Here is a 57671-nt window from a genome sequence, read left to right on the forward strand (position 1 = left end):
GGGCGGCGGCCGCACCGGTCTCGGCACAGGCCCGCAGGTAGCCGCCGAGGTCCGCGAGCGGCGGGGCCGATACCCGGGACCGGGGCTCGTGACGCACGGAGAACCCGCGGTCGGCCAGGGACCACAGCAGCGCGTGCTCGGCGGCCGCGCCCAGGGCCGGGTCGAAGGTGGAAGGGGCCGCCGCGGAGCGGCGCAGCACCAGGGCGGTGACCGGGCTCAGCGGGTCGCCGGTGTCGGCGCCGGCCGGTCGCGCGCGGTCGGGGGCGGTGTGCCCCCAGGGCAGTACGGGGGCGGGGTCGGGTCCGCGGTCGGGGCCAACCCGGGCCGCGGCGACGGCGGCGACGGCACCCGCCCCGGTGGGGACCGAACAGTCGACAAGGGTGCGCGGCAGGACCGCGGCGACGGCGGGGTCGGCGAAGTGTCCGGCGCACGCCTCCAGCCAGCCCGGCCGCGGCAGGTGACCGGCGTCGATCAGGGCGACGAGGTCGGCGTCGGAGACGGTGAGGGCGAGCGCGCGGGCCGCGGCGCCGCCCACGGGGATGGGCAGCACCCGGGCGCCGCGCTCCCGGGCGGCTCGGGCGGCGGGGCCGGTGGCGCCCACGACGATCGGCTCGGTTCCGGGGTGGAGCCGGGCGATCCGGTCCAGGGTGGCGGTCAGCCCGCCCGCCGCGCCGCGGTCGATCACGACGATGTCCACGGTGAGGCCGACACTCCCGCCGCCCGGGCACGAGTGGGAGGGGTCTCGCTGGAGGCGTCCGTTGAGGGCGGTGGCGGGCGACGAGAGGGAGGGATCGCGCCGGAGGCGTCCGTTGAGGGCGGTGATGGGCGACGAGAGGGAGGGACCGCGCCGGAGGCGTCCGTTGAGGGCGGCGGCGGGCGACGAGAGGGAGGGACCGCGCCGGAGGCGTCCGTTGAGGGCGGTGATGGGCGACGAGAGGGAGGAACCGCGCCGGAGGCGTCCGTTGAGGGCGGCGGCGGGTGACAAGAGGGAGGGACCGCGCCGGAGGCGTCCGTTGAGGGTGGTGGCGGGCGACGAGAGGGAGGGACCGCGCCGGAGGCGTCCGTTGAGGGTGGTGGCGGGCGACGGGTGGGCCAGTCCCGCAGCGATGAGGTCGGCGGCGGTCGCGCCCTCTTCGGCGTCGCGTACCGGTGCCCCGCTGATCCACCTGATGAGCCCGCTGACCTGGCGCGACGTCAGACGGACGGCGCGGGTGGGGTCACCGCCGACGAGGAGGTGACCTTCGTCGGCGAGGCGCACGGCACGGTCGAGTGCAACGCCGAGGCCGGTCGGCAGGGGGGAGCGAGAGGCCATGCCCTTTACCTTGGCGGGTCGCCCCCGAGGTGCGCAAGACCCCGATATAGGACGAAAGAACCAATTCCGTTATGGTATCGTTACTGATTCTCTCAAGTCCCACCAGTCACGAAAGCTCGGCCTTGACCGGTGGCATAACCTGACCGAACACCCTCTTTAACCAGGTCAAGAGGGGTCGTTCCGACACGGCCAGGTCGGCCGGGTCCCCGGAAGAGCACGGAGCGTATGCTATGCGCGAATACGCCCTTCAGTGTCGTGGGGCACATCCGCCACCAGACACGACCATTCGCCTCGGACCGCCCCCGCACACCACCCGCCGCCGCCCTCGTACCGCGCGCCCGCTCGCGCGGCACCGCACCCCTCCCTGTACCCGGGGGCCTCGACCTGTGTGTCCACCCCGCGCCGTGACCCGATCCGGGCATGGACGCGACACCGAGGGACAGGCACTGCTCCGTCCTGTCCTCCGAGAACACCGGGGAGTGAACAGCACATGACCGCAGCAGCACCCCACGACCCCCTCGTCCACCTCGGTGTGCGCGGTGTGCCCGCACCGGAGCGGACCGCGACCGTCGACCCCTCTCCCGCATGTGGTCCGGCCATGGAAGAACACAGCAGATCCGCCAGACGCCGCTTCCCCGGCCTGCCGAGTCAGATCGCGTACGCGCGCAAATTCGTCGCCCGGCAGTTGGCCGATTGCCCCGACCCCACCACCGCCACGCTGTTGACCAGCGAGCTGGCGACCAACGCCATCACGCACAGTGCCTCGGGGCGCTCCACCGGCAAGTTCGAGGTCAGTGTCCACCGCGCCCCGGGCTGGGCCCGGGTGGAGGTCCGCGACCTGGGCAACCTGAACGAGACGCCCCGCCCCCAGCACCGGGACCCCTACGACACGGCCGAGCACGGCCGGGGCCTGGATCTGGTCGAGGCGCTCGCCAGCAAGTGGGGCAGCGAGCCCCGCGGCGACGGCATGGGCCGCCAGGTGTGGTTCGAGTTGGTGTGGGACGAGGCCGACGAGGCCGAATGACCTCGGATCACCCGCCCGCCGCGGTGTCCTCCTCCGCGGGCGCGGGCGGCTCCGGCAACCGGTAGCGCTCGTACAGCAGGCGGGCGTAGTCCTTCGCCTCCTGGGAGGGTTCGGCGCCCAGTTCTTCCCGAACGAGATCGTCGAGCGACTTCTTCTGCGTTTCCGTCATGTCTCGCAGCCTGCCGTTCCTGGAGCGATGACACAAATCAACGCACCGGTGACGGCATGACACCAACGCTCCCCCTGCGCGACCGCGACAAGCGCGGGGCGCCCCGTGCCGGAGCACGGGACGCCCTCTCACCTGCGACCTCTGCCTTTTTCGGGCCTCCGTTCCGCTGCGGCCCCGGCTCGGGTGCCCTCACCGTCAGCCGACGGTCTCCTTCTCGCGGGTCGCCTCGGCCCCGGCCGCGCGCTTGGAGCGGCGCAGCTCCTCGCGGGAGGCCCGGCGGGCCGCCCGGCGCTGCTTGCCCCACTCCACCAGCTGGTAGAGGACGGGGACCAGGATCAGCGTCAGCAGGGTCGAGGTCACCAGACCGCCGATCACCACGATCGCCAGCGGGGCGGAGATGAACGCGCCGCCGCCGGTGACGCCCAGCGCCATCGGGGTCAGGGCCGCGACGGTGGCCAGGGCCGTCATGAGGATCGGGCGCAGACGGTGCCGGGCACCCTCCACGATCGCCTCCGTGAGCGGCATCCCCCGGTTCTGGTTCTGGTTGATCAGGTCCATCAGGACGATGGCGTTGGTGATCACCACACCGATGAGCATCAGCATGCCGACCAGGCCGGCGATGCCCAGCGCCGTGTCGGTGACCAGCAGCAGCGCCAGCGAGCCGGTGATCGCGAACGGGATCGAGATCAGCAGCATCAGCGGCTGGAGCAGGCTCTTGAAGGTCGCGACCATGATGAGGTAGCAGATGACCACGGCGGCCAGCATGGCCAGGGCCATCTGCATGAAGCCCTCGCTCTGCTCCTGGCTGACGCCGCCCAGCGTGGCGGTGGCGCCCTGGGGCAGGTCCATCGTGTCGAGCGCCTGGGTGATCTCGGCGCTGACCGCACCCAGGTCGGAGGCGGTGACACTGGCCTCGACGGTGGTGCTGGTGATGCCGTCGATGCGGGTGAGCTGCGGCGGCTGCTCCACCTCCACCACGTCGGCGACCTCCGACAGCTCCACCGGCCCGGCGGTCGGCGAGACGACGACCAGCTCCTCCAGCTCCTCGACGGTGGTCGGGGCGTCGACGGCGCGGACCACGATGTCGCGGCGGCTGTCGTCGACGGTGACGGTCCCGGAGTTCTGCCCGTTGAACGCGGCGCTGACCTGGCCGCCCACAGCGGCCTCGGTCAGGCCCAGCTCGGCGGCCCGCTCGCCGTCGACGCGGACCTCCATCGCGGGCTGGGTGGCGGAGATGCCGTTGACGACGTCGGCGGCGCCGTCGATCCCGCGCAGCTCCTCCTCCACCAGGTCGGCGGCCTCGGCCAGGACCTCCTGGTCGTCGGCGGTCACCCGGATCTCGATGCCGGAGTCGGCGCCCATCGCACCCGTGGCGCTCATCGTCGGTTCGTGGTCGGTGTCCAGGTCCTCCAGGGAGTCGCGCAGGACCTCGCGGTTGCGCTCCTGGTCGGTGTCGGGGTCCGCGGTGATCGTGTAGTCGATCTGCGAGGCGCCGCCACCGCCGAACGGCCCGGCCAGCGCGTTGCCGCCCACGTTGGTCTGGTACGAGTCCACCCACGCGAACCCGGCGAGCATCTCCTCGACCTCGGCGGCCTCGGCGTCGGCCTCCTCCAGGGAGGTGCCCGGGGGCAGCTCCTGGGACAGGGCGTAGGTGTTCTCCTCCGACTGGCCCATCCAGTCGGTCTCCAGCTGCCCGGCCATGTAGACCGTGCCGCCGAAGATGACCGCGGAGGCCGCCAGGGTGATGATCGTGGCCTGCCTGCGCTTGGTGGTGACCCACCGGATGATCGGCATGTAGGCGCGCTGGAGCGGGCTGCGCAGCTCGCGCTCGGTCTCCTCGCGCTCGATGTCCTCCTGGGTGGCGTCGCCGATGTCGCGCGGCTTGAGGAACCAGTAGCAGAGCACCGGGATGATCGTGATCGACACGATCAGCGAGGCGAGCAGGGCGAGGGTGGCGGTGACCGCGAACGGCATGAAGAGCTCGCCGACCATGCCGCCGACGAAGGCCAGCGGCAGGAACACCGCGACGGTGGCGAGGGTGGAGGAGACCACCGCGCCCGCGACCTCGCGGACACCGGTCTTGACCGCCTCCATCTTCTCCTTGCCGTAGTCCAGGTGCCTGCGGATGTTCTCCAGGACCACGATGGAGTCGTCGACGACGCGGCCGATGGAGATCGTGATGGCCGCGAGGGTGAGCATGTTCAGGGTGAAGCCGAACACCTGCATGCCCAGGAAGGCGATCAGCACCGACACCGGGATGGACACCGCGGTGACCAGGGTGGAGCGGATCGACAGCAGGAAGACGAGGATGACGATCACCGCGGCCAGCAGGCCCATGCCGCCCTCTTCGAGCATCGCGAGGATGGACTCGTTGATGTAGGGGGCCTGGTCGAAGACCACGCTGATCTCGATGTCGTCGCCGAGGATCTCGGCCTGTTCGTCGAGGACGCGCTCGACGCCCTCGGAGACCTCGACGGTGTTGCCGTCGGGGGTCTTCATGATCATGACGCCGACGCTCGGGTCGCCGTTGACACGGGCCAGGGTGGTGGCGTCGTCGCGGACCAGCTCGACGTCGGCGACCTCGGAGAGGCGGACGGGCTCGGGCTCGGCGGCCGGGGGCGCGCCGGGCATCGCCGAGGTGTCGCCGGCCTCCGGGGCGGCCGGTCGGATCCAGATGTCCTCGACCTGCTCGACCGAGGTGAACTGGGCGCCGGTGGTGACGTTGAGCGTGCGGCCGTCGGCGTCGATGTCACCGCCGGGCACCAGCTGCCCGCTGCCCTGGAGGGCCTGGGTGATGTCCTGCGCGGTGAGGCCCGCCTCGGCCATCTCGTCGGTGTCCGGGGTGATGACGAGGTCGGAGTCGATCGCACCGGTGATCATCGCCGACCGGACGCCCTCGACGGACTCCAGCTCGGGGATGAGGTGGGTCTCCAGCGGGTCGATCATGCCCTGGTCGTCGCCGTCCGCGGCGCCCGCGGCGAGCATGACGACGGGCATCATGTCGAGGCTGAAGGAGGAGACGGTGGTGTCGACGTCCTCGGGCAGCATGCCCGAGACCTGGTCGACCGCGATCTGGGTCTGGCGGACGAGGTCGTCCTGGTCGGCACCGTAGTCGAACTCGACGGTGACCTGGGCGAGCCCGCTGCTGGAGGTCGAGGTGACCGTGGTGGCCCCCGCGACGCCCTGGACGGCCTGCTCCAGCGGCACGGTGACCTGGTTCTCCACGACCTGCGGGGAGGCGCCCTGGTAGTTGCCGGTGACCATAACCATGGGCAGGGACATCTGCGGGAAGAGCTCCCGCCTGGCGGCTCCGGCGGCGAGCACCCCGAAGAAGAGCACGGCCAGGGTGATGAGCAGTACCAGCGCCCGGTTCTTGAGCGACATGACCGCGAGGCGGTTCATCCGGTCGTCCCTTCCGTGCGGGGGGAGCCCGCGGACGGGGTCCTGATAGCCGATCTGGACATGAGAGGTTCTCGCTCCTAATCGCTGCGGACGTCGGACCGGTCGGCGCCGTGTACGCCGGGTCGCCGCCGGGCGGCGGTCCGGTCCTCGAAGTCGTGTGGTGGGGATGCCGTTGCAGGGGTGCCGTCCTCGTCCGGACGGGGTCCGCCCGCAGGGCCGTCCGGCCCCCGGACGCCCCGCCGGGCACTGCATCCGCCGGGCGCATCCCCACGATACGTCGCGTTATATCGGGACTTCTCGTCCTCGGCCGCGGATCGGGGGGCTTTCAGGGACGTGTCAGTCTTCTGTCAGGGTCGGGCCCTGACCAAAGTTAGGGACATCCGACAGAAGTCGCAGATTCCTCGGCCGGACATGGGGCTTCATCGCGCTCCACCGACCCCGGCCCCCTGTAACGGGCATCACAGTGACAGGTTCCGGCCATCCGCAACAGCGACGACAGGCAGGCGAAATGGGGGTTCGGAGCAGCGCCGAGGGACGGGTGCGCCGGGTGGGTCAGCCCGCGCGGCGCTCGGCCCCGGCGTCCCGCCCGGCCTCGCCCTCAGGGGCCTCGTGCGGGCGCCCGGTGCCCCAGACGACGCGCAGCAGGTCCTCCAGGGCGTGGGCGAGGGAGGCATCGACCAGTTCATAGGCGACCCGGCGGCCGTGGGCGTGGGTGCGCACCAGCCCGCAGTCGCGCAGGCAGGCCAGGTGGTTGGAGACGTTCTGGCGGGTCAGGCCCAGGTGGTCGGCCAGGTCGGCGGGGTAGCCGGGGCCTTCGAGCAGGGACAGCAGGAGGCGGCAGCGGGTCGGGTCGGACAGGGCACGGCCGAGCCGGTGGATGGCGGAGAGGCGCTGCTCGGAGGTCAACATGAAAACCATTGTACATAGCTTGCTGTATAGACAGTCCAGGCTGTATAAACAGTGGTGACTGAACCGACGTGCGCACGCACACGAGAAGGGGGACCCATGGGCGCCGGACACGGCCATGGACACGGACACACCGCGGGTGCGGCCAACCGGGGGCGGCTCGTACTCGTCCTCGCGCTCATGCTCGGCGTCGCCGTCGTCCAGGTCACGGGCGCGGCGTTCAGCGGCAGCCTCGCCCTGCTCGCCGACGCCGGGCACACCGTCACCGACTCCTTCGGGGTGGCCCTGGCCCTGGCCGCCGTGTGGATCGCCGCCCGCCCCGCCCGGGGACGCAGCACCTTCGGCCACCAGCGGGCCGAGATCCTCGCCGCCGCCGTCAACGCCCTGGTGCTGTTCGTCCTGTGCGGGTTCATCGTGGTGGAGGCGGTCGAGCGGCTGCGCTCCCCCGCCGAGGTGTCCGGCCCCGGCATGGTCGTGGTCGCCGCCATCGGCCTGATCGCCAACATCGCGGGGGCGCTGATCCTGCGTTCGGGCGCCAAGGAGAGCCTCAACGTCAAGGGCGCCTACCTGGAGGTCGTCAGCGACGCCCTGGCCTCGGTGGGCGTCATCGCCGGCGGCCTCATCGTCTGGCTCACCGGCTGGAACCAGGCCGACACCGTCGTCTCCCTGGTCATCGCCGCGATCATCGTGCCCCGCGCCTGGTCGCTGCTGCGCGAGGCCGTGCACATCCTGCTGGAGTCCGCACCCCGCGGCATGGACCTGGACGAGGTGCGCGACCACCTGCTCGGCCACCCGGCCGTGGTCGACGTCCACGACCTGCACGTGTGGACCATCACCTCCGGGGTACCGGTGATGTCGGCGCACGTGGTCGTCCCCGAGGAGCGGCTGCGCGACGGCGGGCGCACCCTGGACGAACTGCACGCCTGCCTGGCCGGGCACTTCGACGTCGAGCACTCCACCCTCCAACTGGAGCCTCCCGGCCACGCCGAGCACGAGGGCGCCCGCCACGACTGAACCGGGGGGAACGGCGACACACCCGCGTCCGTCCCACCCTGGTACGGACCGGTCGCCCCTGCTGGCACAATCGTTCGGGTCGAACGACGGTGACCTGCACGAAGCGGTGGAATGACGAAGACATGAGGCAACCCCTGAGAGCCCTCACGACCCGGGTGTCCCGGGGCGCCACCGCGCTGCACGACCTCCGTGTGCGGCTGACCCCGCGTCGGCGCCACACCGGTTTCCACAGCGGTCCCGTCCACCACCGCAAGAACGCCTGGAGCAAGCCCGCGCGGGCCTTCGTCCTGATCTTCTTCGTCGTGGACCTGCTCGGCACCGCCCTGCTCATGACCCCGATCGCGGTGACGGGCGAGCGCCTCACCCTCACCGAGGCCCTGTTCACCGCGACGTCGGCCCTGGCCGTGTGCGGTCTGAGCGTCATCGACATCGGCGATCAGCTCTCGTTCTCCGGGCACCTCATCGTCCTCGTACTGATCCAGACCGGCGGGCTGGGGATCATGACCCTGGCCTCCCTGATGGGCGTGGCCATCATCCACCGGTTCAGTCTGCGCATGGAGCTGAACGTGCAGGCGGAGAACCGGGCCCTGGCGGTCGGGGACGTCCGGGGCATCGCGACCCGGGTGCTGAAGGTGAGCCTGATCCTGGAGGGCATCGTCCTCGCACTCGTCTTCCCGAGGATGTGGCTCGGCTACGACATGACGTTCTGGGAGGCCCTCTACTCGGGCGTCTTCCACTCGGCCTCGGCCTTCAACAACGCCGGGCTGTCCCTGTACGGGGACAGCCTGACGCGCTTCTCCGGAGACGCGTTCATCCTGTTCCCCCTCGCCTCCGCGGTCATCCTCGGCGGCGTCGGGTTCCCCGTGCTCATCGAGCTGCGCCGCCGGTACCGGACCCCGCAGGTCTGGAGCCTGCACACGAAGATCACCGTGGTCACCAGCGCGGCCCTCTTCCTCGCCACCATCGTGCTGGTGATCCTCATGGAGTGGAACAACCCGCTCACCCTGGGGCGTTTGGACTGGTGGGCCAAGATCACCGACGGCGTCTTCCACGGGGTGATGCCGCGCAGCGGCGGGTTCAACGTCACGGACACCGGTTCGATGCACGACTCGACCCTGCTGCTCACCGTCATGATGATGTTCGTGGGCAACGGCAGCGCCGGGACCGCGGGCGGGATCAAGGTCGCCACCCTGGCCGTCCTCTTCCTCGTGGTGTGGGCCGAGATCCGGGCGCACGACCGGGTCCACGTGTTCGGCCGCCGACTGGCCCCGGAGGTCATCCGGCAGGCGCTGAGCCTGACGTTCCTGTCGATGACGGTCGTCGCGGTCAGCACGGTGATCCTCCTGCACACCACCCCTTTCAGCTTCATGGACACCCTCTTCGAGGTCGTGTCGGCCGTCGGGGTGGTCGGGCTCTCCACGGGGATCACCCCGGAGCTGAGCCCCTGGGCCCAGGTCTTCGTCACCTTCCTCATGGCCGCGGGCCGCATCGGTCCGGTCACCTTCGCCACGGCGATCGCCTTCCGCGAACGCAAGCGCCGTTACGACCTCGCCGAGGCCCGCCCGATCATCGGCTGATCACGAATCCTCTAGGAGCGCCGCATGCCCCAGCAGACGAAACTCAAGGACAAACGCATTCTGGTCATCGGGCTGGGGCGCTTCGGCAGCTCCCTCGCGCTGGAACTGGTCAACCACGGGTGGGAGGTCCTGGGCGTGGACTCCAACTCCCGCATCGTCCAGGCCTACGCCGACGCCCTGACCCACACGGTGATCGCCGACGCGACCGACGACGAGGCGCTGCGGCAGGTGGGCGCGCCCCAGTTCCAGCGCGCGGTGGTGGCCATCGGCACCCACCTGGAGGAGAGCATCCTGGCCACGTCGCAGCTCGTCGACATGGGCGTGCCCGACATCTGGGCCAAGGCGATCAGCAGGCGGCACGGACGCATCCTCGAACAGGTGGGGGCCCACCACGTGGTCCTGCCCGAGCACGACATGGGCGAGCGCGTGGCCCACCTGGTGTCGGGCCGCATGCTCGACTACGTGGAGCTGGAGGAGGGGTTCTCCCTGGGCAAGACGAAGGCGCCCAGGGAGCTGCTGGGCAAGCCGCTGCGCGAGACCAAGGTCCGCCAGACGTACGGGATCACGGTGGTGTCCGTGAAGCGCCTCAACTCCGCGTTCACCTACGCCACCGAGGAGACGGTGCTACAGAAGGGCGACGTGATCGTGGTGGCGGGTCGGACCGACGACGTGGAGCGCTTCGCCGAGGTCACCTGACACCGGACCCGGGGTGGGAGCGGGGGCGGGGAGCCGGGCGGACATAAGGGTCAAATTGACAACCGTTTTCATTTTCCCGATGATGGTTCCATGCGTACGATCCTGCGAACCGCCGCGCTGTCCGCGGTGGCACTGATGACGGCCACCGCCTGCGGTGGCCAGGGTTCCCCCGCCGGCGGGGAGGGCCCCGACCCCGCCGACGCCGACCTGACCGTGGTCACCGGCGTCTACCCCCTGGAGTGGCTGGCCCACGAGGTCGGCGGGGACCGCGTGGCGGTGGTCCAGCTGACCGAACCCGGTATGGAACCCCACGACCTGGAGCTGACCGGCCGCCAGATCGGCGAGGTCACCGAAGCCGACCTCGCGTTCTACGTGGCCGGGCTACAGCCCGCGGTGGACGAGGCCGTCGAGCAGGAGGCCGCCGACCGCGCCCTGGACGTGGCCGACGTGATCGAGCTGCACCCGATCGGGGACGGCGGGCACGAGCACGGGGAGGACGACGACCACGGTCACGAGGACGACGACCACGCCCACGAGGACGAGGAAGCCCACTCCGAGGACGACCACGCCCACGAGGACGAGGAGACCCACGCCGACGAGGAGCCCGCGGGCGACGGCCACGACCATGGCGACCTCGACCCGCACTTCTGGCTGGACGTGGACCTCATGTCCGAGGTCGCCGGGGCCCTGGGCGAGCGGCTGGGCGAGCTGAACCCTGACGCCGCCGCCGAGTACACCGCCAACGCCGAGGCGGTGGCCGCCGAGCTGGAGACGATCGGCCAGGAGTACGAGGACGGCCTGGCCTCCTGCGAGCGCAACGAGGTCGTGGTGGGGCACACCGCCTTCTCGTACCTGACCGAGCACTACGGCCTGGAGCAGGTGGGCATCTCCGGGGTCGACCCCGACAGCGAGCCCTCCCCCAGCCAGATCGCGGAGATCGCCGACTTCGTCGAGGAGCACGGGGTCACCACGATCTTCACCGAGCCGCTCATGCCCGAGGAGACCGCCCGGACGATCGCCGGGGAGACCGGCGCGGCGGTCGAGGTGCTCGACCCGCTGGAGGGGATCACCGACGCCTCCCCCGGCGACGACTACCCGTCGATCATGCGCGGGAACCTGGAAGCGCTCCGGAGCGCCCTGGCCTGCTCCTGATCCCCGATCTCCACGCCGCCCCGCCGGTCGCCCCAGAGGCGACCGGCGGGGCGGCGTCGTGCGGCGCCCCCCGGAGGCGCCGCTGCCGTGTTCACATGGTTCGCCATGGAACATCCCCGCTGGTCGGAGACCCTCCTGTATCACGTGGGACTCAGGATGGCTAACTCACGGACAAGTGGCGAGGGTCACGCTATGCTTATGAACGTGCCAATGCTCTTGCACGTGCATTTGGCAGTGCAGGCGCACGGCACATCCCCTCGTTTCACTCCGAAGGAGAACTGGGCATGACCCCGTACAACGGCATCAACGCGACCGATCTGACCGAGGCCGCCTGGCAGAAGGCCAAGCGCAGCAACTCCCAGGGCGCCTGCGTCGAGATGGCCCGCCTGACCGACGGCTCCATCGCAGTCCGCAACTCCCGTTTCCCGTCCGGCCCGGCCCTGGTCTACACCCAGGAGGAGATCGACTGCCTCATCCTGGGCGCCAAGGACGGGGACTTCGACAACCTGTTGAGCTGAGACCGCACCGTTTTCCCTCCAGGACACGGGCGGGGGGTCACACCACAGGGGTGGGACCCCCCGCGCATGTGCGGGCGAGGGCATCGACGGAGGAGCCGAAGGTTCCCGCTCCCGGGAGCGTCCGAGCACGGGCGAGGGAAGCACCGTCGGCCGCAGACCACCCGTACCGTAAGAGGGAGGCGCCATCGCCCGCAGGCCGCCCGTAAGAGGGAAGCACCGTCGGCCGCAGGCCGCCTGTTGAGGGCGGTGGCGGGTGACGGGTGGGCGGTGGCGGGTGACGGGCGGGCGGAGCGGAGACCCGAAAGGGCACGGCCCCGACCGAAAAGCGACACCTCTACCGGGCACTCCGCGAAAGAGACCGCGCGGAACGCCGAAGGACCCCGTCGGGGAACGGGGCCCTTCGGCCGTGTGCCGCGCCGACCGCCTGCCTCGGGTCGGCGGCGGGGAAGCGCTGCGGGGTCCGATGACTTCAGCTCAGGTCCGCGGTCCCGCCGTCGGGGTCGTCATCGGCATCGGTGAAGTCCTTGAGGATGGACCGGAGCATCTCCAGGCTCTCGTCGGGGGTGGCCGCCGAGACGCTCAGCCGGGTCATCGCCTTGGTGTAGGCCTCGACCACGGCCGGGCGGTCGTTGAGCTCCCCGTCGTGCAGCTGCTCCAGGTACACCATGTCGGCGAGCTCGTAGTCGGAGTAGCGCAGCAGTGTGAAGGAGCCCGCCTCGGCGGCGTGCGCGCCCACCGAGAAGGGGATGATCTGGATGGTGATGTTGTCCTTCTCCGTGCTGAGCCGGATCAGGTGCTCGATCTGGCGGCGCATCACGCCCAGGCCCCGGATGCCCACGCCGATGGGGCGGCGGACCGCCGCCTCGTCGAGGACCACCCACATGCGCATGCCCTCGTCCGTCTCGACCCGTTTCTGTCTCTTGAGCCGTGCCGCCAGTCGCTGCTCGGCGACCGTGTCGGGGGCGTCGACGCCGCCGAAGATGATCTCGCGGGCGTACTCCTCCGTCTGTAGCAGGCCCGGGACGAATTGCGACTCGTAGATGCGGATCTGGTCGGCGGCCTCCTCGAACCCGATGTACTGGGTGAGCCACTTGTGGAGGGAGTCGCCGTAGTCCTTCCACCAACCGGGCTTGTTGGATTCCTTCGCGACTTCGAGCATTTCCTTGATCGTGCGGCGGTCGGTGCCGTACAACTTCAGGAGGTCCTCGATATCACGCAGCTTGAAACCGACCCGGCCCAGTTCCATGCGACTGATCTTCGACGCCGAAGCGCGAATCCGCGCCCCGGCGTCCTCCCGGCTGATACCACGCTGTTCGCGTCGGCTGCGCAGTTCCTGGCCGAGCAGCATGCGACGCACGGTGGGGCCACTCCCCTTGCGCAATCGAGCGATATCCACGTTCGCCGCCTCCCTGTCATTCCCGCAACGGGCGTCCGCTGCGCGGGACACCCGTGTACACGATATAGCCGATGTGGTCGCGGTACCGGGGTCGGCCTCCTCCGGTCCCCGCCACTCCGCGGATCCGGTCCGCGGGGACGGTGCGAAGGACGCCGGGCCGGCGCCGGCGGTTCACACGAATTGCGCCCAAACGAACTTTCCTCCGGGGGGAGTGGGAATCACACCCCACTCTCGCGCGAAGGCGCTCACCAAGGCAAGTCCCCGACCACCCTCCATGGTCGGGTCGGACCTCCTTCTGCGCGGCAGCCGATCTCCGCCGTCGCGAACCGCGCAGATGAATTCATGCCCGCTTCTCATCAGGGAGAGTTGAATACTCCCCCCGCCCGGACCGGCCGAGACCAGCGGCCCGCCGTGGCGTACCGCATTGGTGACCAATTCCGAAACGACCACGGAGACATCGGGGGACAAGTGCCCCATACCCCATTCCCGGAGCAGGGCGTCGGAAATCTCGCGTGCGGCCGACACGGAGTGGGGACGCGGCGCGAAGGTCCACGTGACGGCGTCGTGCCGGTCCCCGCACACGGGCGTGTTCCAGCGCCGGGAACCGTGGGTGAGGACCCTGAGCCACCAACCTCCGGCCGGCTCCATGACCGCCTCCGCACACTCCATGCCTTCCACTCCTCCCCGAGCGAGTCGGGCGCGTGCTGCTGCACGGATCGAATGCACGTGCATCCTGGTCTTGCAGACATCGTAGGCCAACCGGGGGCGGCGTGCAGGGAAACCGGGGGACCCGATGGCGCACTTCCTTCGGCGGGGCGGGACCGCACGGCGGCGCCGCACGGTCCCGTCCAGGGCAGGGCCCGGATAAGGCCCCCCGGCTGCCTACCGACCGGTCAGGATGTCGATAGGATTCCCTCGCGCCCACCACGTGAATTCTGGAGGTAACCCCATGTCCGCAACGCCTCGTGTGGCCATTGTGACCGGAGCGGCCCGTGGTATCGGTGCCGCCACCGCCGAGCGCCTGGCGGCCGACGGCCGGGCGGTCGCCGTCCTGGACCTGAAGGAGTCCGACGCCCAGGAGGTCGTGGACCGCATCACCGCCGCCGGGGGCACCGCCCTGGCCGTCGGCTGCGACGTCGCCGACGAGGAGCAGGTCACCGCGGCCGTCGACACCGTCGCCGAGCGCCTGGGCGCGCCGTCGATCCTGGTGAACAACGCCGGTGTGCTGCGCGACAACCTGCTGTTCAAGATGTCCGCCTCGGACTGGGACACCGTCATGAACGTGCACCTGCGCGGCTCCTTCCTGATGAGCCGCGCCGCCCAGGCGCACATGACGGCGCAGAACTGGGGCCGGATCGTCAACCTGTCCAGCTCCTCGGCGCTGGGCAACCGCGGCCAGGCCAACTACTCCGCCGCCAAGGCGGGCCTCCAGGGCTTCACCAAGACCCTGGCGATCGAGCTGGGCAAGTTCGGCGTCACCGTCAACGCCGTCGCCCCGGGCTTCGTGGAGACCGCGATGACCCGCGCCACCGCCGAGCGCATCGGTGTCTCCTACGACGACATGAAGAAGTTCAAGGAGGCCGAGATCCCGGTCCGGCGGGTGGGCCTGCCCGAGGACATCGCCAACGCGGTGGCCTTCTTCACCGCAGAGGACTCCGGATTCGTCTCCGGCCAGGTCCTGTACGTGGCCGGCGGCCCGCTCGACTGACCCGTCCCCGCCCCCGACGAACGGCCCGGGGCCGCGGGCTCCTCTGAATCACCACCGGCCCGGGTGGCCCGCCGGGTGTCCGCCCGGCGGGTCCTCCAGGGTCGAGGTGACCGTGGCGACCAGCTCCTCGACCAGGGCGACGCCCGAGGTGTAGTCGCGGTTTCCCTCGGACATGACCGCGATGAGGTACTGGCGCTCGGGGCCGGCCACGTAGCCGACGCTGTTGACCAGCCAGCGGCCGCCGTCGAACTCGCGGGGCGTCCAGCCGTTCTTGAGGCCCACCACGTCCTGCGGGCCGGCCGCCGCGGACACGCCCCAGGCCTGTTCCGGGGCGACCGATTCCATCAGGCCGCGGATGTGGGACCGTTCGTCGGCGGTGAGCGGCCCCTCCGCGGTGTACAGGGTGCGCAGCAGCCGGATCTGGTCGGCGGGCGTGGTCAGGGTGCCGCCCCACACGCCGTTCGGTTGGGGCTCGGTCCCGGTGAACCCGAGCCGCTCGGCCCCCTCGGCGAAACCCGGGTTGTAGCCGATCCGCGTGTAGAGCCCGTTGGTGACGTCGTTGTCGCTGTAGCGGATCATGGCCTCGATCTGGGACCGCTCGACCGCGGTGAGTTCGCGCCCCTCGTCCCGGGCGCGCAGCACCAGCATGGTGGCGATCATCAGCTTGGCCACGCTCGCGGTGGCGAAGCCCTCCTGCGCGCCGTGGCTGAACGTCGCGCCGGTGTGCAGGTCCTGGACGGCGATCCCGGCGCGGCCCCCGCCGCGGTCGATGATCTCCGCCACCCGGGCGTCCAGGTCCTCGTACTGGCTCTGGGTGAGCACGGCTCCTCCGGTGGCGGGCGCGGTCACGGGCGCGAAGGGGATCAGCGGCAGCGTACTCTCGGACAGCATCGCGCGCACCACCGCCGGGTCGGCCTCGGGCAGGGCGGCGGAGGGGCCCGACGGGGACACGGCCAGGAGGAGGGTCAGGGCGGTCACCAGGAGGGCGCTCAGGCCGCGGGGGACCGGGGGGATGTCGGCGGGAAAGCGCCGGGGCACACGATCACCGGTTCATCGGACGTTGCTCAGTGACTTGGTGCGTCCATTATCCCGCCCGAATCCCTCTGTTTCGGGGGCCGATACGGAATCGGTACGGACGTAACACGGTCGTGAGACGGCGTTTCATCGGTGCGCCCTCAAGGTCAGGCGTGGCCGTCCTCGTCGATGCCGCGGGCCACCAGGGCCTCCCCCGTGGCCTCGGCCATCCGGAACAGCTGGACGATGAGCGGGGTCACCAGCAGGTACGGGCGCCCCGACAGGCCCCGGGCCCGGTACCCCTCGACGGCCGCGCGCCAGGCCGCGGCGACCATGGGGATGGAGCGGATCGTCAGCGCCAGCACCAGGGCCACGCGCTCGGGTGACACGCCGAACCGGGCCAGCGGCCGGGCCAGGCGCTCGAACAGGTCGAGCATCTCGCGGACCCGGGTGGTGAGGGTGACCGCGTTGGCCAGCACCACCAGCCCCAGCAGCTGGGAGCACAGCCGGACCGCGGTCAGGGGGTCGCCGAAGACCGCCTGGAACAGGCCGATCGCCAGGAGGAACGGCCACAGCCCGCGCAGCACCCCGAGGACCCGCCCGAAGGGCAGGCCCACCGCGGGGTACAGCAGGACCGCTCCGGCCAGGAGCCCCAGCGACACCCACGGGTGGGCCAGGACGATGACCGCGACGCAGACGGCGAGCAGGCCGGCGAGCTTGGTGCCCGCGCTCAACCGGTACATCGGGCCCTCGCCGGGGATGTAGAGGCCGAGTGTGTTCACCGGTCGTCCATGAGCCGGTCGTCCATGAGCCCGGTGTAGTGGTCGACGGCGTCGGCGGGCAGGCCGTCGAACACGATCCGGCCGTCGTCGACCACCAGGACCCGGTCGAAGGCGCCGAGCAGGTCGAGGTCGTGGGTGAACAGGACGACCTGCTGCTCCAGGGTGTCGAGCACCCGGTGGACCATGCGGGTGTTGCGCAGGTCGAGCAGGGTGGTGGGCTCGTCGCAGACGAGGATCTCCGGTTCGGTGGCCAGCACCGAGGCCAGGGCCAGCAGCTGCTTCTGACCGCCGGAGAGCAGGTGGCCGGGGTGGTCGCGGTGCCCGGCCAGTCCGTAGCGCTCCAGCAGGGCGTCGACCCGCCGGGCCGTCTCCTCGCGTCCCAGCCTGCGGGAGCGCAACCCGATCTCCACGTCCTCGGCGACCGTGGGCATGATGATCTGGTTGGCGGCGTCGGAGAAGACGAACCCGACCCGGCGGCGGATGTGCTTGGCGTGGCGCCGGGTGTCCCACTCCCCCAGCGTCACCCGGCCGGCGTCGGGGACGACCAGGCCGTTGAGGGTGCGGGCGAGCGTGGACTTGCCCGATCCGTTCGCCCCGATCACGCCGATGCGGTGCTCGGCGAGGTCCAGGGTGACGTCGCGCAGCACCGGCCGCGCTTCGTAGGCGTGGGAGACACCCTCCAGTCGGAGCATCAGGCGTCCCCGCCGCCGGCCGCCCCGTCCCCGGTCTCCTCGATCACCGGGCGCCCGGCGGGCGGGATCGGGTAGGCGCGGTAGACGGCGGCGGCGATGAGGGAGGCGATGACGGCCTTGGCCAGGTCGCCGGGCAGGTAGGCGACCATGGCCACCAGCGCGGCCAGGTGGTCGTTGCCCATGGCGACGCCCAGCCAGGGGACGCCGATGGCGTAGACGACGAGGATGCCGCCCAGGACGTTGACGGCCAGGCCCGCCCAGAACCGGTACCGGCCGCCGCGGACCATGAGGTCGGTGAGGAACCCGATGACCAGGGCGGCGGGGATCCAGCTGATGATGAACCCGGCGGAGGGCCCGGCCAGGACGCCCAGGCCGCCGGCGCCGCCCGCGAACAGGGGCAGGCCCGCCAGGCCCAGGGCGAGGAAGACCGCGACGGCGAGGGTGCCGCGCTTCCATCCCAGCAGGGAGGGGGCCAGCATGATGCCCAGGGTCTGGAGCGTGATCGGCACCGGGGACAGCGGGATGGTGATCTGGCCGGAGATGCTGAGCACGGCGATGAACGCGGCGAACACGGCGATGAGCGCCAGGTCGCGTGCGGTCAATCCCTTGTAGCGGATGCCGGTGGTCCGGGTCGTGGGCATGGACTTCCCCTCGGAAGGCTGAACGGGAGTGGAACAGCACCCATTGTCCGTTATCGGGGGTTGTCGGCGGGATGGCGGGGGTGTACAGAACCGGCCCGGTGGGAATTGTCGACCTCCGCCTGAGACGCACCTCACACCGCGCCCCTCGCGGGGGTCGGCGCTCAGGGGCGGTCGCAGGTGCGGCGGATGCGGTTGATGGGGACCGGCAGGACGCAGACGGGGACGGGGATCTCCAGGCGGTGGCCGGTGTCGGCGGGGATCCCGGTGTCGGGGTCGATGCGCAGCGAGCGGAGCTCGTCGCCGTTCTGGGCGGCGACGACCAGGTGGTCGGGCTCGTCGCGGTGGCCGCGGATGACCGCGAAGTGGCGGGGCCAGTCGCCGACCGGGGTGTCGGCCAGGTGCTCCAGGCGGGCGCCCTCGTCGCGGACCGCGAAGGTGGAGACGACGTTCGCGCCCCGGTTGGACACGTACACCCGCCCCTCGTAGGTGGTGGTCATCGGCAGGGCGTCGCCGTCGGCGATGTCGCGGCCGTCGACCTTGAGGCGGTGCAGGGCGATCTCCGCCGGGAAGTTCGCGTCGTGCAGGCCGCCCAGGGAGGGCACCGAGCCCAGGTGCTCGCCGGTGCCGCGGCGCGGGTTCCAGCGCACCACGTGCACCCGGGAGTCGAGTTCCCCGGCGACGTAGACGTGGTCGCCGTTGACGGCCATGTGGCGGGGGCCGGTGCCGGCGGGCAGCTTCACCGTGCCGAACAGGCCCTCCTCGGGGTGGGCGGGCTCCTCGTCCTGGACCGGCACCGCGTACTGGTGGACGCGCAGCTCGTCGGTGCCCAGGTCGGCGGCGAGCAGGTAGCGCAGGCGGCGCTCGTGGGAGTTCATGACCACGGCGGTGCTGTGCGCGTGCGGGCCCTCCTGGCGGTCGGTGACCGGGCCGCGGCCGCGATGGGGGAGTTCGCGGTGGGCGGGGGCCGGTGCCCCGTCGGGGCCGGTGGGCACGAAGGCGAGCACCCCGTCGGCGTAGTTGGCGACGGCCACCTGCTCGGGACCCAGGTAGCGGACGTGGCAGGGCGACCCGCCGCCGGTGGGGACCTCGCCGAGTTCGGCGAGGTCGGCGTTCCCGTCGACGCGGAAGGCCGTCAGGGTGCCCTTGGCGCGTTCGTTGACCGCGTAGACGGTCGGGGGCTCGGGGCGGTAGGCCAGGAACGAGGGGCCTGGGGTGGCCGCCGCGACACCCTGGTCGAAGAGTTCGCCCGTCACCGGGTCGAAGCCGACCCGGTGGATTCCCCGGCCCGCTCCCGGCGGGTCGGAGTCCGGGGTGTAGGTGCCCACCAGCAGGAGCCGTCGTCCGCTTGCCCAGTCGCCCACCGGGACCTCGTTTCCTCACGCGCCTGCACGAACCGTGGCCTGCGCCACCGCCGCATGCTACCGCTCCGCGCCACCTGGCGGGAGAAGCGGGGCGGAACCCGGCGGCGGGTTCCGTCCCGTAGCGGATCTGTTACAGTCCTCCCCAAAAGGCTACAGAAGCAACAAAGAACACTGGCACCCCACACGTCGGTTCGCTTCCCTCGGGCCCCAGGTGGAACACCTCCGGGCTCGCGGCCGGACACGTGGCCCCGGGCCCGCGCGAGACCGCGCCGCACCCGCCGAGAGACGCCGGTGCAGACCCCTCCGACCCCGGTGACCGTGGGCGCGCACCGCCTCGTGCGCTCACCCGCTGTGGTTCCCCGCTCACCCGAACCTTGGACCGTCCTTGACCCTTCGCCGTATATCCGAAGTGCCGCTCCCCGATCGGGAGACCATCGAACTGGTCCGCCTCTCGGCCGTCGACGTCCCCGAGGGCTCGGCCCGTCTGGCCCGGAGCTTCTACGAGAACCTCTTCGCGATGGTGCCCGCCGTGCGCGGCATGTTCGCCGACGACATCAGGCCGCAGCAGCAGCGGATGGCCGACGCGCTCCTGTCCGTGGTCCGCCACCTGGACGACCCCGACGATGTGGCCCACCGGCTCCGGCGCCTGGGCCGTCAGCACCACCGGGAGCTGGGCGTGCTGCCCGACCACTACCCGTACGTCGGGCGCGCCCTGGTCCGCGCCGTCAGTGAGGTCTCGCCCACCTGGACCTCCTCCATGAGCTCGGCCTGGGTGCTGGTCTACCAGTGGATCACCGCCCAGATGATCGCCGGAGCAGAAGGCGACGGCTCCCCCGACACCCCGCCCCGTGCCCGGAGCCGGGTCGAGGACCGGACCCCGGGCGGGCCCCGGCACCAGGTCCCGGGCCGGGCGCCGGCCGGCACCCCGGGTCGGCGCGCCCGCTGATGGGAGCGCTCCCCCCGGTCCCCACCGAACGCACGCACACCGTCGAAAGCCCGGTTCCATGACACAGACCAGCCACACCCCCGCGACCGGTACCGAGGGCGAACGGTACGTCCAGCAGGTCATGGGGACGTCCGATCGCGCGGCGCGCTTCTACCGCGACCAGATGCTGGACCACCTCAACACCGAGATGCGGGCCTTCATCGCCCGCCAGGAGATGCTCTTCATCGCCACGGCCGACGACCGGGGCGAGTGCGACTCCAGTTTCCGGGCCGGACCCCCCGGGTTCGTGCACGTCATCGACGACCGCACCCTGGCCTTCCCCGAGTACCGCGGCAACGGCGTGTTCGCCAGCGCGGGCAACATCGCCCAGAACCCGCACATCGGACTGATGTTCCTCGACTTCCAGCACGACCGGATCGGCCTGCACGTGAACGGGCGGGTGAAGATCATGGAGGACGACCGCCTGCGGGCGCACGTGCGGGACCTGCCCCTGCCGCAGGTCCCGGGCCAGCGGGCGCAGATGTGGCTGCTGGTGCAGGTCGAGGAGGCCTACATCCACTGCCGCAAGCACATCCCCCACCTGCGCAAGGTCGGACCCGAGGAGGACTGGGGCACCGACGACACCCTGCGCAAGGGCGGGGACTTCTTCGGGGCCAAGAAGGACAACGACACCCGGTACGGCGGGGACGTCCTCGGGGACTGACGGTCCGCCCGGCGGGGGCCGCGACGCGCGGTCCCCGCCGGGCGGCCCTGACCGCCTCCACGGCCTTCATGATCCGCTCGTCGGACACCGGATAGGCGGTGCGGATGGCCCCCTGCGCGAACAGGCTCACCCGGTACTCCTCCAGCATCCAGCGCAACTCGGTGACATCGGGGTCAACGGCCATGCACGGCCCCCGCCGGGCGGCGGCTACCGCCCGGCGGCCCTGACCGCCTCCACGGCCTTCATGATCCGCTTGTCGGACACCGGATAGGCGGTGCGGATGGCCCCCTGCGCGAACAGGCTCACCCGGTACTCCTCCAGCATCCAGCGCAACTCGGTGACATCGGGGTCGGCGGCCCGGCCGGGCTTGAGCGCACCGGTGGCCCCGGCCACGGCCTGGCGCATCTGCTCGACCTTGGACATGCCGATCTGGTCGCGGCGCGGGTTCTCCGGCAGCTTCTCCAGCCGGTACTCGACCCCGCGGAGGTAGCGGTGCAGGTCGTCCAGGCGCGTCACCCCGGTGGCGGCGATGAACCCGTCGCCGACCAGCGAGCCCAGCTGGCCCTGGACGTCGTTGAGCGAGGGCAGCACCGCCAGCGACGTGGTGCCCTTGACCTTCTTGGTCACCTTGCGCCACAGCACCAGGACCCGGGCCGCCCTGGGCAGGATCTCGGCGACGGTGTCCCCCAGGTCGGCGCGGATGCGCTCGGCCAGGGCGGCGAAGTCGTCGCCGTTCCACACCGGCCCGCCCTCACGGGCGAGCAGGTGGTCGACGGCGGCCGCCTCGGCGTCCGCGAGGAGCCTCTTGACGGACCCGTACGGGCTGTCGGCCAGCGCCAGCTTGTCGGGGTTGTTGAGCCCCTTGCTCACCACGGCGGCCGGGGAGGGCAGGTTGAGCAGCAGGAGCCGCCGGGTGCCCAGGCGCATGGCGGCGCGCTGCTCGGCCTCGGTGTCGAAGATGCGCACGGCGACGCTGTCGCCCTCGTCGACCAGCGCCGGATACCCCTTGACCTTGGGCCCCAGCGCCTTGCGCTCCAGGGTGCGCTCCAGCGGGCCGAAGTCCCAGCCGGTCAGCCCCTTCTTCTCCACGCCCTTGGCCTCGGCGGAGATGGCCTCGCGCAGGCGCGGCTTGAGCTTGGCGCGGAGCCGCTCCAGGTCCTTGTCCTCGGCCAGGGCGCGCTGCCGGTCGTCCACCGCGCGGAAGGTGATGCGCAGGTGGTCGGGCACCCGGCCCAGGTCGAAGGCGTCGGCCCCGATCCGCTCCCCCGACATGCGGGTCAGCTCGGCGGCCAGCGCCGCGGTGAGCCTCCCCTCGTAGGGGGTGAGTCCGCCCAGGGCGCGGTCGGCGTTGTCGGGGACGGGGACGAAGTTGCGGCGCAGCGGCTTGGGCAGGGACCGGATGAGCGCGGTGACCAGCTCGGCGCGCAGGCCCGGGATCTGCCAGTCGAAGCCGTCGGCCTCCACCTGGTTGAGGACCTTGAGCGGGATGTGCGCGGTGACGCCGTCGGAGTCGCTGCCCGGCTCGAACTGGTAGGTGAGCGGGAAGACCAGCGCCCCCTGCCGCCAGGTGTCGGGGTAGTCGTCCTCGCTGATGGCGGCGACCCCGTCGTTGATGAGGTCCTCGCGGGTGAAGTCGAGGAGCTCCGGCTGCTCGTGCCGGGTCTTCTTCCACCAGGCGTCGAAGTGGGCGGCCGAGACGACGTCCGCGGGGACGCGCGCGTCGTAGAACCGGAACAGGGTCTCGTCGTCCACCACGATGTCGCGGCGGCGGGCCCGGTGCTCCAGGTCCTCGACCTCGTCCAGCAGGGCGCGGTTGTCGCGGAAGAAGTGGTGGCGGGTGTCCCAGTCGCCCTCCACCAGGGCGCGGCGGATGAACAGGTCCCGGGACATCTCCGGGTCGATCCTCCCGTAGGACACCTTGCGCTGCACGACGATGGGCACCCCGTAGAGGGTGACCCGCTCGTAGGCCATGACGGCGCCGCGCTTGCGCTCCCAGTGGGGTTCGCTGTAGGTGCGCTTGACGATGTCCCCGGCCAGTTCCTCGGCCCACTCCGGCTCGATGCGGGCGACCATGCGCCCCCACAGCTTGGAGGTCTCGACCAGTTCGCCGGCCATGACGAAGCGGGGCTGCTTCTTGAACAGCGCCGAACCGGGGAAGATCGCGAACCGGGCGCCGCGGCCGCCGAGGTACTCGTGCTTCTCGGGGTCCTTGAGGCCGACGTGGGACAGCAGCCCGGACAGCAGGGACATGTGGACGGCGCGCGGGTCGGCGGCCTCGGGGCGCAGCGGCGGCACCTCCACGTCCATCTGCCGCAGCACCTGCTTGAGCTGGCCGTGGATGTCCTGCCACTCGCGCACGCGCAGGTAGTTGAGGAACTCCTCGCGGCACATGCGGCGGAACTGGTTGCCCGACAGCTCCTTCTGCTTGTCGCGCAGGTGGTTCCACAGGTTCAGGTAGGCGAGGAAGTCCGATTCCTTGTCGGTGAACCGGGCGTGCATCTGCTGGGCCTGCTGCTGTTTGTCCGTGGGGCGTTCGCGCGGGTCCTGGATGGACAGCGCGGACGTGATGACCAGGACCTCGGCCAGGCAGTCGCGGTTCTCGGCCTCCAGGATCATGCGGCCCAGGCGCGGGTCGACCGGCAGCTGCGCCAGTCGGCGGCCCATCGTGGTGAGGCGGCGCTTGGCACCGGAGGGGTCCGGGTGCAGGGCGCCCAGCTCGGTGAGGAGGTTGACGCCGTCCTTGATCTGGCGGTGGTCGGGGCCGTCCACGAACGGGAAGGCGGCGACGTCGCCCAGGCCCAGGGCGGCCATCTGGAGGATGACCGAGGCGAGGTTGGTGCGCAGGATCTCGGGGTCGGTGTACTCGGGGCGGGACAGGAAGTCCTCTTCGGAGTACAGCCGGATGCAGATGCCCTCGGAGACGCGGCCGGAGCGGCCCTTGCGCTGGTTGGCGGAGGCCTGGGAGATGGCCTCGATGGGCAGGCGCTGCACCTTGGTGCGGTGGGAGTAGCGGGAGATGCGCGCGGTGCCCGGGTCGATGACGTACTTGATGCCGGGGACGGTCAGGGAGGTCTCGGCGACGTTGGTGGCCAGGACGATGCGGCGGCCGGTGTGGGAGGACCACACCCGTTTCTGCTCGGCGACCGAGAGTCGGGCGTACAGCGGCAGGATCTCGGTGTTGCGGAGCTTCTGTTTCTCCAGGGCCTCGGCGGTGTCGCGGATCTCGCGCTCGCCGCTGAGGAAGACCAGGACGTCGCCGGGGTCCTCGCGGGAGAGCTCGTCGACGGCGTCGAGGATGGCCTGGGTCTGGTCGCGGTCGGTCCTTCCTCCGGGATTCCTCTCCTCGGGGTCGAGGATGTCCTCGGAGATGGGCCGGTAGCGGACCTCGACCGGGTAGGTGCGGCCGGACACCTCGACGATGGGGGCGTCGTCGAAGTGGCGGGAGAAACGCTCGGGGTCGATGGTCGCCGAGGTGATGACGACCTTCAGGTCCGGGCGCTTGGGCAGCAGCTGCTTGAGATAGCCCAGCAGGAAGTCGACGTTGAGGCTGCGCTCGTGGGCCTCGTCGATGATGAGCGTGTCGTAGGCGCGCAGCATCCGGTCGTGCTGGATCTCGGCCAGCAGGATGCCGTCGGTCATCAGCTTGACGAGGGTGTCCTCGCCGGAGGTGTCGGTGAAGCGCACCTTGTAGCCGACGGTGGCGCCCAGCGGGGTGCCGACCTCCTCGGCGATGCGCTCGGCGACGGTGCGGGCGGCCAGCCGGCGGGGCTGGGTGTGGCCGATGGTGCCCATGACACCGCGGCCCAGCTCCAGGCAGATCTTGGGCAGCTGGGTGGTCTTGCCCGAACCGGTCTCGCCCGCGACGATGACGACCTGGTTGTCGCGGATGGCCGCGGCGATGTCGTCGCGGCGGGCGCTGACCGGCAGCGACTCGGGGAAGGTCAGCTCCGGAACGGCCTCCCGGCGCAGTTCCACGCGCAGGCGCGCCTCGTCGACGTCCCTGGCGATCTGGGTCAGGACCGAGGCGCGGCGGCGCTCGTCGCGCATCTTGGCGAGTCCGTCGATGCGGCGGCGCAGCCGGTGCCGGTCCGCGGGCATGAGGTCGCGGAGCCGGGAACGGAGATGGTCCGCGGCGGGCGCGGGCGTGGTGGTGCTCATCAATAGTCAAGGGTAGGAGGGGCGGCAACCGGTTTTTCCGGCGGCCGCACGGAAACGGGTGTGAGCGGGGGTCGTCCCGGCCCATCGGCTCAACGCCGGAGCGGCCGGGGTTGTTCCGGGCCATGTCGCACAACGGCCCCGGTCTGTACCGGTGCAAGGCCTAGCATGGGGAGATGCACCACGACACACGTACCGTGCTGTTGGCCTCGGCCACCGCCCTGCTGGACGGCGGCGGCGTCGAGGCGGTGACACTCCGGGAGGTCGGTCGCCTGAGCGGAGTGTCCCACATGGCCCCCTACAAACACTTCCAGGACAAAGAGTCCCTGCTGGCGGTGATCGCCGGCCGGGAGCTGGACCGGTTGGCGGACCTGATCGACCGCACCGCCGACACCCCCCACGACCCCTGCGGAACGCTCCGGTCCGTCCTGCACTCCTACGTCTCGTGGGCGCTGGGACACCCGGTGCGGTTCCGGCTGATCTACGGCGGGCCGTGGACCTGCCCCCGGCCCGAGTTGGAGAAGGCCGCCGAGCGCACGGCCGCGCTGATGTCGGACGTGGTGCGCCGGTGCCAGAACAGCGGCGGGCTGCCCGACCGCGACCCCCAACGGTGCACCTGCCTGCTGCTGGCCGCGGTGCACGGCGCCGTCCAGCTGCAACTGGCCGGTCACCTCACCTCCGGGACCGACCCGGACGCCATCGTCGACGACCTGCTGGACCTGCTGCGCTCCACCCGCTAGGGAGCGCAGCCGGCCCGGTCACCCTGTCAGAATCCGGCCCCCGTCGGGAACACCGTGAACGTTCCCGCCGGGGGCCTTCGCGTTCATCATCGAGGTATGGACACGCTCTCAGACCTGGCCCCCTTCGTCGCCCGCGTCGCGGACGTGGAGCTGGAACCCGAACCCCTGGCCCCGGAGCAGATCGCGGCGGGCGACCCACGCGTCTCCTCCCGCACCCTGTGGGAGTCGGCCGACGGCTCCCAGAGCCGCGGCATCTGGCAGATCACCCCGGGCACGGTCACCGACACCGAGGCCGACGAGGTGTTCGTGGTGCTGAGCGGGCGCGCCACCGTGGAGGTGGAGGGCGGCCCGGTCCTGGAGGTCGGCCCGGGGGACGTGTGCCTGCTGCGCGCGGGCGACCGGACCCGCTGGACGGTGCACGAGACCCTGCGCAAGGTCTACCACGTCACGGGGGTGTGAGCCGGGCCCCCGCCGCACCTGCGGCGGGGGCCCGGCGGTCACAGGCCGCGGGCGGCGAGGTGCTCGTGGAAGAGTGCGCCGACGACGTCGACGTGCCCTTCCAGCATGGTGAAGTGGTCGCCGGGGACGTGCAGGACCTCGTGCCCGACCGTCCAGGTGAACGGGGCGAGCGGGCGGCCGTCCCGGTCGACGGTGGGCTGCTCCGGGCGTAGCTGGAGTACCGGGGTCGTCACCGGCTCGGGCCGCCAGCCCTGGAACAGCCGCAGGTAGGCGCCCATGGCGGTGAGTCGGACGTCGTCCATGATGCCGATCATCTCCGCGCGTTCCACCACGCCCGTCTCGATGGTGGGCAGGCCCGACACGTCCAGGTCCGCGGGGTCGGGGGTGTCCATCAGGGCGGTGAGCACCGGCACCGGGGCCTTTCCCCGGGGCTTCCCCCGGAAAACGCCCCGGCGGCCCCTCCCCCGGGTCCGGAGGGCCTCCAGGCGGCGCACCACCTCGTGGGCGACCCAGCCGCCGGAGGAGCGGCTGACCAGGATGTAGGGGTCGTCGCCCGCACAGGCGGCGACGGCGTCGGCCAGTACCTCCGCGACGGCGTCGATGCTCTCCGGGAGCGGTTCGCCCTCGCCGAACCCGGGCTGGGCGATGACGTCCACCCGGCGGTGGCCGCGGATGTGCCCGGCGAACCGCGCGAACTCCTGGACCCCGGACACCATGAGGATCGACGGCAGGCAGATGAGCCGGGTGGCCTCTCCTTCGCGCGACAGCCGGACCGGGACGCGGGGCGGCCCGTCGGCGGTGCCGGTGAAGGTGGGCCGCGTCCGGGAGGCGGACCACAGCAGGTCGAGGCCGTCGCCGATGCGCCGCCTGCGGCAGGCGTCCACGAACAGGTCGACCAGCCCGTCGGCGGCGGGGCGCTCGTCCTCGCGGGCCGGAGCCTCCTCGACGGTGATCTCGGCCGCCAGGTGGGCGGCCAGGGCGCTCGGGGTGGGGTGGGCGAAGGCCAGTCCGGCGGGCAGTCGCAGGCCGGTGGCCGCGGCGAGCCGGTTGCGCAGTTCCACGGCGGTGAGCGAGTCGAAGCCCAACTCCAGGAACGGGGTGTCGGCGCCGACCTCGGAGCCGCCGGTGTGCCCCAGCACCTCGGCGGTCATCGCCAGCACGTGGGTGAGGGCGGTCTTCGGGCGCTGCCCGGCGGGGGTGCGGGCCAGGGCGGCGCGCAGGTCGGCGGTGTCCGCTCCCGCGCTCCCGGCCCGGCGGCGCGGCGGCCGCACCAGCCCGGAGAGCATCGTGGAGACCGTCCCGGTGCGGGCCGCCCGGGCCCGGGCACCGGCCAGGTCCAGGGGCACGGGCAGCAGGTGGGGGCGGCCGGTGGCCAGGGCCGCGTCGAAGAGGGCGAGCCCGTGGCCGGTGGCCATCGGTCCGGCCAGCCCCAGCCGGGCGTAGCGGCCGATGTCGCTGTCGTCCAGGCGGGTGGTGCCGCCGCCGCGCCGGGCCCACATGCCCCAGGACAGGGACACCGCGTGCAGGCCGCGGGCACGCCGACGGTGGGCGATCGTGTCGGTGTAGGCGTTGGCGGCGCTGTAGTGGGCCTGGCCGGGGCTGCCCAGGGTGCCGGCCGCGGAGGAGAAGAGCACGAACGCGGCCGTGTCGGGGAGCAGTTCGTCCAGGTGGTGGACGGCGTCGACCTTGGGACGCAGCACCCGGTCGACGGCTTCGGGGGTGACCGAGGTGAGCAGGGCGTCGTCCAGGGCGGCGGCGACGTGGACGACAGCGGTGATGTCGTGTCCGGACAGCAGTGCGGCCAGCCGGTCGCGGTCGGCGGCGTCACAGGCGGCCAGGACGGCGTTGGCGCCGCGGTCGGCCAGATCGGCTTCGAGTTCGGCGGCGCCCTTGGCGTCGCGGCCGCTGCGGCTGACCAGAAGCAGGTCGCGCACCCCGTACCGGTACACCAGGTGGCGGGCGACCTCCCCGCCCAGGGTGCCGGTGGCCCCGGTGACCAGGACGGTGCCCGATCCCAGCCGGAGGGGCCCGCCGGTGCGTTCGGTGCGGGCCAGGCGGGGCGACAGCGCCCGCCCGGCGCGGATCGCGGTCTGCTCGCCGCCGCCGGTCAGCGCGGCGACCAGGACGGGGGTGCTGCGGCCGGGGTCGTCGGTGTCCACGATGGCGAACCGGCCGGGGTGCTCCTGGGCGGCGGCGCGCACCAGTCCCCACAGGGGGGCGTGGACCGTGTCGGGGACGTCCTCCCCGTCGGCGGCGGCCACGGCCCGGTGGGTGAGCACGACCTGGCGGGCGTTCTCGGTGCGGGGGTCGGCCAGCAGCCGCTGCACGGTGGCGACGGTGTCCTTGACGGCGGTGCGCACGTCCGCGGGTCCGGGGTCGGCAGGGGGCACCAGCCGGGCCAGGAGAACGTGGTCGGGGGCGGGCGCCCCGGTGTCGAGTGCGGACAGCAGGGTGTCCGCGTCGGGGTGGGCACGGACGGTGTGCCCGGCGGCGGTGAGCGCCGAGGCGGTGTCGAACAGGTCCTCTCCGAGCACGGCCCACACCTGCCGGTCGGCGGAGGGCGCCGCGGGGGCGGCTCCCCAGGCGATGTGGAAGAGGTCGTCCGCGCCCGTCGCGGCCGCGGTGGCGACGGGCGCGGGGGCGCGCAGGACCAGGGAGTCGACGGTGGCGACGGGCGCCCCGGCGGAGTCGGCGAGCAGCATCGCCACCTCGTCGGTCCCGGTGGGCCGCATATGGACGCGCAGTCCGGTGGCTCCGACGGCGTGCAGGGTGACACCGCTCCAGGTGAAGGGGAGCCGCACCCCGTCGCGGGGCATCCAGGGGGCGCAGCCGATGGCGTGCTGGGCGGCGTCGGCCAGGGCGGGGTGCAGCCCGAACCGGGCGGCGTCGGCGTGCTGGGCGGCGGGCAGCTCGATCTCGGCCCACACCTCGTCACCGCGGGTCCAGGCGGCGGTCAGTCCGCGGAAGGCGGGCCCGTAGGCGTAGCCGACGGCCTCCAGGCCGGGATAGAGGTCGGCGGTGTCGACGGGTTCGGCCCCCGGGGGCGGCCAGACGGTGAGGTCGCCCGCGGCGGTGGCGGGTTCGGGGGCCAGGGTCCCGGCGGCGTGCCGGGTCCAGGGGCGCTCCCCCAGGTCGGGGGCACCGGGGTCGCCCGCAGGGCGGGCGTGCACGCTGATCGCACGGTGTCCGTCGGCGTCGGCGGCCTCAACGGTGACCTGCACCTGGACCGCGCCGGTCTCGGACAGGGCCAGGGGCGCCTGGACGATGAGCTCGGCGACGTGGGGGACACCGAGCCGGTCCCCGGCGGTGAGGGCGAGGTCGAGGAAGGCGGTGCCGGGCAGCAGCACGGTGTCGCCCGCGGCGTGGTCGGCCAGCCAGGGCTGGGCGGTGCGGGAGAGCCGCCCGGTGAACAGGACCGTGCCGGTGTCGGCGAGCGGCAGGGCGGCGCCGAGCAGCGGGTGCTCCTCGGTCTCCAGCCCGGCGGCGGACACGTCGCCGCGGGTACCGGTGCCGGTCATCCACAGCCGGCGGTGCTGGAAGGCGTAGGAGGGCAGGTCGACGGTCCGGGCGCCCTCGCCGAACACGGTCGTCCAGTCGGGGGCGGCGCCGTGCGCGAACGCCTCGGCCAGAGCGGTGCGCAGCCGTTCCGTGCCGCCCTCGCCGCGGCGCAGGGTGCCCTGGGCGGAGGCGTTCGCTCCGGTGTCGGCGATGGTCTCGGTGATCGGGATGGTGAGCACCGGATGGGCGCTGACCTCGATGAACCGGGTGTGCCCGGCGGCGAGGAGGGCCTCGGTGGCCTGTTGGAAGCGCACCGTGCCGCTCAGGCCCGCGTACCAGTGCCCGGCGTCGGCGGGCCGGTCCAGGAGACCGCCGGTGACCGGTGTGTACAGGGGGATGCCGGGGGTTCCGGGGGCCAGGTGCGCCAGCCCGCCGAGGAGTTCGTCGCGGACCGCCTCGGTGTGCGGTGTGTGGGAGATGAGGGAGTCCGCGAACAGGCGGGCGTGCACGCCCCGGGCCGCGCAGTCCTCCATGAGTCGGCCGATCTCGTCGCGGTCCCCGGCCACGACGGTGGTCCCGGGGCTGTTGACCACGGCGATGTGCAGGTCGGCGGCGTCGGCCAGGTGCGGTTCGAGGTCGGCGGCACCCTGCGATACCACGGCCATGGCGACGTCACCGGTGAGGCGCCCCAGCGCCCGGCTGCGCACGGCGATGACCTCGGCGGACTGTTCGAGGGTGAGGGCGCCGGCGATGTACGCGGCGGCGACCTCGCCCTGGGAGTGGCCGACGACGGCGTCGGGGTGGACACCGTGGGCGCGCCACAGGGCGGTGAGGCCGATCATGACCGCCCACAGCAGCTGGGGGACGATGTCGGCGCGGTCGGGCGGGGGCGCGCCGGGGCGGCCGAGGAGGACGTCGGTGAGCCGCCAGTCGTTGTGCGGGGCCAGTGCGCGTTCGCAGTCGGCGATGCGGTCGGCGAACACGGACGACTCGGCGAGCAGGGCGCGGGCCATGCCCTCCCACTGGGACCCCTGGCCGGGGTAGACGAACACGGTGCGGCCCTCGCGGGCGCGGCCGCGGGCGATGCCGGGTGCGCGGACGGCCCCGTCGGTCTCGGGGGCCCTGGAGATCAGCGTGTCCAGGCGGGACAGCAGGGTGGGCAGGTCGGCGCCGACGACGGCGGCGCGGTGGGCGTGCGCGGTGCGGGCGGCGGCCAGGGTCCACCCGATGTCGGCCGGATCCGCGTCGGGACGGGCGGTGACGTGGTCGCGCAGGCGGCGGGCCTGGTCGGCGAGGGCGTCGGCGGTGTGTCCGGACAGCACCCACGGTACGGGGACCCGGGTCGTGCCGGGGGCCGGTCCGGCGACCATGACGGTGCTCTCCCGGGCGGGCTCGGGCTCGGGCTCGGGTGCCTGTTCCAGGACCGCGTGGACGTTGGTGCCGCTGGCCCCGAACGCGGAGACCCCGGCGCGGCGCGGCCGCCCGGTGTCGGGCCAGGGCCGGGCCCCGGTGAGCAGCCGGACCCCGCCCGTCTCCCAGTCGACGTGCGGGGTGGGTTCGGAGACGTGCAGGGTGGACGGCAGTACCCCGTGGCGCAGCGCCTGGACGGTCTTGATCACCCCGGCCACCCCGGCGGCGGCGCCGGTGTGGCCGATGTTGGACTTGAGGGAGCCCAACCACAGGGGTTCGCCGGTGCGGTGGCGGCCGTAGGCGGCCATGAGCGCCCCGGCCTCGATGGGGTCGCCCAGCCGGGTGCCGGTGCCGTGCGCCTCGACCAGGTCCACGTCGGCGGGGGTCAGCCGGGCGTCGGCCAGGGCGGCGCGGATCACCCGCTCCTGGGCGGGGCCGCTGGGGGCGGTCAGTCCGCTGGAGGCACCGTCCTGGTTGACGGCGATCCCGCGCAGCAGGGCCAGGATGCGGCGGCCGTTGCGGCGGGCGTCGGACAGCCGCTCCAGGACGATCATGCCCGCGGCCTCCCCCCAGCCGGTACCGTCGGCGTCGGCGGAGAACGCCTTGCAGCGGCCGTCGGGGGACAGCACACCGTGCCCGTCGAAGGACACCCAGGAGGTGACCTCGGTGTACACCCCCGACCCTCCGGCCAGGGCCAGGGAGGACTCGCCCGAGCGTAGGGAGCGCACGGCCAGGGCGATGGCGGTCAGCGAGGACGAGCAGGCGGTGTCGACGGTGACGGCGGGGCCCTCCAGCCCCAGGGTGTAGGACAGCCGCCCGGCGGCGACGGCGGGCATGCCGCCGAGCAGCCGGTAGCCGACCAGGCCGGGCGGCGACTCCTGGACGGGCGGGCCGTAACCCTGGCCGACCAGGCCGACGAACACCCCGGCGGGGGTGGCGCGCAGGGAGCCGGGGACGATCCCGGCGTGTTCGAGGGCCTCCCAGGCGGTCTCCAGGACGAGTCGGTGCTGGGGGTCCATGGCCAGCGCCTCGCGGGGGTTGATCCCGAAGAAGGCCGGGTCGAAGTCCCCGGCGTCGGCGAGGAAGGAGGCCGAGCGGACGTACGTGGAACCGGGGGTGTCGGGGTCCGGCGACAGCAGCCGCTCCAGGTCCCAGCCGCGGTCCTCGGGGAAGGGGCCGAGGGTCTCGCGGCCCTCGGCCACCAGGTCCCAGAGGGCCTCGGGTCCGGCGGCGCCGGGGACGCGGCTGCCGATGCCGACGATCGCTATCGGCTCGTGGTCGCGCTCCTCCAGCTCTTCGGCCCGGGTACGGGCGTGGCGCAGGTCGACGGCCATCTTTTTGACCAGGTCGCGGAACTTGTCCTCATTCGTCATACGTGTGCTCTCCGGTCGTCGGGCACCCAGGGTCAAGAGATCCCGAATTCCTGGTCGATGAGGGCCAGGAGTTGGTCGTCGGTGGCCTCGTCCAGGTCGGCACCGGCGCTCTCGGGCTCGGTGTCGACCCGGCGCAGCAGGCCGCGCAGCCGGTCGGCGAGTTCACCGCGGACCCCGTCGGGGACGGAACCCGCGTTCTGGGCTGCCGCCACAGCGGCCTCCAGCCGGGCCAGCTCGTCCAGCAGCGGCAGCGGCGGCGGGGCGGTCCGGGCTTCGAGCAGTCCGTACACGTGCTCGGCCAGCGCGGCGGGCGTGGCCCGGTCCAGGACCACCGTCACGGGTAGGTCCAGGCCGGTCAGCTCGTTGAGGCGGTTGCGCAACCGGACGGCGGCCAACGAGGTGCCGCCGGCGTCGAGGAAGCCGCGCAGCGGGTCCACGGCCTCGGATCCGTCATGGCCCAGGACCGCGGCGGTCTCGCCGCGGACCAGTTCCAGAACGGCCCCGGCGCGCTCGTCCGCGGAGAGCCCGGCCGGCGGGGACCAGCCCTCCGCGGCGGTCTCGGGTCCGCCCGCGTCGGAGGCGGGAACGGTCGCTGCGGAGGGCGCGGTGGTGCTCCGGTCGCGCCAGTAGCGACGGCGCTGGAAGGCGTAGGTGGGCAGGTCCACGGTGCGGACGCCGTCACCGAACACGGCCGTCCAGTCGGGGACGGCACCGTGCGCGAACGCCTCGGCCAGGGCGGCCCGGAAGCGGTCGAGGCCGCCCTCGTCACGGCGCAGGGTGGACACGGCGGCGGCGTCGCGCGCCCCCTCGGCCTCGAAGGTCTCCAGCAGCACGGGCGAGAGCACCGGGTGCGGCCCGACCTCGACGAACAGGTCGTGGCCGTCGCTGAGCAGGGCCCTGACCGCGTCGTGGAAACGGACCGGCTCGGCGAGGTTGCGGTACCAGTAGGAGGCGTCCAGCTCTCCCTCCCCCGCCACGGCACCGGTGAGGCAGGAGAGGAAGGGGACCTCCCCGGCCCGGGAGGAGATCCGGGCCAGGTCGGCGTGGATGCGCTCGCGCAGCCGGGCGACGTGCGGGGTGTGGGAGGCGTAGTCCACGGCGACCAGGCGGGCCCGCACCCCCTGCTCCTCGTACTCCTTGACCAGGTGGGCGACGGCCTCGGGCTCACCCGCCACCACGGTGGAGGACGGTCCGTTGACGACGGCGATGTGCAGGTCGGCGCCGCGGCCCTCCAGGTCGGCGCGGACCCGGTCGGCGGGCAGCGCCACCGACGCCATCGCGCCGGTCCCCGACAGTTCCAGGACGGCGCGGCTGCGCAGCGCCACCACCGCGGCGGCGTCCTCCAGGGACAGCAGTCCGGCGACGCAGGCTGCGGCGACCTCGCCCTGGGAGTGGCCCACGACGGCGTCGGGGTGCAGCCCGTGGGAGCGCCACAGGGCGGCCAGGGCCACCATGACCGCCCACAGCGCCGGCTGGACGACGTCGACGCGCTCCAGGGAGGGCGCGCCGGGGTCGCGGCGCAGCACGGCGGTCAGCGACCAGTCGGTGTGCGGCGCCAGGGCGCTCTCACAGTCGGCGATGGTCCCGGCGAACACCGGGGAGTCGGCCAACAGGTCCGCGGCCATGCCGGCCCACTGGCCGCCCTGTCCGGGGAACACCCACACGGTGCGGCGGTCGGGGCGGGCCCGGCCGGTGACGACGCCGGGGGCGGGCCGGCGCTCGGCCAGTGCCGACAGCGAGGAGAGCAGGGTGTCGCGGTCCCCGCCGCAGGCGACGGCGCGGTGTTCGAAGGCGTCGCGGGCGGTGGCCAGGGTCCACCCGACGTCGACCGGGTCCAGGCCGGGGTCGGCGGCGACGCGGTCGCGCAGCCGGGCGGCCTGCCCGGCCAGGGCGGCGGGGGTACGGGCCGACAGCGGCCACAGCACCGTCCCGGGGGCGGCGGTGCGTTCCGCGGACTCCGCCTCGGGTCCGGCGAAGGCCTGTTCTACGACGATGTGCGCGTTGGTGCCGCTCATCCCGAACGAGGACACCGCGGCACGGCGCGGGGCCCCGGTCTCGGGCCAGGTCCGCCGCCGGTCCAGCAGCCGGACGGTGCCCTCTGACCAGTCGACGTACGCGGTGGGTTCGTCGGCGTGCAGGGTCCGCGGCAGCACCCCGTGGCGCAGCGCCAGCACCAGCTTGATCAGCCCGGAGATCCCGGCGGCGGCCTGGGCGTGGCCCAGGTTGGACTTGAGGGAGCCCAGCCACAGCGGCCGGTCGGGGGTGTGCGCCCGCCCGTAGGCGGCGATGAGGGCCTGCGCCTCGATGGGGTCGCCCAGCCGGGTGCCGGTGCCGTGCGCCTCGACCAGGTCCACGTCGGCGGGGGTCAGCCGGGCGTCGGCCAGGGCGGCGCGGATCACCCGCTCCTGGGCGGGGCCGCTGGGGGCGGTCAGCCCGTTGGAGGCACCGTCCTGGTTGACGGCGCTGCCCCGGATCACGGCGAGCACGGGGTGCCCGGCCCGGCGGGCGTCGGACAGCCGCTCCAGGACGATCATCCCGGCGCCCTCGGAGAACCCCGCACCGTCGGCCCCGGCCCCGAACGCCTTGCAGCGGCCGTCGGCGGCCAGGCCGCGCAGGTGCGTGAACTCGGTGAGGATGCCCGGCTGCGCCATGACGGTGGCCCCGCCCGCGAGCGCGAGTGCGCATTCCCCTGCACGCAGGGCCTTCACGGCCAGATGCACGGCCACGAGGGAGGAGGAACAGGCGGTGTCGACGGTGACCGCCGGGCCGGTCAGGCCCAGGGTGTAGGAGAGGCGGCCGGAGGCGACGCTGGTGGTGGTGCCGCTGACCGCGAACCCGTCGTCGGGGGCGTCGGTGAGGGAGGGCCCGTACTCCTGGGCGATGGCGCCCACGTAGACGCCGGTGTCGCTGCCCGACAGCGAGGACGGGACGATGCCGGAATGCTCCAGGGCCTCCCAGGCCACCTCCAGCAGCAGCCGCTGCTGGGGTTCCATGGACTCGGCCTCGCGGGGGGAGATGCCGAAGAACCCGGGGTCGAAGTCGGCGGCCCCGGACAGGAACGCCCCCCGGGACATGGCCGAGCGGGGGCGGCCGGGGTCGTCGCCCAGCAGGGACTCCAGGTCCCAGCCTCGGTCCCCGGGCAGCGGGCCCCGCACCTCGTCACCGCGTTCGAGCAGGTCCCACAGGGCTCCGGGGGTGTCGATGCCGCCGGGCAGCCGGCAGCCCAGGCCGACGACGGCGACCGGCTCGGGGGACCGGTCCAGTTGTTCCTGGAGGCGTTCGTTCTTCTTGAGCGCCGAACGCAGGGCCGTGACGAGTTTGGCGGTCTGATCACTATCGGTGGCCATCAACGGTCTCCTGTTCGCCTTCGGTGAAAGGGTCGTCGTCCCCGCTCAGGGCGAGGTCGAGCAGGCCTTCCACGTCCATGTCGTCGATGCGGCTGTCCTCGGTGTCCTCCGGTCCGTGGCCGCCAGGAGCGGGTGCGGCGGGTGCGGGCTCCGGCACGACGGGGAAGAGCGCCCCGTCGACGAAGCGGGCCAGCGCCCGCGGGGTCGGGTGGTCGAAGACCGCGGTGGCGGGCAGCCTCAGGCCGCAGGCGGCCCCCAGGCGGTTGCGCAGTTCCACCCCGGTCAGGGAGTCCAGGCCCAGTTCCTTGAAGGGCCGGTCGGCGGGCACGTCGGCGGTGCCCGCCTCGCCCCGGCCCAGGACGACGGCGGTGTGCTCGCGCACGGCCGCGACCAGGGTCCGCTCCCGTTCGGCGCCGGTGAGCCCGGCCAGGCGGGCGGCCGCCAGCGGCGGTTCGGCGGCCGCGGGTCCGGCCGTCTCCCCCCGGTCGCCGAGCAGCTCGCGCAGGATCGGGAGGTCCGGGGCGGCCTGCGTGTCGAGCAGGGCGGGGGCGAGCACGGCCCGGTCCAGGTAGAGGGCGGCGTCCATGCGGGCCAGGGCGCGGTCGGTGGCCATGGGCAGCAGGCCGCCACGGCCCAAGGTGTCCAGGTCGCCGTCGTCCAGGTGGCCGGTCATCCCGCTGGCCTCACCCCACAGGCCCCAGGCCAGGGACAGGGCGGGCAGTCCGCGCTGGCGGCGGTGGTGGGCCAGGGAGTCGCAGAACATGTTGGCGGCGGCGTAGTTGGCCTGCCCCGCCGACCCCAGGGTCCCGGTGATCGACGAGAACAGCAGGAACGTCCCCAGGTCGTGGCCCGCGGTGAGTTCGTGCAGGTTCCAGGCGGCGTCCACCTTGGGCCGCAGGACGGCCTCCACCTTGGCGTCGTCCAGCGACAGCACGGTGGCGTCGTCCAGGACCCCGGCGGTGTGCACGACGGCGCCCAGCGGCCGGTCGAGCGATCCGAGCAGGCGGGCCAGGGAGGCCCGGTCGGCGGCGTCGCAGGCGTGCACCTCCACACGGGCGCCCAGGGCGCGCAGCTCCTCGGTGCGGGCGTCCTGGCCGTCGGCGCCGGCCCCGCTGCGGCTGACCAGGACCAGGTCCCGGACCCCGTACCAGGTGGCCAGGTGGCGGGCCACCAGGTGGCCGAGGGTCCCGGTGCCGCCGGTGATCAGCACTGCGGAGTCCTCGGGGAAGGGCACGGGCACCCGCAGGACGGTCTTGCCGACGGTCTCGCCGCGTTGCAGGGCGCGGAACGCCTCACGGGCGCCGCGGACGTCGTGCACGGTGGTGGGCAGCGGGCGCAGCACCCCGGAGGCGAACAGCTCCATGACGCGTTCGAGCATCTGCCCGATCCGCTCGGGGGCGACCTCCGGCAGGACGAACGAGTGGTACCCGCGACCGGGATGGGCGGCGGAGACCTCCGCCTCGTCCCGGACGTCGGTGCGGCCCATCTCCACGAACCGGCCGCCCGCACCGGACCCGCCGCCCGGGGCGCGCAGCAGGCGCAGCGAGGCGTCGACGAACTCGCCGCTCAGGGAGTTGAGGACCACGTCGAACCCGCGTCCGCCGTTGGCGGCCCGCAGGGAGATCTCGAAGTCCAGGGTGCGGGAGGAGGCCAGGTGCTCGTGGGGGACTCCGTACTCGACGGCGGCCTTCCACTTGTGCGGGCTGGCGGTCCCGAACACCTTGGCGCCCATGTGCCGGGCGAGCTGGACGGCGGCCAGCCCCACCCCGCCCGCGGCGGCGTGGACCAGTACGCTCTCCCCGGGCCGGACCGCCGCGATGTCCACCAGGGCGTGGTAGGCGGTGAGGAAGGCGACGGGCACGGCCGCGGCCTCCTCGAAGCCCCACCCCTCGGGGATGCGTCCCAGACACCGCCGGTCGGCGATCGCCACCGGGCCGAACGCCGAGCCGAACATCCCGGCCACCCGGTCGCCGGGGGTCAGGTCGGTGACCCCGGGGCCGACCTCCAGGACGGTCCCCGCACCCTCCAGGCCGATGCCGTAGTCGTCGGGGACCATGCCCAGGGCGACCACGACGTCGCGGAAGTTGACCCCGGCGGCGCGCACGGCGACGCGCACCTGGTGCTGGCCCAGGGGCGTGGCCGCCTCGGGGGCGGGCACCGGAGAGACCGAGTCCACGGAACCGGGGGCGGTGGCGGCCAGCCGCCACAGCGGGCCGGGCGGCACGAGGTCGCCCGCCGCGGCCGCGGGCACCAGTCGGGGCACCAGCACGCGGCCCGAGCGCAGGGCGACCTGGGGCTCGCCGAGAGCGGTGATCCGGGCCAGCACCCGGTGGGAGTCCTCCGCCCCGTCGGAGTCCACGATCACGAGGCGGTCGGGGTGCTCGCGCTGGGCGGAGCGGAGCAGTCCCCATACGGAGGAGGCGGCCAATCCGCTGAGCCGGTCGTCGGGGTGGGCGACCACCGAGCGCCAGGTGACGAGCACGAGGCGGGCGTGGGCGGTGCGCGGGTCCGACAGCCAGGTGCGCACCGAGGCCAGTGCGGAGGACAGCCCCTCGCGAACGGCGTCGGGCAACGACCCGTGGTCGGCGTAGACGGCGCGGGCGGGCAGTTCGGCGTACACGACGTCGGGCACCGGACCTTCGAGGGCCGAGCCGTCCAGGGAGGGCAGGTCGACGGGGATCACGCCGTCGGTAGCGGGGCCGTCGACCTCCTGCCAGTGCACCCGGTACAGGTCGGGTTCCTCCTCGGGGGCCGAGGGCAGGGCGGCGGGGTCGACCGGGCGCATGACCAGCTCGTCCACGGCCAGCACCGGCGCCCCGGCGTCGTCGGCGCAGACCAGCCGGTAGCGGTCGCCGTCCAGGTGCTCCACGAGGGTGCGCAGGACGCGCGGCGGCGAGGAGAGGGGGGCGGCGCGCACCCCGCTCCAGGCGAACGGCACCAGCGGGGCGCCTCCCCCGGGGGCGCCGTGCAGCAGGACCGCGTGCAGGGCCGCGTCGAGCAGGGCCGGGTGCGGTCCGGTGAAGGGACCGCGCGCGGTGCCGTCGGGCAGCGCGGTCTCGACGAGCAGCGCGCCCTCGACCCGCCGCCACACCCGGCGCAGTCCGCGAAAGACCGGACCGTAGGCGTAGCCGCGGCGCAGCAGCCCGGCGTAGGCCTTCCGTTCGTCGAACCCGGCGTCCACGACGCCCCCGCCCGGCCAGTCCGCCGGGACCACCGCGTGGAGCTCCGCGGCGGCCCCGGCGGATCGGTCGGATTCGGCCGGGGAGTCCGCGGTGAGGGTCCCCGAGGCGTGGCGGACCCACGAACCCCCGGGTCCGCGAGCGTGGACCGCGAGGGCCCGATGGCCGTCGGCGGTCGGGGCGGAGACCGTGACCTGTAGGTCCACCGCACCGCCGCGCGGGAGCAGGACCGGGCTCTCCAGGGCGAGGTCGGCGATCCGGGGGGCACCGGTGCGGGCACCGGCGTGCAGGGCCAGCTCCACCAGGGCGGTACCGGGCAACAGGGTGCGGCCGAGCAGCCGGTGGTCGGCGGTCCAGGCGGGGGCGCCGGCCCCGACGGAGCCGGTGAAGACGGTGTCGCCGCCGACCAGTTCCAGCCCTCCGTCCAGGAGCGGGGGCGCGGCCGACGGCGCGGGGGCCGCGGCCGGCTCCACCCAGTGGCGGCGCCGCTGGAAGGGCAGATCCGGCAGGTGCACCGGGGCTCCCTCGTCGGCGACGCCCTCCAGGATCAGGTGGGCGTTGGTACCGCTGATCCCGAACGAGGACACCGCGGCACGGCGCGGGCGGCCGGTGTCGGGCCAGGGTTCGCCGTCGGTGAGCAGCCGCACGCCGCTGCCCTCCCACTCCACGCGCGGGGTGGGCGCGTCGGCGTGCAGGGTGCGGGGCAGCCTGCCGTGGCGCAGTGCCTGAACGGTCTTGATCACCCCGGCCACACCGGCTGCGGCCTGGGAGTGCCCGATGTTGGACTTGAGGGAGCCCAGACGCAGCGGTTCGTCGCGCTCGTCCCCGTAGACGGAGATGAGGGCGTTCGCCTCGATCGGATCGCCCAGGCGGGTTCCGGTGCCGTGCGCCTCCACGGCGTCCACCTCGCCCGGACGGAGTCCGGCGGCGGCCAGGGCCTGCCGCAGGACACGTTCCTGGGCGGCGGGGTTGGGGGCGGTGAGCCCGTTGGAGGCGCCGTCGGAGTTGACAGCGCCGCCCCGGATCAGGGCCAGCACGGGGCGCCCGGCCCGACGGGCGGCGGAGAGGCGCTCCAGGAGGATCACGCCGACGCCCTCGGCCCAGGCGGTGCCGTCGGCGTCGGCGCCGAACGCCTTGCAGCGCCCGTCCGCGGACAGCCCGCGCTGGGCGGAGAACTCCAGGAACATGCCGGGGGTGGACATCACGGTGACCCCGCCGGCCAGGGCCATCGCGCATTCGTTGCGGCGCAGCGACTCCGCGGCCTGGTGGATCGCCACGAGGGAGGAGGAGCAGGCGGTGTCGACGGTCAGCGCCGGTCCGTGCAGGCCCAGCACGTACGCGATGCGGCCCGAGGCGACACTGGTCGTGGAGCCGGTGAGGCGGTACCCGCCGTCGCCCTCCCGGGCCGGGTCGGCGAGCCGCGGCCCGTAGTCGGAGGCCATCGCGCCGACGAACACGCCCACCGAGGATCCGCGCAGGTCGTCGGCGGTGAGGCCGGCCCGGTGGACGGCCTCCCAGGAGGTCTCCAGGAGCAGGCGCTGCTGGGGGTCCATCGCGTCGGCCTCGCGGCGGGAGATCCCGAAGAAGTCCGCGTCGAACAGGTCGGCGTCGTAGAGGAACCCGCCCCGCCGGGTGTAGGTGCGCCCGGGGGTCCCGGGGGTGGGGTGGTAGATCGCGTCGGTGTCCCAGAAGCGGTTGTCGGGGAAGTCGCCGGTGGCGTCCACCCCCTCCTCGACCAGGCGCCACAGCGCCTCGGGGGAGGTCGCCCCACCGGGCAGCCGGCAGGCCATCGCGGTGATGGCGATCGGGTCGTCCCCGGCCGCGGCGGCCGCCGGCGGTGGCGGGGTCCCGACCGGCTCCGGAGCCGGGGTCGGCCGGGGCGCGGCGGCCGGGGCGGTGCCCCCGTTCAGGACGACCTCGTCCCGGCCCAGTTCACCGGCGAGGAACCGGGCGAGCGCCGCCGGAGTGGGCTGCTCGAACAGGACGGTGTCGCCGAGCCGCACCCCCGTGGCCCGGTCCAGGGCGTCGCGCAGCTCCAGCATCATGATCGAGTCGAAGCCCAGGTCGCGGAAGGCGCGCTGCTCCCCGCCGGGCGCCAGCGAGCCGCGGGACAGCACCCGGGCGGCCTTCTCGCACACCAGTTCCAGCACCGAGGCGGTGCGCTCGGGCGGCACCGACGCCTCCTCCGGGGCCGCCGACCAGTCGACGGTGGCCCCGGTGCGCGCCCCGGTGGCGTTCTCGGGCCAGAACCGGCGGCGCTGGAACCGGTAGGAGGGCAGGTCGATGCGGTGCGCCCCGGTGCCCTCGAACAGACTCGGCCAGTCGATGTCGACCCCGGCGGTGAAGGCGCGGGCCGCCGAGTTCAGCAGCTGTGCCTGGTCGCCCTCACCCCGGCGCAGGGTCTTGAGGACGTGTCCGGCCACCCCGGCCCGGTCCAGGGAACTCCGCAGGCCGTGCGCGAGCACCGGGTGCGGGCCGACCTCCAGGAACACCCGGTGGCCGTCGCCGACCAGGGCGTCGACGGCGTCGGAGAACCGTACGGGGTTGCGCAGGCCCGCGTACCAGTAGTCGGCGTCCAGCGGCAGGTCGCCGAGTTCGGCGCCGGTGAGCGTCGAGTAGAACGGGACGTCGGGGGCTCGTCGGTGCACCCGGCCCAGGTACTCGGCGACGCGGTCGCGGATGAGCTCGACGTGCGGGGAGTGCGAGGCGTAGTCCACGTCGACCAGGGCGGCGTGCACGCCCCGGTCAGCGCAGTGCTCGACGGCTTGGCGTACCGCGCGGGGGCCGCCCGACACCACCACGGAGTCGGGCCCGTTGATCACGGCGACGTACAGGTCGGGCAGGGTGCGGGCGAGCTCCTCGGCCTCCTCGGCGGAGATGCCCAGTGAGGCCATGCCGCCGCTGCCGGCGAGCCCGGTCAGCGCCTGGCTGCGCAGCGACACGATCCGGGCGGCCTCCTCCACCGACAGGGCACCGGCCACGCAGGCTGCGGCCAGTTCGCCCTGGGAGTGGCCGATGACGGCGGCGGGGCGCACCCCCAGCGTCTCCCACACCCGGGCGAGGGAGACCATGACGGCCCACAGCACCGGCTGGATCACGTCGGCCCGGGCCAGGGGACCGGTCACCGGGGGCGCCTGCGGTTCGCCGCGCAGCACCGAGGACAGGGACCAGTCGACGTAGGGGCCCAGGGCGCGTTCGCATTCGCGGACCCGGGCGGAGAACGCCTCGGCCAGGACGCCGTCGGCGTTCAGCAGGTCGCGGCCCATGCCGACCCACTGTCCGCCCTGTCCGGGGAAGACCAGGACCGGTCCGGGGCCGCCGGTGGAGGCGATCCCCTCGGGGCGGACCGACTCCAGTTCGCGGGTGCCGCCGTCGCCGGGGGCGAACACGACCGCGCGGTGTTCGAACACTTCGCGGGTGGTGGCCAGGGAGAAGCCGATGTCGCGGGCCGTGAGGCCGGGGTGGGCGGACACGTGGGCGTGCAGTGCGGAGGCCTGGGCGCGCAGCGCCTCCTCCGAACGCGCCGACAGCACCCACGGCACGGGGTCCAGGGTCCGGGTGACCGGTGCCTCTTTGGTGGGCCGGTCGGCGGGCGCGGGCCCCAGCACGAGGTGGCAGTTGGTACCGCCCATACCGAAGGACGACACCCCGGCCAGCGGCGCGTGGCCGGGCCAGGGTTCACGGCGGGTGTGCACGGTCAGGCCCAGGGCGTCCAGGTCGATGCCGGGCGCGGGCTCGGTGAAGTTCAGGGTCGGCGGGATCTGCTGGTGCTCCAGGGCGAGCACGGTCTTGACCAGGCCGACGATCCCGGCGGCGCCCTCCAGGTGCCCCACGTTGGTCTTGACCGAACCGACGCGCAGAGGTTCCCGCCGGTCGGTGGTGAAGACCCGGCCCAGGGCGGCGGCCTCCACCGGGTCTCCGGCGGGGGTGCCGGTGCCGTGGAGTTCGACGTAGCCGACCAGGTCGGCCCGTTTGCCCGCGTCGGCGTGGGCGGCGCGGACGACCTCGGCCTGGCCGCGGACGGTGGGCCGGGTGAGGAAGGAGTCCCCGCCGACGTGGTTGACGGCGCCGCCGTGAACGACGGCGTGGATCCGGTCCCCGTCGGCCACGGCGCGGCCGAGCGGCTTGAGGACGACGAGGGCGCCGCCCTCACCGCGCACGTACCCGTTGGCTCCGGCGTCGAAGGGCCGGATCCGGGCGTCGGGGGACAGCCCGCCGAACCGGTCCACCTGCTCGGTGCTCTCCGGGACGAGGATGAGGTTGACCCCGCCGGCCACGGCGATCTCGCTCTCGCCCCGACGCAGGCTCTCCACCGCCAGGTGCACGCCGACCAGGGAGGAGGACTGGCCGGAGTCCACGGTGAGGCTGGGGCCGCGCACCCCCAGGAAGTGGGAGAGCCGGTTGGCGATCATCGCGCGGTGGGTGCCGGTGAGGGTGTGGTGGGTGATCGCCCCGGCACCGCCCCGGTCGTGCAGGAGGGCGTAGTCGGAGCCGATGGCGGCGATGAACACGCCGACGCGGGCGTCGCGCAGGGCTCCGGGGGCGGTGCGGGAGTTCTCGACCGCCTCATGGCCGAGTTCGAGCACGAGCCGCTGCTGCGGGTCCATCGCCAGCGCCTCACGCGGGGAGATCCCGAAGAAGTCGGCGTCGAAGTATTCGGCGTCGTGGAGGTAGCCGCCCCAGTGGGGTCCGCGTTCGGCGGAGCCGCCGCCGAGGCGTTCGGGCGGGGCCGTGATGGCCTCACGTCCTTCGCCGAGCAACCGCCAGAAGGCCTCGGGGGTGCCCGCGCCCGGTAGCCGGCAGGAGATACCGACGATGGCGATGGGCTCCCAGGCGCCGGGGGCAGGGGTTCCGGTCGGTCCGCCGTGCATCGTTGCCCTTCCCTTTCGACTGCCCTCGTCCGGCCCGAGCACAACCGCGGTCCGCGTCGCTGCCCGTGCAGGTGCACGGGAGCGCCGATGTGGCCGTGATGAAATTCGGACACCCGGCAACTCCGGAACCCACAATCTCAGAGATTCACGGCAACTACCCCACGGAACGGCATTCAGGGCCAAACAGGAACCAACCTGAAGGAGAGTAACGCGCGCTCTCAATCGCTGACAACAGCAGGAGTTTTTTCGGACGGGAGGATTCGCCCCCTGCCACATGGAGTTAATGCGCGTGGAACAGTTTACGGACGCAAGCGGAAGAAAATGGCCAGGGTTTCCGGACAAGGGAAAACCCGGCGCCCGGAGGGCGCCGGGCTCTCCCCCGGTTCCGGTCAGCCGCCGTTGCGCGCACGCACCTCACCGATGTAGCGCTGGGCCGCCTCAGGGTCGAACATCCAGGACTTGTAGTCGGACGGGCTGTCCCACCCCTGGATCCAACGGTCGGCGACCTCCTGGTACTGCACCGCCGCACCCAGCATGTTCATGATGTGGTCGGGCAGCGACTGTTCGACCATGGTGGACGCGAACTCCGCCCAGGCCTGGTTGTCCTGTCCGAATTCCCAGAACCTGTCGAAGATCCGCACCATGAAATCCTCGTCGAACGGCTTGTCGCCGTGCTCGATGATGCCCTCCAGGTAGGCCTCGGCGCACCGGGTGGAGTTGTTCCAGCTCTGCCCCACGAACGGGTCCATGGTGACCACCACGTCGGCCATGCCGATCGCGAGCCCGCCCGAGGGGAGCCGGCCCACGGGGTTGCGCACCTGCGGCGTCAGGTCCTCGACGATGGTGCTGCGCCCGTCCACCAGCACCGCGTCCTTGCACCGCTCGAAGAACTCGGGCGCGTACTTGCGCATCAGGTCCTTCATCCGGCGCAGCTGCTCCTCCGGGCCCGGCCGGTCCGGCCAGGCGTCCATCGGGCCGCCCTTCTTGTCCACCAGCAGCAGGTTGTGGGCGGGACCCTCCTGGGTGAGGATCGGGGTGAGCATGATGTTGCCCGCCTCCTCCGTCACCCCGAACCAGCCGATGTTCTCCGACTCCCCCGCGTGCGGCGGCCACAGGTCGTAGGCGTAGGCCTGGGCCAGGGCCCGGGGACGGGTCCCGCTGAACCGGCTGGTGTCGTGGTCGAAGAGCTGGCCCAGCTCCCCGTGGCCGACCGCGACGATGATCAGGTCGAACATCCGGGAGAAGTAGTCGAGGTCGGTCACGGTGACCCCGTGGATCACCACCTTCCCGCCGCGATCCTCGAAGGACTCCAGCCAGTCGGCCATCTTCACCCGGCGGTCGACCGCCACCGAGTAGCCGTTCCCCGGGTGGGAGCGGCCCCTGATGGCGGTGACGGGCTTCCCCTCGCGGAAGACGGCCAGCTTCTGCTCGCGGATCTGCGGGGAGAGCGCGCTCCAGAAGTCGAGGTCGAACTTGCGCTCGTACTCCAGGGCCGTGGGGAAGGTGAACTGGGAGATCGAGGGCCGGCCGGTCCGGATCTCCAGCGATGACTGCCCCGTGATCACCGTGACGTCGTAGCCGTGGGTCAGAAGCCCGTGGGCCAGGTGCAGGCCGGCGTGGCCCGCGCCGACGATGAGGATCTTGCGCATGTGTCGCTTACTTTCCTGGGGAATCTACGGGACGACCGGGGGGAGCGTGCCGGGGGCGGCCTCCCCGCCCGTCAGGCGACGGGCTCGCTGGCGCGGTTGTGCTCCAGGGCGTACCGCAGGAGGGCCTTGAGGACCTCTCCCCCGGACTGCCGCTGGCGGGCGTCGAAGTCGATGATGGGTACCTCGGGACTGACCTCCAGGGCCTCGCGGACCTGTTCGGCCGTGTAGTCCAGCTGCCCCTCGAACCGGTTCAGCGCCACGATGTAGGGGATGCGCTTGTTCGTCTCGAAGTAGTCGACGGCGTCGAAGGAGTCCGCCAGCCGACGGCAGTCGACCACGACGACGGCGCCCACGGCGCCCCTGACGAGATCGTCCCACATGAACCAGAACCGCGCCTGGCCCGGTGTGCCGAACATGTACATGACGAGTTCGTCGTCGATGGTGATGCGGCCGAAGTCCATCGCGACGGTGGTGGTCGTCTTGTCGGGGGTGATCGAGGTGTCGTCATGACCGATGCTCGCCTCGGTCATGATCGCCTCGGTGGTGACGGGCGGGATCTCGGACACCGAGCGCACCAGAGTCGTCTTGCCGGCGCCGAAGCCGCCGGCGATGACGATCTTGCTCGACATCTTCTTGCGATTGGACCGCTTGTCACTGGAAAAGTCGTTCGAGACCACGAAGAGCCCTCTCCAGAACCTGGTTTTCCGATGGACTGCTGCCGGTGATGGTCGGGTGAATGTACACCAGGTCCTGTTCGGCCAGGTCACTGACCAGGACCTGGGTGACGCCCAGGGGAATGCCCAACTCGGCCGAGATCTCGGCCAGCGACCGGGTCTCCCGGCACAGCTTGTAAATACTGGTCGACTCCGGCATGAGGGTGCCAGGGGGCTCCTGCCCGGGCTCGGAGGTCGAGACCAGGGTCTGCACCATCAGCGGATGCCGCGACCGCGTTCGCCCACCGGTGAAGGTGAACGGGCGAACGCGGTTACTCCTTCGCCTGCGGAAGCTCATTGACGTGGCAACCTCATTCCTGCTGAACCGTAACGGGTCACCGTCGTCAGTTCTGGATGACTTCGCGCAGCTGCGAGCGCAGCTGCGGCGTGAGCACGTGGGCGACGTTCTCGACGAGCTTGGCCATCTGGAAGCCCACGATCTTCAGCTCGGTCCCGGGGGCGGTGAGCACCGCCATGCAGGAGCCGTCGCTGATCGCCATGATGAACAGGTGTCCGTGGTTGAAGCGCACGAGCAACTGCTCGCACTCTCCGCGCTGGAACAGGCTCGCCCCTCCCACGGCCAGGCTGTGCAGGCCGCTGGCGATGGCGGCGAGCTGCTCGGCGTGCTCCTCGGGGAAGTCGCTGGAGTGGGTGAGGACCAGGCCGTCGGAGGAGACCACGACGGCGTGCTCGACACCGCGCACGTCGCGCACGAACCGGTCGATGAGCCATGAGAAGTTCTCAACACTGTCGTTCACGGGTTCAGTCATGCTCTACCTGCCTCGGCCGAGTGTCTTAGGGGTTCGGGGGATCTGCGCGTGCGCCGGGGTGCGCACGCCGGGGGTGCGGCCGCTCATTCGTCGGCCTTCCCGCCCGTGTCGTCCGTGGTTCCGTCGAGTTCCTCACCCTCGTGGGCGGCGCGTTCGCCTTCGAGGAAGTCTCCCAGTTCGTCCCGGATCTGTTCGGCCCGGGCCTCGCCGGTGAGCTTGGGGGGGGTGTCCCCGCGCGCCGGGGGGGTCGCGCCGGGGTCGGGGCGCGGCATCATGCGCAGCGGGGAACCGTGCGGGGTGGCGCTGCGCCGGGGCAGCCCGGCGGCGGTGACCGCGGAGGTGCCGTTGCCCGATGCGTCCGATCCGCCCCTGGTCGCGCCGTTGGGCGAGCCCTGGGCCGGCGTGGCGGCCGGGGGCGCCGACTCCGGGGCCGGGCGCACGGCGGGGACCGCGGCGGAGGGGACCGTGGAGGTACGCGTCTGCCCGGGGGTCCGCGGCGTGGCCACCCGCAACAGCTCCTTGGGGACGATCACGTAGGCGCTCACCCCGCGGAAGGCGCGGGATTCGAGCTTGGCGGACAGACCGTGCTTCGCGGCGATCCGGCTGGCGACGTAGAGGCCCATGTGCCGGGGGGCCTCGTCGTCCAGTACGGGCTCGCCGGACAGCCGCTCGTTGAGCTCGGCCAGCTGCTTGTCCGGGATGCCCACACCCTCGTCCTCGACGACGATCATGAGGCCCTCGTCGTCCAGGCTCTGGCCGCTGATGACGACCTGGGAGTGCTCGGGGGAGTTGGCGGTGGCGTTGTCGAGGAGCTCGGCCAGCAGGTGGCTGATGTCGTCGGCCGCCATACCGGTGATGGAGGTCTGCGGGAGCTTGCCCAGCTTGACGCGGGGGTAGTCCTTGATCTCGGACACCGCGGCGCGGGCCACGTCGAGCAGGGGGACGATCTCGTCGTGGGCGTCGGACTCGCCGCCGTCGTGTCCGGTCAGCACCAGGAAGTTCTCCCCGTTGCGCCGCATCCGGGTCGCGAAGTTGTCGATCTGGAAGAGCTTGTCGAGCAGGTCGGGATCCTGTGCGTCGGACTCCAGCTCCTCGACCATCTCCAGCAGCGCGTCGACGAGCGAGAGGTCGCGCATGGCCAGACCCGCCAGTGCCTCGTTGAGCAGGCCCGCGCCGTCCTCCCGCACCACCGGGGCGTTCGGGACCGGCGGCGCGGCGACCGCCTCGGGCCCCGGCCCGGCGGCCGGGGTTCCGGGGGCCGGGTCGGGCAGGGCCTCGGCGACCGGCTCGGCGGCGGCCTCGGCTTCGGCGGTCGGCTCGGCGGCGGTGTCCTCCTCCGCGACGGGCTCCTCCTGCCGCGGTTCGGCCCGGGTCAGCGCCTTGTCGTCCTCGCGGACCTCGGTGGCCGACGCCTGCTCGGCGAACAGGGTGGCGACGGAGTCGGTGGTGATCACCTGCGGGGGCTGCCCGGCCGTGAACACGATGACGTGCTGGACGGGCTGGCCGTAGGGGTTGGCCTGCCCCGGGTAGAACACCGGCTGGCCCTGGACCACGTAGCCGGGCGGTTGGAAGGGCGCCGGGTACATGTTGGGGTAGGCCATCGGCGGCGCGGGGGCCGGGTACACCGGGTACGGGTAGGCCATGTGCGGCTGCGGGTAGGGGTACTCGCCCTGGGGGTGGGCGGGCGGCGGGTTCCGGTAGGCCTCCGGCCACGGGGCGCGGGGGTCGGGCCCGTAGCGGTGGTCGGCGGCGTAGGGGTGGCCGGGGGCGTAGGGGTCGTGCGGGGCCTCGCGGTGGTCGCGCGCCGGGTAGGGCTCCCGGTAGGGGTTGCCCCGCGGGGCGCGGCGGGGCTCCTCGTAGCGGGGCTCGTCGGCCCCGTACTCCGGGCGGGGCGCACCGTACTCCGGCTCCGGGCGGGACGTGTGGTCGGCGCGGCCGGCGACGCGGTCGGCGTACCCGGGATCGTAGGGGCGCCCCCGGGGCGCGGGGGGCTCATAGCGCTCGGGTTCGGCGTGCCGGTCGTGCCAGGCCTCCTGGCGGTGCCGCCTGTCGGAGGCGGGGTCGGCCGCGGCGCGGGGCTCCCGGTAGGGGGTGCCGCCGTCGGGGAGGCGACCGCGGCGGTCGCCCCGGGCGGGTTCCCGGTGTGCGGGCTCGGGCAACGGTGACTCCGCGGAGGAGGGTGCAGGGGTGAATGACACAGGGGCCTCGAATCGCTCCGTCTGGGGGGGCTCCGACGCGCCACCGGCGGGGGGCGGTCCCGGTTCCTCGGACGCGGGCGGGGTCTGGTGCACCGGGGCCTCCTCTTCGGACGCGGTGTGCTCCGGCGGAGCGGTGGCTACGGGCTTGCGCGGTTCGGGCTCGTCGAGGCCGACGCCGCGCCATTGGCCGACGGGGGTGGCATCGGGTGAGACGTCGTCGATCTCGACGCGTCGGACCGAAGTGTAGGGGTTGGGGGCACCGGTACGCGGGGCCGGCCGGTAACCGTTCTCGGCGGAGCCGGAGAAGGGGCCGACGGGCCGTTCCACCGAGGGGACGTCCGCGGGGGCGCTCTCGCCTCCGCCCGCCGTCGTCTCCCCCGCCAGGGGGGAGGCGGTGTGCCGACCGCCGTCCCGGTCCGCCGGGCGGCCGGGTTCCTGCGAGTGCGGATGCACGGGCTGATGCACGGGATTTCCTTGCTCGGTCTCCATGGAGCGGGTTTCCTGGATACGGACCATACGATAGATGGCCCTGCGGAAACGCCCCTCACGCCTGTTTGCGGGCTCCTCCTCCACCGACGCCTTCGCCCCGTCCTCGGGGGATCGGGGGACGGAGCCGTCCGCCGGCGGTGGCGCCTGTGCCACTGTCTCGTCTCCTCGGCTCGGGTGGCGGTCCGGCCCCGCTCGCGCGGGATGGGGATGGGGACCCATTCCGGGGACAAGCACCCACGGCCCGCACAATTCCTGCACTTCCACCGGTAATCGTCGTTCGGTTCGCCAGACTAACAAAGGTGGACCGTGTTGGCAGAAGAATCGGAGAAGCACCGGAAAAGGGGCCTGCGTATCACCCGTGACCAGCGGTGACAAGAAGGGCGCTCACTCCGGGGAAGCGAAATATTACTGGGTTTTGTTAGCATTTGTCCAGGTTGGGACCAGAGTCATTTTCTGGTCAGCATCCCCATGAAACACTTCCCCCATAGAGGCCCGGGCTCACCCGGCCCTCGCGTTGACCAGGGCCACCCTGTTCCCCCAGGGCTGGACGTTCTCATAGACCTCCTGATGGGCCTCACCGATCTCGTCGAATCCCACGACGGAGGTCACGCAGGGGTCCAGCATTCCACGTTCCACCAGACCGATCACCGCCCGGCAGTCCGCGGTGGAGGCGAAGTGCGATCCCTGGAGGCGCTTGAGGCGCATCCACAGGAAGCGCAGGTCGATCTCGGAACGGTACCCCGACGTCGCGCCGCAGGTCACGACCATGCCCTCGTTGTCGCACAGGTAGAGCGAGGTCGGCAGGGTGTCGGCACCGCTGTGCTCGAAGACGATCCGCGGATCGCACCGCTCCCCCAGCACCTCCCGGAACCGGCGGCCGAAGGCGCGCACACCGGCGAGCCAGGCGGTGTACGCGGGTACGTCGTCCTCGTCCGGCACCCTCCCCCAGTGGTCGAAGTCCGTGCGCAGGATGGTCCCGACCGCCCCCAGCCTCCGGCAGACCGCCGCCCGCTCCTCCCCGGAGACCACCGCCACCGCCCGGCCGCCCGCGTTGCGGACCATCTGGACCGCGAACGACCCCAGGCCCCCGGCACCGCCCCAGACCAGGACCGGGTCGCCGGGCCGGACGGTGTGGGGGTACCAGCCGAAGAGCTGCCGGTGGGCCGTCGCCGCGGTCGCCAGGAAGCCCCCGGCGACCTCCCAGGACATGCCCTCGGGTTTGGGGTGGCACTGGACGTCCCGCACCAGGCAGAACTGGCCGAAGGAGCCGTGGTTGGACTCGTAGCCCCAGGCCCTCATGCTCCGCGACGCGGCCGGGTCCCGGCCGGTGCGGATGTCGTCGGCGCGTTCGTCCCAGTCGCCCGGCGACAGGATCACGTGGTCTCCCACGGCGACCCCGCGCACGCCCCGGCCCACCGCCCAGACGATGCCCGCGCCGTCGGAACCGCCGACGTGGTAGCCCTCGGTCTCCCCCGCCCTGCGGCGGGCGGCCACGACGTCGGCCGGGCTCCCCAGCGAGGCCCACACGTTGTTGTAGTTGATGCCGGCGGCCATGGTGTAGACGAGGACGTATCCGGGCCGCACCCCGGGCACGGGGACGATCTCGCGGGCGAAGGCACGACGGGGCTCCCCGTAACGCTCGGGCCGGATCGTCATGGCGTGCATGCGGGCGGGCACGTGCCCCGGCGGCGGCATCTCACCGAGGTCGTAGAGGTCCTTGGGCTCCTGGTGCACGGCGACGGCGGCCTTCCACATCCGGGGCTGGGGCATGCGGGACCGGCGACGGCCCCCCGGCCCGGGGAGCACGAACCTCCGGCGTTCTCGGAGGGTATCCCCGAAAACACCGCCCATGGAGACCGGGTTCCTTTCGTGATCAAGGTCGGGACTTTGGTCCCGGCGTTCCGGGCGGCCCGAAAACGGGGCGGACCCGTGAAGGGCCCGCCCCGGGTGTCCCGGAGGTCACTCCCGCCCCCGGGCAGGCGGCTACTCGACCGGCTTCAGGTCACCCTGGATGAGCGACAGGATGACGTGGTTGTCCATGTAGATCTGGTTCTGCGACGCCGGGTGGTCGTCGTCGAACTTCGCCACGCGGACCCCCTCCAATGCGGGGGCCAGGTACTTGTAGGTCCAGACCGGGATGCGCGGCAGCAGCTCGTTGAAGACGATCGCCATCGTCCGCACGGCCTCGACCTGCTCCTCCTCGGTGGGCGCGGTCTTGGCGACCTCCACCAGGGCCTCCAGGTCCACCTCGCCCTGGCTGGGGCTGTCCACCTTGAGGTCGAAGTCCTGGCCCGGGGTGTCCCCGGTGCGCGCGTTCTCCACCAGGAAGTTCATCTGGAAGGCGCCCCAGTAGGACGGGATCTCCGGGTTGCCCCAGTGGCGCACGGCCACCTCGAAGTCACCGGCGGCCCAGATGCCCCAGGGGTTGTCGGCGGGGACGTTGGACGCCGTGGTCTGGATGCCGAAGTCGTTCCACGCCTCCTCCACCTGGGTGGCGGTGAGCTCGAAGTCGCCCCAGCCGACCACGCCGACGACCTCGAAGGAGGCCGGCTCGCCGTCCGGCAGGTGCCAGATCCCGTCCTCCTTGGTCCAGCCCGCCTCCTCCAACAGCTCGGTGGCCCTGTCGTGGTCCAGGTCGTAGGTGGCGAACCCGTCCAGCTCCTCGGCGCTGAAGACCTGCTCGGCCTGCATGTCCACCAGGCCGGCGTAGTAGTTGACGCGGGTGTAGGCGTCCCCGCGCGCGACCTGGCCGATCTGGTCGCTGTCCAGCAGGTGGGCCAGCGCGTGGCGGACGCGGACGTCCTTCAGCTCCGGCTTCTTCTGGTAGTTGAACATCAGACCGCAGCCGTCGTAGCCGGGGTGCTCGATCCAGCGCAGGCCCTCCACACTCCGGAACGCCTGCTGGTCCGCCGCGGAGGTGGCCAGGGTGGAGTAGTCCACCTCTCCCTGCTGGATGAGCAGGGAGGCCTGCCGGTTGTCCCCCTTGTGGATGACGACCTCGTCGAAGGCGACCTCGGTGCCCTGGTAGCCGTCCTCGTTGCGCACCAGGGTGATGCGCGCGTCGGCGAGCTGGCCCGGATCGAACTTGTACGGACCGCTACAGATGATGTCGTCGGGGTTGAACGCGATGAACTCGGCGTTGAACTCGCTGTGCTCGTCGTCCCCCTGGCGGACCCCGTCGGCGACCATCGCGATGGCGCGCTCGCCGAAGTCGCCGTAGGTGGACTTGCAGAAGAGGCGGTGGTCGATGACCTGGAGTTCGATACCAGGGAACGGGTCGTCGAAGCGGGCCCGGACACTGAGGTCGTCCAGCTTCTCCAGTTCGGTGATCTGCGGGAAACCGATGGACCAGGCCGGGGCCTCCAGGACGCGAATGGCGAAGTTCTGGTGCAGGTCGTCGGCGTTCAGATCGGTGCCGTCGCTCCACTTCAGACCGGGGCGCAGGCTGACGATGAGGTCGTCGCCCTCCCAGACCGCGTTCTCCATGAGCAGGTAGTCCCACTCGTGGGTCTCCCAGTTGTAGAACCCGCCCGCGGGCAGGAACAGGTCGGCGTAGACCGAGTTCATCAGCAGCGCGCCGTCCTCCACGGCCACGTTGCGGGTCTGGGCGTCGATGTCGTAGTCGTAGACGCCGGTGAACTGGCCCGGGACGGCGTTGGCCGCGTTGTCGCCGCCGGCGCAGGCCGACAGGACGCTCGCGCCCGCGACGCCGACGGCGCCGAACCCGACGGTCTTGAGGAGTCTCCTGCGGCTGAGGTCCCGCAGGAGTGCGTTGCGGTCGGGGGTGGGGGTCATTCCTGACGCTTCCTTTCGATGAGGACGGCGAGCAGTCCGAGGGAGAGCACGGTCAGGCCGATCACGACGGTGACGACGCTGATCACGAACTCGGCTGTGCCGGGGGGGTTCAGCAGGGCCGTGAGGCCGGCGGCCAGGGCGAGGAAGGCTCCGATGAGCAGGCCGGAACGGCCGATGAGGAGCATTCGTTCACCCCTGGCCGACCACGTGGCAGGCGAGCAGCCGGTCGTGGCCGCGCACCAGTGGTGGTCGTCGGGTGTCGCACGCCCCCGGGGTGTAGAGGGGGCAGCGCGGGTGGAAGTCGCAGCCGGGGGGCAGGGCCGTCAGGTCGGGGATGTCCGCGCTGCGCAGCCGGACCCGCTCCCTGGTCCGGGCCAGGTCGGGGTCGGGTTCGCAGACCGCGGAGATGAGCGCCCGCGTGTAGGGGTGCCGCGGGTCGTTGACCACCCGGGGCGTGGGGCCGTGTTCGACGACCTTGCCCAGGTACATGACGGCGATCTCGCCGTCCCAGGCGAAGTACTTGGCCACCGCCAGGTCGTGGGTGATGAACAGGAAGCCGACGCCCAGGTCGTCGCGCAGCCGCCCCAGGGTGTTGAGCAGGCTGACCCGGATGGAGACGTCGAGCATGGAGGTGGACTCGTCGGCGATGATCACCTCCGGGTCCATCGCCAGGGCGCGGGCGATGGCGACGCGCTGGCGCTGGCCGCCGGACATCTGGTGCGGGTACTTGTCGATGAAGTCCGCGGCCGGGGTGAGGTCGACCCGCTCCAGGAGCTCGGCGGTGACCCTGCGGGCCGCCTTGTGGTCGGCGACCATGCGGTGGCGGCGCAGCCCGGCGGAGACCGTGGAGTAGACGGTGCGCACCGGGTTGAGGGAGGCGTAGGGGTCCTGGTGGATGTACTGGACCGAGCGCCGGAACGCGGAGCGTTCCCTCTTGTCCATGGCGGTGATGTCACGGCCGCGGAACCGCACCGACCCGGCGGTGGGGTCGGCCAGCCCGGCCGCCATGCGGGCGGTGGTGGTCTTGCCGCAGCCGGACTCCCCCACCAGGCACAGGGCCCTGCCCGGGCGGATCTCCAGGTCGACCCCGGCGACGGCGGGCACGTCGCCGCGCGCGCCGGGGAAGACCTGGTGCACGCCGCGCAGGCTCAGCAACGGGGCGGGACCGGGGGCGGCCGGGGCGGGCACGGGCACGGAGCGGTCAGTCACGGGTGGCCCCCTCGGCGGCGAGTTCACGGGAACGCAGGCAGGCGGCGGCGTGGCTGAGGCCGCCGCCGCGGGTGTGCAGGACCTCCAGTTCCGGGCGGGTCTCGCGGCACCGCTCGACGGCGTGTCGGCAGCGGGGGGCGAAGGAGCAGCCCGGGGGAAGGGAGGACAGGCCGGGCGGACCGCCGGGCAGGGACTCGGGGACGACCAGGTCACCGCTGACCGGGGGCACGGAGTTGATCAGCGCCGAGGTGTAGGGGTGGCTCGGCCGGTGGAAGATGTCGCGGGTGGTGCCGGTCTCGATGAGGCGGCCCGCGTACATCGTCCCGACCCGGTCGGCGAGTTCGGCGGCCAGTCCCAGGTCGTGGGTGATGAAGAGCATCGAGAAGCGCAGTTCCTCGCGCAGCTCGGACAGGCGCTCGACGATGGCCTGCTGGGTGAGCAGGTCCAGGGCGGTGGTGGGCTCGTCCAGGATGAGCAGCTGCGGTTTCAGCGCCAGGGCCAGGGCGATGAGGGCGCGCTGGCGCATGCCGCCGGACAGCTCGTGCGGGAAGGCGCCCAGGACCCGGGCCGGGTCCAGCCGGACCATCTCCAGCAGGGCGGCCGACTCCTCGCGGATCCCGGCGCGGCGGCGGGCCCGGCCCCTCTCGTGGGCGCGGAAGGTGTCGAGGAAGTGGTCCTCGATCCTGAGCACCGGGTTGAAGGCGTTCATCGCGCCCTGGAAGACCATGGCGGCCTCGCTCCAGCGGAACCGGCGCAGCTCCTCCCTGGCCAGGGAGCGGACGTCGACGGTGCGCCCGTCCTTGCGGCGGAAGAGGATCTCCCCGGCCGAGACGACTCCGGTGCGCGGCAGCAGCCGCAGCAGCCCCAGGCCCAGGGTGGTCTTGCCGCAGCCGGACTCCCCCACCAGGGCCATGGACTGGCCGGGGTGGAGGTCGAAGGAGACGTCGTGGACGGCGGTCGACCGGGAGCGTCGGCCGGTGCGGTAGCCGACGTCGACGCCGCGGACGGAGAGCAGGGGCCCCTGGGGCGGGGCCGGTGCTGCGGGGGAAGCGGTCACGTGGCTCACCTGTCCCGGAGTCGTGGGTTGAGGGCCTGTTCCAGGGACCGGGTCATGGTGACCAGGCCGATCTGGAAGAGCATGATCATCACCATCGGGGCGACCAGGAACGGTGCGGCCGCGGGGACCAGGAAGGCGTTGTTGTCCCAGGCCTGCTGGATCATCAGCCCCCAGTTGGCGGCGGTGCTGGGCAGCAGTCCCAGCAGGTACATGCCGACGACGGCGTAGATGGCGTTGGTGATCGCGATGATGAAGTTGACGAAGATGTAGCCGGCCATGTTCGGCAGCACCTCGGTGAAGAGGATGCGGGCGGTGCCCAGGTCCTGTAGCCGGGCCGCCTCGACGAACTCGCGTTCGCGCAGGGTGAGCACCTGGGCGCGGATGGAGCGCATGAGGTAGGGCCAGGTGACCAGGCCGATGATGAAGGCGACGACCATCGGCGACGCGGTGCGGTAGAAGGACGCCACGACCAGCATCAGGACGATGAACGGGATGGTCATCGTGATGTCGGTGAGCTGGAGCAGGAAGTGGTCGATCCGGCCGCGCACGTATCCGGCGACGCCGCCCAGTGCGACGGCGATGGCGACGGTGATCAGCGCGGCGACGATGCCCACCCAGATGGGTTCGCGGCCGCCCAGGACCAGCTGGACGAAGGTGTCCTTGCCCTCGTGGTTGGTGCCGAGCCAGTGCTCGGAGGTGATCGGCCCCCAGATCTTGGTGACGTCGGTGGGGTTGTGGGTGTCGACGAAGAAGGGGCCGACGAAGGCGAAGAGGAGGACGCCCACGACGATGCACAGCCCGATGAATCCGCTGGTGCTGCGGGTGACGCCGTGCCAGATGGCGCCCCAGACCCCGGCTCCGCCGGGGGCGGCGGTGCTGACTGCCATGGTCTCCTACTTCCGGATGCGCGGGTCGAGCCTGCTGTAGAGCAGGTCGGCGACGAGGTTGGCGGCCACCACGCAGGTGGTGAGGACGACCAGGAGTCCCTGGAGGAGCGGGTAGTCGCGGTACTCGACCGCGTCCAGCAGCAGGCCGCCGATGCCCTTGTAGACCAGGACCTGCTCGACGAAGATCGCGCCGCCGACGAGGGTTCCGAAGGAGATGGCGATCTGCGCGACCAGCGGCAGGATGGCGTTGCGTCCGACGTAGGACGTCGCGATGCGGCGGTCGCGCAGGCCCCGGGCCCGGGCGACGGTCACGTAGTCCTCGCTCAGGACCTCGGTGGTGGAGGCCTTCATGACGAGCATCCAGGTGCCGATGATGGCGAGCACGTAGGTGAAGATCGGCAGTCCGGCGTGGTAGAGGGCGTCGCCGAGGAACTCCGCGTTGAACCCGGGTTCGACCCCGGGGCTGAGGGTGCCGCGCAGTGAGATGGGGTTGAACCAGCTCAGGTACATGCCGCCGCCGACGACCAGCAGCATCGCGATGAGGTAGTTGGGGATGGCGCCCAGGACCGAGGCGACGACGCTCAGGACGTGGTCCAGCAGGCGGTTGCGGCGGTAGGCCATCACCATGCCCAGTGCCAGGCCCAGGGTGATGGAGACGAGGGTGCCGGCGCCGATGCTGAACAGGGTCCAGGGCAGGTAGGCGGCGATGGACTCGGCGACGGAGAACCCGGGCCGGTTGATGGTCATGCCCATGTCGAAGGTGACCAGGCCGACGATGAAGTCCCACCACTGCGCCCACAGGGGCGCGTCGGGGTCGTAGGCCAGGGAGTTGGCGGCGATGATCCGCGCCTCCTCCAGG

At 72.5% G+C, this 57671-nt stretch carries 37 protein-coding genes and 2 pseudogenes (1 of these 39 running past the window's edge); 11 read left to right on the plus strand and 28 right to left on the minus strand.

All coding sequences use genetic code 11. From position 1 onward, the window contains the following. Positions 1–1312, minus strand: a pseudogene (locus tag QJS33_RS05925) (hypothetical protein); the annotation flags it as partial. Positions 1313–1910: 598 nt separating this feature from the next. Between QJS33_RS05925 and QJS33_RS05930 the strand changes: the two are divergent. Next, complete coding sequence (locus QJS33_RS05930) at positions 1911–2336, plus strand: ATP-binding protein (RefSeq protein ID WP_306366917.1); 426 nt, start codon at positions 1911–1913, stop codon at positions 2334–2336. A 7-nt stretch (positions 2337–2343) separates the two neighbouring features. Here QJS33_RS05930 and QJS33_RS05935 read toward each other — a convergent pair whose 3' ends face one another. From QJS33_RS05935 to QJS33_RS05945, 3 genes are all read right to left on the minus strand, one after another. After that, positions 2344–2505 (minus strand): hypothetical protein, encoded by a 162-nt coding sequence (locus QJS33_RS05935; RefSeq protein ID WP_306366836.1) that lies wholly within the window; start codon positions 2503–2505, stop codon positions 2344–2346. 195 nt (positions 2506–2700) lie between these two features. Then, positions 2701–5907 (minus strand): efflux RND transporter permease subunit, encoded by a 3207-nt coding sequence (locus tag QJS33_RS05940; protein WP_306366837.1) that lies wholly within the window; start codon positions 5905–5907, stop codon positions 2701–2703. Positions 5908–6459: 552 nt separating this feature from the next. Next, entirely contained in the window at positions 6460–6816 is a 357-nt protein-coding gene (locus QJS33_RS05945; RefSeq protein ID WP_306366838.1) for a helix-turn-helix transcriptional regulator, read from the minus strand. Between the two features lie 96 nt (positions 6817–6912). Here QJS33_RS05945 and QJS33_RS05950 point away from each other — a divergent pair, with 96 nt between their 5' ends. The 5 genes from QJS33_RS05950 (at position 6913) to QJS33_RS05970 (ending at position 11770) form a co-directional block, all read left to right on the plus strand. Continuing rightward, positions 6913–7827, plus strand: coding sequence for a cation diffusion facilitator family transporter (locus QJS33_RS05950; protein ID WP_306366839.1), 915 nt, complete (start codon positions 6913–6915; stop codon positions 7825–7827). 122 nt (positions 7828–7949) lie between these two features. Further along, a complete protein-coding gene (locus tag QJS33_RS05955; RefSeq protein ID WP_306366840.1) occupies positions 7950–9404 on the plus strand; it encodes a TrkH family potassium uptake protein in 1455 nt (484 codons plus the stop codon). A 24-nt stretch (positions 9405–9428) separates the two neighbouring features. After that, entirely contained in the window at positions 9429–10100 is a 672-nt protein-coding gene (locus tag QJS33_RS05960) for a TrkA family potassium uptake protein (protein WP_306366841.1), read from the plus strand. Positions 10101–10190: 90 nt separating this feature from the next. Further along, positions 10191–11252 (plus strand): metal ABC transporter substrate-binding protein, encoded by a 1062-nt coding sequence (locus QJS33_RS05965; protein ID WP_306366842.1) that lies wholly within the window; start codon positions 10191–10193, stop codon positions 11250–11252. A gap of 284 nt (positions 11253–11536) precedes the next feature. Continuing rightward, complete coding sequence (locus tag QJS33_RS05970) at positions 11537–11770, plus strand: DUF397 domain-containing protein (RefSeq protein ID WP_306366843.1); 234 nt, start codon at positions 11537–11539, stop codon at positions 11768–11770. A gap of 469 nt (positions 11771–12239) precedes the next feature. Here QJS33_RS05970 and QJS33_RS05975 read toward each other — a convergent pair whose 3' ends face one another. Both QJS33_RS05975 and QJS33_RS05980 read right to left on the minus strand, forming a co-directional pair. Then, positions 12240–13118: a helix-turn-helix transcriptional regulator gene (locus QJS33_RS05975; RefSeq protein WP_306366844.1), complete on the minus strand. Its 879-nt coding sequence runs from the start codon at positions 13116–13118 to the stop codon at positions 12240–12242. A 219-nt stretch (positions 13119–13337) separates the two neighbouring features. Further along, positions 13338–13835: an ATP-binding protein gene (locus tag QJS33_RS05980; protein WP_306366845.1), complete on the minus strand. Its 498-nt coding sequence runs from the start codon at positions 13833–13835 to the stop codon at positions 13338–13340. A gap of 280 nt (positions 13836–14115) precedes the next feature. On the opposite strand from QJS33_RS05980, the gene QJS33_RS05985 reads away from it, so the two are divergent. After that, positions 14116–14874 carry an SDR family NAD(P)-dependent oxidoreductase gene (locus QJS33_RS05985; protein ID WP_306366846.1) on the plus strand — a complete coding sequence of 253 codons (759 nt, stop codon included), beginning with the start codon at positions 14116–14118 and terminating at the stop codon, positions 14872–14874. A 48-nt stretch (positions 14875–14922) separates the two neighbouring features. Here the strand turns inward: QJS33_RS05985 and QJS33_RS05990 are convergent, their stop codons facing one another. The 5 genes from QJS33_RS05990 to QJS33_RS06010 form a co-directional block, all read right to left on the minus strand. Next, positions 14923–15852 (minus strand): serine hydrolase, encoded by a 930-nt coding sequence (locus QJS33_RS05990; protein ID WP_306366847.1) that lies wholly within the window; start codon positions 15850–15852, stop codon positions 14923–14925. A gap of 203 nt (positions 15853–16055) precedes the next feature. Beyond that, positions 16056–16670, minus strand: a complete 615-nt coding sequence (locus QJS33_RS05995) for an energy-coupling factor transporter transmembrane protein EcfT (RefSeq protein ID WP_306366848.1) — start codon at positions 16668–16670, stop codon at positions 16056–16058. Continuing rightward, the gene (locus tag QJS33_RS06000; protein ID WP_306366849.1) at positions 16667–17362 is read right to left on the minus strand and encodes an energy-coupling factor ABC transporter ATP-binding protein; all 696 of its coding nucleotides are present in this window, start codon (positions 17360–17362) and stop codon (positions 16667–16669) included. The genes QJS33_RS05995 and QJS33_RS06000 overlap by 4 nt, the downstream gene beginning before the upstream one ends. After that, positions 17362–18003 carry a biotin transporter BioY gene (locus QJS33_RS06005; protein WP_306366850.1) on the minus strand — a complete coding sequence of 214 codons (642 nt, stop codon included), beginning with the start codon at positions 18001–18003 and terminating at the stop codon, positions 17362–17364. The genes QJS33_RS06000 and QJS33_RS06005 overlap by 1 nt, the downstream gene beginning before the upstream one ends. A gap of 161 nt (positions 18004–18164) precedes the next feature. After that, positions 18165–19364 carry a lactonase family protein gene (locus QJS33_RS06010; RefSeq protein ID WP_306366851.1) on the minus strand — a complete coding sequence of 400 codons (1200 nt, stop codon included), beginning with the start codon at positions 19362–19364 and terminating at the stop codon, positions 18165–18167. A gap of 385 nt (positions 19365–19749) precedes the next feature. Between QJS33_RS06010 and QJS33_RS06015 the strand changes: the two genes are divergently transcribed. Both QJS33_RS06015 and QJS33_RS06020 read left to right on the plus strand, forming a co-directional pair. Next, entirely contained in the window at positions 19750–20310 is a 561-nt protein-coding gene (locus QJS33_RS06015; protein ID WP_306366852.1) for a globin domain-containing protein, read from the plus strand. Positions 20311–20368: 58 nt separating this feature from the next. Further along, entirely contained in the window at positions 20369–21013 is a 645-nt protein-coding gene (locus tag QJS33_RS06020) for a pyridoxamine 5'-phosphate oxidase family protein (protein ID WP_306366853.1), read from the plus strand. A gap of 34 nt (positions 21014–21047) precedes the next feature. Here the strand turns inward: QJS33_RS06020 and QJS33_RS31360 are convergent. Beyond that, positions 21048–21188 (minus strand): annotated as a pseudogene (locus tag QJS33_RS31360) (DUF3418 domain-containing protein); the annotation flags it as partial. A 32-nt stretch (positions 21189–21220) separates the two neighbouring features. Continuing rightward, a complete protein-coding gene (hrpA, locus tag QJS33_RS06025; protein ID WP_306366854.1) occupies positions 21221–25171 on the minus strand; it encodes an ATP-dependent RNA helicase HrpA in 3951 nt (1316 codons plus the stop codon). Between the two features lie 173 nt (positions 25172–25344). Here hrpA and QJS33_RS06030 point away from each other — a divergent pair, with 173 nt between their 5' ends. Together QJS33_RS06030 and QJS33_RS06035 are read left to right on the plus strand one after the other, a co-directional pair. Continuing rightward, the gene (locus QJS33_RS06030) at positions 25345–25908 is read left to right on the plus strand and encodes a TetR/AcrR family transcriptional regulator (RefSeq protein ID WP_306366855.1); all 564 of its coding nucleotides are present in this window, start codon (positions 25345–25347) and stop codon (positions 25906–25908) included. Between the two features lie 96 nt (positions 25909–26004). Continuing rightward, entirely contained in the window at positions 26005–26367 is a 363-nt protein-coding gene (locus tag QJS33_RS06035; protein WP_306366856.1) for a cupin domain-containing protein, read from the plus strand. A gap of 38 nt (positions 26368–26405) precedes the next feature. Here QJS33_RS06035 and QJS33_RS06040 read toward each other — a convergent pair whose 3' ends face one another. The 15 genes from QJS33_RS06040 to QJS33_RS06110 form a co-directional block, all read right to left on the minus strand. Next, positions 26406–32648: a type I polyketide synthase gene (locus QJS33_RS06040; protein WP_306366857.1), complete on the minus strand. Its 6243-nt coding sequence runs from the start codon at positions 32646–32648 to the stop codon at positions 26406–26408. Between the two features lie 32 nt (positions 32649–32680). After that, positions 32681–35995: a type I polyketide synthase gene (locus QJS33_RS06045; protein WP_306366858.1), complete on the minus strand. Its 3315-nt coding sequence runs from the start codon at positions 35993–35995 to the stop codon at positions 32681–32683. Continuing rightward, a complete protein-coding gene (locus QJS33_RS06050; RefSeq protein WP_306366859.1) occupies positions 35982–44045 on the minus strand; it encodes an SDR family NAD(P)-dependent oxidoreductase in 8064 nt (2687 codons plus the stop codon). Before QJS33_RS06050 ends, QJS33_RS06045 begins: the two co-directional genes overlap by 14 nt. A 389-nt stretch (positions 44046–44434) precedes the next feature. Next, the gene (locus QJS33_RS06055) at positions 44435–45694 is read right to left on the minus strand and encodes a styrene monooxygenase/indole monooxygenase family protein (protein WP_306366860.1); all 1260 of its coding nucleotides are present in this window, start codon (positions 45692–45694) and stop codon (positions 44435–44437) included. A 71-nt stretch (positions 45695–45765) separates the two neighbouring features. Then, complete coding sequence (locus QJS33_RS06060; protein WP_306366861.1) at positions 45766–46323, minus strand: ATP/GTP-binding protein; 558 nt, start codon at positions 46321–46323, stop codon at positions 45766–45768. A gap of 22 nt (positions 46324–46345) precedes the next feature. Continuing rightward, complete coding sequence (locus tag QJS33_RS06065) at positions 46346–46705, minus strand: DUF742 domain-containing protein (RefSeq protein ID WP_306366862.1); 360 nt, start codon at positions 46703–46705, stop codon at positions 46346–46348. A gap of 46 nt (positions 46706–46751) precedes the next feature. Beyond that, positions 46752–47177: a roadblock/LC7 domain-containing protein gene (locus QJS33_RS06070; protein ID WP_073375556.1), complete on the minus strand. Its 426-nt coding sequence runs from the start codon at positions 47175–47177 to the stop codon at positions 46752–46754. A gap of 83 nt (positions 47178–47260) precedes the next feature. Then, positions 47261–49336, minus strand: coding sequence for an ATP-binding protein (locus QJS33_RS06075; protein WP_306366863.1), 2076 nt, complete (start codon positions 49334–49336; stop codon positions 47261–47263). Positions 49337–50362: 1026 nt separating this feature from the next. Then, the gene (ccrA, locus tag QJS33_RS06080; RefSeq protein ID WP_306366864.1) at positions 50363–51634 is read right to left on the minus strand and encodes a crotonyl-CoA carboxylase/reductase; all 1272 of its coding nucleotides are present in this window, start codon (positions 51632–51634) and stop codon (positions 50363–50365) included. A 213-nt stretch (positions 51635–51847) separates the two neighbouring features. After that, on the minus strand, positions 51848–53659 hold the full coding sequence (locus QJS33_RS06085) for an ABC transporter substrate-binding protein (RefSeq protein WP_306366865.1): 1812 nt from the start codon (positions 53657–53659) through the stop codon (positions 51848–51850). Further along, on the minus strand, positions 53656–53844 hold the full coding sequence (locus tag QJS33_RS06090; RefSeq protein WP_306366866.1) for a hypothetical protein: 189 nt from the start codon (positions 53842–53844) through the stop codon (positions 53656–53658). The genes QJS33_RS06085 and QJS33_RS06090 overlap by 4 nt, the downstream gene beginning before the upstream one ends. A gap of 4 nt (positions 53845–53848) precedes the next feature. Continuing rightward, positions 53849–54868, minus strand: coding sequence for an ABC transporter ATP-binding protein (locus tag QJS33_RS06095; RefSeq protein WP_306366867.1), 1020 nt, complete (start codon positions 54866–54868; stop codon positions 53849–53851). After that, positions 54861–55925 carry an ABC transporter ATP-binding protein gene (locus QJS33_RS06100; protein WP_372339597.1) on the minus strand — a complete coding sequence of 355 codons (1065 nt, stop codon included), beginning with the start codon at positions 55923–55925 and terminating at the stop codon, positions 54861–54863. The genes QJS33_RS06095 and QJS33_RS06100 overlap by 8 nt, the downstream gene beginning before the upstream one ends. Positions 55926–55930: 5 nt before the next feature. Then, positions 55931–56812 (minus strand): ABC transporter permease, encoded by an 882-nt coding sequence (locus QJS33_RS06105; protein ID WP_306366869.1) that lies wholly within the window; start codon positions 56810–56812, stop codon positions 55931–55933. 6 nt (positions 56813–56818) lie between these two features. Continuing rightward, a protein-coding gene (locus QJS33_RS06110) for an ABC transporter permease (RefSeq protein WP_306366870.1) crosses the window boundary here: on the minus strand, positions 56819–57671 show its 3' portion. Its footprint extends 239 nt past the window's final position; the window shows 853 of its 1092 coding nt (coding positions 240–1092); its start codon lies beyond the right edge, outside the window; its stop codon occupies positions 56819–56821.

Origin of the sequence: Nocardiopsis sp. CC223A (assembly GCF_030766825.1) — a bacterium.
Lineage (GTDB): Bacteria > Actinomycetota > Actinomycetes > Streptosporangiales > Streptosporangiaceae > Nocardiopsis.

Coding starts and splice junctions, on each gene's coding strand:
- QJS33_RS05930 (WP_306366917.1), top strand. CDS start 1,911: ATGGAAGAACACAGCAGATCCGCCAGACGCCGCTTCCCCGGCCTGCCG.
- QJS33_RS05935 (WP_306366836.1), bottom strand. CDS start 2,505: ATGACGGAAACGCAGAAGAAGTCGCTCGACGATCTCGTTCGGGAAGAA.
- QJS33_RS05940 (WP_306366837.1), bottom strand. CDS start 5,907: ATGAACCGCCTCGCGGTCATGTCGCTCAAGAACCGGGCGCTGGTACTG.
- QJS33_RS05945 (WP_306366838.1), bottom strand. CDS start 6,816: ATGTTGACCTCCGAGCAGCGCCTCTCCGCCATCCACCGGCTCGGCCGT.
- QJS33_RS05950 (WP_306366839.1), top strand. CDS start 6,913: ATGGGCGCCGGACACGGCCATGGACACGGACACACCGCGGGTGCGGCC.
- QJS33_RS05955 (WP_306366840.1), top strand. CDS start 7,950: ATGAGGCAACCCCTGAGAGCCCTCACGACCCGGGTGTCCCGGGGCGCC.
- QJS33_RS05960 (WP_306366841.1), top strand. CDS start 9,429: ATGCCCCAGCAGACGAAACTCAAGGACAAACGCATTCTGGTCATCGGG.
- QJS33_RS05965 (WP_306366842.1), top strand. CDS start 10,191: ATGCGTACGATCCTGCGAACCGCCGCGCTGTCCGCGGTGGCACTGATG.
- QJS33_RS05970 (WP_306366843.1), top strand. CDS start 11,537: ATGACCCCGTACAACGGCATCAACGCGACCGATCTGACCGAGGCCGCC.
- QJS33_RS05975 (WP_306366844.1), bottom strand. CDS start 13,118: ATGCTGCTCGGCCAGGAACTGCGCAGCCGACGCGAACAGCGTGGTATC.
- QJS33_RS05980 (WP_306366845.1), bottom strand. CDS start 13,835: ATGGAGTGTGCGGAGGCGGTCATGGAGCCGGCCGGAGGTTGGTGGCTC.
- QJS33_RS05985 (WP_306366846.1), top strand. CDS start 14,116: ATGTCCGCAACGCCTCGTGTGGCCATTGTGACCGGAGCGGCCCGTGGT.
- QJS33_RS06000 (WP_306366849.1), bottom strand. CDS start 17,362: ATGCTCCGACTGGAGGGTGTCTCCCACGCCTACGAAGCGCGGCCGGTG.
- QJS33_RS06005 (WP_306366850.1), bottom strand. CDS start 18,003: ATGCCCACGACCCGGACCACCGGCATCCGCTACAAGGGATTGACCGCA.
- QJS33_RS06020 (WP_306366853.1), top strand. CDS start 20,369: ATGACACAGACCAGCCACACCCCCGCGACCGGTACCGAGGGCGAACGG.
- hrpA (WP_306366854.1), bottom strand. CDS start 25,171: ATGAGCACCACCACGCCCGCGCCCGCCGCGGACCATCTCCGTTCCCGG.
- QJS33_RS06030 (WP_306366855.1), top strand. CDS start 25,345: ATGCACCACGACACACGTACCGTGCTGTTGGCCTCGGCCACCGCCCTG.
- QJS33_RS06035 (WP_306366856.1), top strand. CDS start 26,005: ATGGACACGCTCTCAGACCTGGCCCCCTTCGTCGCCCGCGTCGCGGAC.
- QJS33_RS06040 (WP_306366857.1), bottom strand. CDS start 32,648: ATGACGAATGAGGACAAGTTCCGCGACCTGGTCAAAAAGATGGCCGTC.
- QJS33_RS06045 (WP_306366858.1), bottom strand. CDS start 35,995: ATGGCCACCGATAGTGATCAGACCGCCAAACTCGTCACGGCCCTGCGT.
- QJS33_RS06050 (WP_306366859.1), bottom strand. CDS start 44,045: ATGCACGGCGGACCGACCGGAACCCCTGCCCCCGGCGCCTGGGAGCCC.
- QJS33_RS06055 (WP_306366860.1), bottom strand. CDS start 45,694: ATGCGCAAGATCCTCATCGTCGGCGCGGGCCACGCCGGCCTGCACCTG.
- QJS33_RS06060 (WP_306366861.1), bottom strand. CDS start 46,323: ATGTCGAGCAAGATCGTCATCGCCGGCGGCTTCGGCGCCGGCAAGACG.
- QJS33_RS06065 (WP_306366862.1), bottom strand. CDS start 46,705: ATGAGCTTCCGCAGGCGAAGGAGTAACCGCGTTCGCCCGTTCACCTTC.
- QJS33_RS06070 (WP_073375556.1), bottom strand. CDS start 47,177: ATGACTGAACCCGTGAACGACAGTGTTGAGAACTTCTCATGGCTCATC.
- ccrA (WP_306366864.1), bottom strand. CDS start 51,634: ATGCCCCAGCCCCGGATGTGGAAGGCCGCCGTCGCCGTGCACCAGGAG.
- QJS33_RS06085 (WP_306366865.1), bottom strand. CDS start 53,659: ATGACCCCCACCCCCGACCGCAACGCACTCCTGCGGGACCTCAGCCGC.
- QJS33_RS06090 (WP_306366866.1), bottom strand. CDS start 53,844: ATGCTCCTCATCGGCCGTTCCGGCCTGCTCATCGGAGCCTTCCTCGCC.
- QJS33_RS06105 (WP_306366869.1), bottom strand. CDS start 56,812: ATGGCAGTCAGCACCGCCGCCCCCGGCGGAGCCGGGGTCTGGGGCGCC.